53 protein-coding genes and 1 pseudogene (1 of these 54 running past the window's edge) are annotated in these 57,671 nt (G+C 40.4%); 18 read left to right on the plus strand and 36 right to left on the minus strand.

Annotated elements, in window-relative coordinates:
* From Q0788_RS09135 to Q0788_RS09215, 17 genes are all read right to left on the minus strand, one after another.
* Positions 1-284, minus strand: the 5' portion of a protein-coding gene (locus Q0788_RS09135; protein ID WP_105245849.1) for a type II toxin-antitoxin system HicB family antitoxin. 127 nt of this gene lie to the left of the window's left edge; the window shows 284 of its 411 coding nt (coding positions 1-284); it begins with the start codon at positions 282-284; the stop codon falls past the left edge of the window.
* Positions 285-427: 143 nt separating this feature from the next.
* Entirely contained in the window at positions 428-610 is a 183-nt protein-coding gene (locus tag Q0788_RS09140; RefSeq protein WP_198332463.1) for a type II toxin-antitoxin system HicA family toxin, read from the minus strand.
* 87 nt (positions 611-697) lie between these two features.
* On the minus strand, positions 698-1,243 hold the full coding sequence (locus tag Q0788_RS09145; RefSeq protein WP_298809868.1) for a hypothetical protein: 546 nt from the start codon (positions 1,241-1,243) through the stop codon (positions 698-700).
* Positions 1,221-1,376 carry a hypothetical protein gene (locus tag Q0788_RS09150; RefSeq protein ID WP_298809870.1) on the minus strand — a complete coding sequence of 52 codons (156 nt, stop codon included), beginning with the start codon at positions 1,374-1,376 and terminating at the stop codon, positions 1,221-1,223. Before Q0788_RS09150 ends, Q0788_RS09145 begins: the two co-directional genes overlap by 23 nt.
* 184 nt (positions 1,377-1,560) lie before the next feature.
* Positions 1,561-2,241: a hypothetical protein gene (locus Q0788_RS09155; RefSeq protein ID WP_298809872.1), complete on the minus strand. Its 681-nt coding sequence runs from the start codon at positions 2,239-2,241 to the stop codon at positions 1,561-1,563.
* Complete coding sequence (locus tag Q0788_RS09160) at positions 2,238-3,659, minus strand: asparagine synthase-related protein (protein ID WP_298809874.1); 1,422 nt, start codon at positions 3,657-3,659, stop codon at positions 2,238-2,240. The genes Q0788_RS09155 and Q0788_RS09160 overlap by 4 nt, the downstream gene beginning before the upstream one ends.
* Positions 3,660-3,661: 2 nt before the next feature.
* On the minus strand, positions 3,662-4,720 hold the full coding sequence (gene ribA / locus Q0788_RS09165; RefSeq protein ID WP_298809875.1) for a GTP cyclohydrolase II RibA: 1,059 nt from the start codon (positions 4,718-4,720) through the stop codon (positions 3,662-3,664).
* Position 4,721: 1 nt separating this feature from the next.
* Positions 4,722-8,063 (minus strand): glycosyltransferase family A protein, encoded by a 3,342-nt coding sequence (locus Q0788_RS09170; RefSeq protein WP_298809877.1) that lies wholly within the window; start codon positions 8,061-8,063, stop codon positions 4,722-4,724.
* A 357-nt stretch (positions 8,064-8,420) separates the two neighbouring features.
* Positions 8,421-8,885, minus strand: a complete 465-nt coding sequence (locus Q0788_RS09175) for a hypothetical protein (protein ID WP_298809879.1) — start codon at positions 8,883-8,885, stop codon at positions 8,421-8,423.
* Positions 8,886-8,969: 84 nt separating this feature from the next.
* On the minus strand, positions 8,970-9,650 hold the full coding sequence (locus tag Q0788_RS09180) for a hypothetical protein (protein WP_201572914.1): 681 nt from the start codon (positions 9,648-9,650) through the stop codon (positions 8,970-8,972).
* A 36-nt stretch (positions 9,651-9,686) separates the two neighbouring features.
* Positions 9,687-10,442, minus strand: a complete 756-nt coding sequence (locus Q0788_RS09185; protein WP_298809884.1) for a hypothetical protein — start codon at positions 10,440-10,442, stop codon at positions 9,687-9,689.
* Between the two features lie 211 nt (positions 10,443-10,653).
* On the minus strand, positions 10,654-11,043 hold the full coding sequence (locus Q0788_RS09190) for a hypothetical protein (protein ID WP_298809885.1): 390 nt from the start codon (positions 11,041-11,043) through the stop codon (positions 10,654-10,656).
* A gap of 602 nt (positions 11,044-11,645) precedes the next feature.
* Positions 11,646-12,098, minus strand: coding sequence for a DUF1810 domain-containing protein (locus Q0788_RS09195; RefSeq protein ID WP_298809886.1), 453 nt, complete (start codon positions 12,096-12,098; stop codon positions 11,646-11,648).
* A gap of 89 nt (positions 12,099-12,187) precedes the next feature.
* A complete protein-coding gene (locus Q0788_RS09200) occupies positions 12,188-12,865 on the minus strand; it encodes a hypothetical protein (protein WP_298809888.1) in 678 nt (225 codons plus the stop codon).
* A gap of 27 nt (positions 12,866-12,892) precedes the next feature.
* Entirely contained in the window at positions 12,893-13,984 is a 1,092-nt protein-coding gene (locus Q0788_RS09205) for a WYL domain-containing protein (RefSeq protein ID WP_298809890.1), read from the minus strand.
* 54 nt (positions 13,985-14,038) lie between these two features.
* Positions 14,039-14,479 carry a hypothetical protein gene (locus Q0788_RS09210; RefSeq protein ID WP_298809893.1) on the minus strand — a complete coding sequence of 147 codons (441 nt, stop codon included), beginning with the start codon at positions 14,477-14,479 and terminating at the stop codon, positions 14,039-14,041.
* Positions 14,480-14,514: 35 nt separating this feature from the next.
* Positions 14,515-14,748 carry a hypothetical protein gene (locus tag Q0788_RS09215; RefSeq protein ID WP_298809896.1) on the minus strand — a complete coding sequence of 78 codons (234 nt, stop codon included), beginning with the start codon at positions 14,746-14,748 and terminating at the stop codon, positions 14,515-14,517.
* Positions 14,749-15,079: 331 nt separating this feature from the next.
* Between Q0788_RS09215 and Q0788_RS09220 the strand changes: the two genes are divergently transcribed.
* The 5 genes from Q0788_RS09220 to feaR all read left to right on the plus strand — a co-directional run bounded on the left by Q0788_RS09220 (position 15,080) and on the right by feaR (position 22,885).
* On the plus strand, positions 15,080-16,561 hold the full coding sequence (locus Q0788_RS09220) for a DUF262 domain-containing protein (protein ID WP_298809899.1): 1,482 nt from the start codon (positions 15,080-15,082) through the stop codon (positions 16,559-16,561).
* A gap of 14 nt (positions 16,562-16,575) precedes the next feature.
* Positions 16,576-18,831 (plus strand): DUF262 domain-containing HNH endonuclease family protein, encoded by a 2,256-nt coding sequence (locus Q0788_RS09225; protein ID WP_298809902.1) that lies wholly within the window; start codon positions 16,576-16,578, stop codon positions 18,829-18,831.
* 317 nt (positions 18,832-19,148) lie between these two features.
* Positions 19,149-19,235, plus strand: a complete 87-nt coding sequence (locus Q0788_RS09230; RefSeq protein ID WP_298810083.1) for a DUF45 domain-containing protein — start codon at positions 19,149-19,151, stop codon at positions 19,233-19,235.
* An 839-nt stretch (positions 19,236-20,074) separates the two neighbouring features.
* Positions 20,075-21,691 carry a GMC family oxidoreductase gene (locus Q0788_RS09235; protein WP_298809904.1) on the plus strand — a complete coding sequence of 539 codons (1,617 nt, stop codon included), beginning with the start codon at positions 20,075-20,077 and terminating at the stop codon, positions 21,689-21,691.
* A gap of 267 nt (positions 21,692-21,958) precedes the next feature.
* Entirely contained in the window at positions 21,959-22,885 is a 927-nt protein-coding gene (feaR, locus tag Q0788_RS09240) for a transcriptional regulator FeaR (protein ID WP_298809908.1), read from the plus strand.
* 4 nt (positions 22,886-22,889) lie between these two features.
* Here the strand turns inward: feaR and Q0788_RS09245 are convergent, their stop codons facing one another.
* From Q0788_RS09245 to Q0788_RS09255, 3 genes are all read right to left on the minus strand, one after another.
* Positions 22,890-23,969 (minus strand): FUSC family protein, encoded by a 1,080-nt coding sequence (locus Q0788_RS09245; RefSeq protein ID WP_298809910.1) that lies wholly within the window; start codon positions 23,967-23,969, stop codon positions 22,890-22,892.
* 257 nt (positions 23,970-24,226) lie between these two features.
* A complete protein-coding gene (locus Q0788_RS09250) occupies positions 24,227-25,612 on the minus strand; it encodes an APC family permease (RefSeq protein WP_298809914.1) in 1,386 nt (461 codons plus the stop codon).
* A 134-nt stretch (positions 25,613-25,746) separates the two neighbouring features.
* Positions 25,747-27,171 carry an aldehyde dehydrogenase family protein gene (locus tag Q0788_RS09255; protein ID WP_298809919.1) on the minus strand — a complete coding sequence of 475 codons (1,425 nt, stop codon included), beginning with the start codon at positions 27,169-27,171 and terminating at the stop codon, positions 25,747-25,749.
* Between the two features lie 1,755 nt (positions 27,172-28,926).
* Here Q0788_RS09255 and Q0788_RS09260 point away from each other — a divergent pair.
* The 4 genes from Q0788_RS09260 (at position 28,927) to Q0788_RS09275 (ending at position 33,186) form a co-directional block, all read left to right on the plus strand.
* Positions 28,927-29,727, plus strand: a complete 801-nt coding sequence (locus Q0788_RS09260) for an AraC family transcriptional regulator (protein WP_298809922.1) — start codon at positions 28,927-28,929, stop codon at positions 29,725-29,727.
* A 378-nt stretch (positions 29,728-30,105) separates the two neighbouring features.
* The gene (locus Q0788_RS09265; protein ID WP_298809924.1) at positions 30,106-31,254 is read left to right on the plus strand and encodes a tyramine oxidase subunit B; all 1,149 of its coding nucleotides are present in this window, start codon (positions 30,106-30,108) and stop codon (positions 31,252-31,254) included.
* 156 nt (positions 31,255-31,410) lie between these two features.
* Positions 31,411-31,836: a Rid family hydrolase gene (locus Q0788_RS09270; protein ID WP_298809927.1), complete on the plus strand. Its 426-nt coding sequence runs from the start codon at positions 31,411-31,413 to the stop codon at positions 31,834-31,836.
* 51 nt (positions 31,837-31,887) lie between these two features.
* Complete coding sequence (locus Q0788_RS09275; RefSeq protein ID WP_298809929.1) at positions 31,888-33,186, plus strand: FAD-binding oxidoreductase; 1,299 nt, start codon at positions 31,888-31,890, stop codon at positions 33,184-33,186.
* A 346-nt stretch (positions 33,187-33,532) separates the two neighbouring features.
* Here the strand turns inward: Q0788_RS09275 and Q0788_RS09280 are convergent, their stop codons facing one another.
* From Q0788_RS09280 to Q0788_RS09335, 12 genes are all read right to left on the minus strand, one after another.
* Positions 33,533-34,822, minus strand: a complete 1,290-nt coding sequence (locus Q0788_RS09280) for a TRAP transporter large permease (RefSeq protein ID WP_298809934.1) — start codon at positions 34,820-34,822, stop codon at positions 33,533-33,535.
* Entirely contained in the window at positions 34,819-35,346 is a 528-nt protein-coding gene (locus tag Q0788_RS09285) for a TRAP transporter small permease (RefSeq protein ID WP_298809937.1), read from the minus strand. The genes Q0788_RS09280 and Q0788_RS09285 overlap by 4 nt, the downstream gene beginning before the upstream one ends.
* Before the next feature lie 16 nt (positions 35,347-35,362).
* Entirely contained in the window at positions 35,363-36,421 is a 1,059-nt protein-coding gene (locus Q0788_RS09290) for a TRAP transporter substrate-binding protein (RefSeq protein WP_298809942.1), read from the minus strand.
* Positions 36,422-36,504: 83 nt separating this feature from the next.
* A complete protein-coding gene (locus Q0788_RS09295; protein WP_298809945.1) occupies positions 36,505-37,431 on the minus strand; it encodes a flavin reductase family protein in 927 nt (308 codons plus the stop codon).
* Between the two features lie 137 nt (positions 37,432-37,568).
* Positions 37,569-38,522 (minus strand): PDR/VanB family oxidoreductase, encoded by a 954-nt coding sequence (locus tag Q0788_RS09300; protein ID WP_298809947.1) that lies wholly within the window; start codon positions 38,520-38,522, stop codon positions 37,569-37,571.
* Between the two features lie 368 nt (positions 38,523-38,890).
* Positions 38,891-39,634: an SDR family NAD(P)-dependent oxidoreductase gene (locus tag Q0788_RS09305; RefSeq protein WP_298809952.1), complete on the minus strand. Its 744-nt coding sequence runs from the start codon at positions 39,632-39,634 to the stop codon at positions 38,891-38,893.
* 30 nt (positions 39,635-39,664) lie between these two features.
* On the minus strand, positions 39,665-40,141 hold the full coding sequence (locus tag Q0788_RS09310; protein WP_298809954.1) for an aromatic-ring-hydroxylating dioxygenase subunit beta: 477 nt from the start codon (positions 40,139-40,141) through the stop codon (positions 39,665-39,667).
* A 2-nt stretch (positions 40,142-40,143) separates the two neighbouring features.
* A complete protein-coding gene (locus Q0788_RS09315) occupies positions 40,144-41,427 on the minus strand; it encodes a Rieske 2Fe-2S domain-containing protein (RefSeq protein ID WP_298809956.1) in 1,284 nt (427 codons plus the stop codon).
* Between the two features lie 40 nt (positions 41,428-41,467).
* Complete coding sequence (locus Q0788_RS09320) at positions 41,468-41,986, minus strand: nuclear transport factor 2 family protein (protein ID WP_298809959.1); 519 nt, start codon at positions 41,984-41,986, stop codon at positions 41,468-41,470.
* 27 nt (positions 41,987-42,013) lie between these two features.
* On the minus strand, positions 42,014-42,373 hold the full coding sequence (locus Q0788_RS09325; RefSeq protein WP_298809960.1) for an IacB protein: 360 nt from the start codon (positions 42,371-42,373) through the stop codon (positions 42,014-42,016).
* A gap of 54 nt (positions 42,374-42,427) precedes the next feature.
* Complete coding sequence (locus tag Q0788_RS09330; RefSeq protein WP_298809963.1) at positions 42,428-43,564, minus strand: acyl-CoA dehydrogenase family protein; 1,137 nt, start codon at positions 43,562-43,564, stop codon at positions 42,428-42,430.
* Between the two features lie 65 nt (positions 43,565-43,629).
* A complete protein-coding gene (locus Q0788_RS09335; RefSeq protein WP_298809965.1) occupies positions 43,630-44,751 on the minus strand; it encodes an amidase in 1,122 nt (373 codons plus the stop codon).
* A 128-nt stretch (positions 44,752-44,879) separates the two neighbouring features.
* Between Q0788_RS09335 and Q0788_RS09340 the strand changes: the two genes are divergently transcribed.
* Positions 44,880-45,353: a MarR family transcriptional regulator gene (locus tag Q0788_RS09340; RefSeq protein WP_298809966.1), complete on the plus strand. Its 474-nt coding sequence runs from the start codon at positions 44,880-44,882 to the stop codon at positions 45,351-45,353.
* A 339-nt stretch (positions 45,354-45,692) separates the two neighbouring features.
* Here Q0788_RS09340 and Q0788_RS09345 read toward each other — a convergent pair whose 3' ends face one another.
* Positions 45,693-46,736: a TRAP transporter substrate-binding protein gene (locus Q0788_RS09345; RefSeq protein ID WP_298809967.1), complete on the minus strand. Its 1,044-nt coding sequence runs from the start codon at positions 46,734-46,736 to the stop codon at positions 45,693-45,695.
* 626 nt (positions 46,737-47,362) lie between these two features.
* Entirely contained in the window at positions 47,363-48,280 is a 918-nt protein-coding gene (locus Q0788_RS09350; RefSeq protein ID WP_298809969.1) for a LysR family transcriptional regulator, read from the minus strand.
* 196 nt (positions 48,281-48,476) lie between these two features.
* On the opposite strand from Q0788_RS09350, the gene Q0788_RS09355 reads away from it, so the two are divergent.
* The 8 genes from Q0788_RS09355 (at position 48,477) to pcaD (ending at position 55,965) form a co-directional block, all read left to right on the plus strand.
* Complete coding sequence (locus Q0788_RS09355) at positions 48,477-49,598, plus strand: muconate/chloromuconate family cycloisomerase (RefSeq protein ID WP_298809972.1); 1,122 nt, start codon at positions 48,477-48,479, stop codon at positions 49,596-49,598.
* 73 nt (positions 49,599-49,671) lie between these two features.
* The gene (gene catC, locus Q0788_RS09360) at positions 49,672-49,962 is read left to right on the plus strand and encodes a muconolactone Delta-isomerase (protein ID WP_298809979.1); all 291 of its coding nucleotides are present in this window, start codon (positions 49,672-49,674) and stop codon (positions 49,960-49,962) included.
* A 184-nt stretch (positions 49,963-50,146) separates the two neighbouring features.
* The gene (gene catA, locus Q0788_RS09365; protein WP_298809981.1) at positions 50,147-51,070 is read left to right on the plus strand and encodes a catechol 1,2-dioxygenase; all 924 of its coding nucleotides are present in this window, start codon (positions 50,147-50,149) and stop codon (positions 51,068-51,070) included.
* Positions 51,071-51,301: 231 nt separating this feature from the next.
* Positions 51,302-52,132 carry a transporter gene (locus Q0788_RS09370; RefSeq protein WP_298809984.1) on the plus strand — a complete coding sequence of 277 codons (831 nt, stop codon included), beginning with the start codon at positions 51,302-51,304 and terminating at the stop codon, positions 52,130-52,132.
* Positions 52,133-52,444: 312 nt separating this feature from the next.
* Positions 52,445-53,137: a 3-oxoacid CoA-transferase subunit A gene (locus tag Q0788_RS09375; protein ID WP_298809987.1), complete on the plus strand. Its 693-nt coding sequence runs from the start codon at positions 52,445-52,447 to the stop codon at positions 53,135-53,137.
* 46 nt (positions 53,138-53,183) lie between these two features.
* Positions 53,184-53,840: a 3-oxoacid CoA-transferase subunit B gene (locus Q0788_RS09380; protein ID WP_298809990.1), complete on the plus strand. Its 657-nt coding sequence runs from the start codon at positions 53,184-53,186 to the stop codon at positions 53,838-53,840.
* 28 nt (positions 53,841-53,868) lie between these two features.
* The gene (gene pcaF / locus Q0788_RS09385) at positions 53,869-55,101 is read left to right on the plus strand and encodes a 3-oxoadipyl-CoA thiolase (protein WP_298809993.1); all 1,233 of its coding nucleotides are present in this window, start codon (positions 53,869-53,871) and stop codon (positions 55,099-55,101) included.
* Positions 55,102-55,185: 84 nt separating this feature from the next.
* Positions 55,186-55,965, plus strand: a complete 780-nt coding sequence (pcaD, locus tag Q0788_RS09390) for a 3-oxoadipate enol-lactonase (RefSeq protein ID WP_298809996.1) — start codon at positions 55,186-55,188, stop codon at positions 55,963-55,965.
* A 467-nt stretch (positions 55,966-56,432) separates the two neighbouring features.
* Here the strand turns inward: pcaD and Q0788_RS09395 are convergent, their stop codons facing one another.
* Both Q0788_RS09395 and Q0788_RS09400 read right to left on the minus strand, forming a co-directional pair.
* Positions 56,433-57,185: an IS5 family transposase gene (locus Q0788_RS09395; protein WP_298809999.1), complete on the minus strand. Its 753-nt coding sequence runs from the start codon at positions 57,183-57,185 to the stop codon at positions 56,433-56,435.
* A gap of 102 nt (positions 57,186-57,287) precedes the next feature.
* Positions 57,288-57,641, minus strand: a pseudogene (locus Q0788_RS09400) (hypothetical protein); the annotation flags it as partial.
* Between the last annotated feature and the right edge of the window lie 30 nt (positions 57,642-57,671).

Below are 57,671 nucleotides of genomic sequence, written 5' to 3' on the forward strand. Positions count from 1 at the left end.
ATTTTTTCAGTTTTTCCGAGATAACGATTTACATCGACTGGCGCTAAAGCCCAAGTTACACCTTCGTACTCTGGATTATCCATATAAGCACCAATATCAGAAGGAAGTGGGATTTGTTCTCCGTCTTCTACCAAGCCTTCTAAATGCAGCTCGATAGCTTCAATCGCCATATCAACAGCATCTTGATAGTTATCAGCAGCAGAAAAGCATCCTGGTAAATCAGGTACACGGATACCATGCGCTGTATGACTATCTCCTCTCTCGATTGCGATAGGATAAAACATGGCTAGACTCCTTTATATAGGTTTTATTAATTCAACGGTATAGATTATTTCAAAACAGATTTTTTATTAGTATTTACAAGTTAGCTGTAGACAAACGTTAGCTTCGTTTGCAAACAAAGCTAACTATTGCTAAAGCCACTGGATCATTTCAATCCAGCTTGTTTGAAAATACTATTAACAGTACCTTTCGGTAGGTCTTTTTTAGGGTGTGGGACAGTAACCCTGCCCTTTTTAGTTTTATGCTTGTACTGAAAATGACTACCCTTAGTGGCGACCCAATACCATCCATCTGCTATGAGCATATCTATAAGCTCGGATGACTTAATAAAAACCTCCTATAATCAAAATTCATTTCTATTATAATAACCATAACCCTAGGGTTATAAATTATTAAGTACAATATAACCCTAGGGTTATGATATGTCAAATTTATTCTTAAATATTTCAAAAAGGGGAAAATCAGCTACTGCGATAACCTCGCCAGCCACCGCAACCTTGACGTCCATATTCTGAGTTGATGGTAGGTTAACCGCAATCTCTGGCACAACCTGCCACGGCACAAGCCGTGATAATGTAGGAGCAAGCTCTGACAGCTCGCAGAGATTTACCACTGTATCAAGTTTAATACGAATACGATTGGTCAAAAACCTATCTGTACGCACGGTATCGGTCAGATATGAGGGATATTTGTGCGCTAAGGATTTAGAGTACCAAAGCCTCATAATTTCATTTTGTTTGGGGTATAGCGTATCAAGAACAAACTGCAAAAATCCCAGCCTACGCTCACTTGCCAGCGCTTGCCAATTGGCATAGATAATCCGCATCAGTGTATCAGATAGCCCGAGCCCGTCATCATCAAGCCTGAATACCACCAGACCGTTTAGCTTAGTAAAGCACTCTACGACCGACTGACGACCCTGGCACGGCACGCTATAGTTAAATATAGTTGAAAATACCATTGAGCGCATTAAGAGAATAATCATCAACCATTTGTGCAAATACATCCACGATCACTTGATCAAGCTCGCCCACTTTGTGGCTTTTTACAATCGAACCAATATAATCACTGGTCGGTAAGCTGGCTCGCTGCATATCCACCCACTATATCGGTCATACTGAATTGCCGCTATCAGTGGTTTGCGTTACCCTGACAATGATTGTATCTTCAGGAAGACAGGCCCACTGACGTGGGACCTATGCCGTCAAATCCGTACACATCAACTTGGGAGATAGTAGTATTACATGTGGAATGAAACTATCAGATCAAATTTTAGAATTAGTTTCTATTGCTAAATTGAGATTCGAGTGGCTTAATATCATAGCCAAAATATTCCTCTATAACGTCTTGCAGGTTATTCATACTGATGTTCAGCTCCTCCTCGTAGCCACTATTGCTGTAAATTTCTAATTGGGTATCGCGAATAAATAAAAAGCGTTTACCAACAACCATCGAGAAACGTAACTGGCTACTAAATGGATAGATAATATCGGCAGAAAAGCGGTTTTCAATACTGTGATAGATTTCGGTTTCAGACTTTGCGGCAATATCAATTTCCATTTGTTTTTTTTCTACATTACGTTTTCGGTGGTAGACTGTGATCACATCGTTTTCTATCGTAGTCCTAAAGCGCATACCGTAACACTCATATAAAATGGGGGTTGCGGCTGGGATAAGTTGAATGGATGGCCACCCATTGCCAATATCTGCAAAGTAGCGCTGGTTGTTTATTTCCAGTCTTACTAGTCGGTGGATATCTTGTCCACCAATGCGAGCAGAGTGCAAGTATGCATCTAACCCAACTGCTTTGGTTGCATCTAAGTAGCTTAGAGCTTTGTCTGAACAGGTACCGCCATATGCCATCGTTGCAGGGTGTACGTTGTTGAGTAGGTATAAGTTATGAAATGGCTCTTGCTTAAATTTAGCAAGTAGTATTTGTTGAGCTAAATGCACTGTCATCTGTGAGATGCTCCTCGTTTAGCAATAGCAGAATCAAATGTTGGATAGCTAAAAAAGTAAGGATCGTCTACATCGTATGTGAATGTGCCTTGCCATATTTCCTTAAGTTCTGCTATTTCTGTATTACCGTTACGGGTTAAATAGTCCACTACCAACTTTCGGATGCCACTACCAACATCAAAAGAGGTCTTTTTTCGGTTTGCGATCTCGTCAGGCAATAAGTGCCTAAAGGCGTCTCTAAGTGCTATCTTGTTATGACCTGGAATATAGAACTGCCTATGCTCAAGATTATCAGCAACCCTCTTTACTGTCCGATCTAAAAATGGGCAACGAGCTTCAATACTATGTGCCATGCTGCACTTATCAAGCCTACGAAGTTCCGTAAAGTGCATATCGGTTATCAGCTTGGTACGAGTAATTTGCCACTCTTGTTCGGATAGTTGCTCATGGTAACCAGCAAATAGCTCATCTGCCCCCTCTCCGGTTAGTACTACCTTTAAGCCTTTCATGTAGGCTGCTTGAGCTAATAAATAAGTCGCAAGGCCATTGCTAATGATCGATGGATTGTAACTTTCAGTTGCGTAAAGTACTTTATCAATCAATCCGGGTAACTTTTGCTTACTTGGTAATGGGATGTAGATAACTTGCTTTAATCTTAGGTGTTTAACAAGCATTTCAACCATAGCAACATCAATACTATTGGAATCTCCCAGAGTAAAATAAGTTACATCTTGGCGATGCTGGCAAGTTATAGCCGCAATAATCGAGCTATCTAGACCTCCGCTCAGAAAAACACCGAAGGGCTGTTTAGGTAAGCGTTTAATGACTGCTTGTTCTATTGCTGAAAGCAGATTGGGTGTTGTATTAGTTAACTGTTGGTGGCGTGCTATTTGGGTAAGCATGCCCGTGTTCAGGTCAAGCTGACTAATACCAAGGGGCACTTGCTCGAACCAGTCAATATTTTGTAGGGCTTTAAGTTCACTGACAACAAATAGGTTGTTATTGGCTTGACCATAAAACAGTGGCTTTTTACCCATATGGTCGCGAAACAATAGAATCGAATTTGTCTCCAGCTGATAAATAACCCCTGAATAAAATCCGTCTAACTCGCTTAGTACCTGCTCACCCAGTTGAGCAAATAGTGGTGCGATTACATGTGTATCACAGTCGCTGTTACGGAAGATATCATATTGTTTTGCAAGTAAATCTGCATTGTAAATCTCGCCATTAAAAGCTCCTATCATACAGCTGGATTTGTAAGGTTGGCGTCCTGTAATGCTTTCATCATTAATTGCCAAACGTGCAAACCCAATAGCTAATTTCCCCTTGATCCAATAGTGTTGGTAATCAGGACCTCGATGAGCAAGGCGAGTTAAAGTAGCTGATATATTCTGTTCGGCGTTATCACCGTGAAGCACGACTATTCCGCACATAGTTGCGATTCTTTGTTGAACTGTAGCTGATTACGCAATTGCATTAACAGTTCACCTAACCGATTCAAGCCACTACCATCTTCTGCATCGCCCCAATAGCTGTCATTAAGTGTATGTTCGGCTATGTGATATTGCTGAGTTGATAATAATAACGCTTCAAGTTCAGGGTTCTGAGTAAATTTGGCTGTAAGTGCTTGCAGCATTATATCTTCCTTCATGTTATGCCAGTTAGGTTGTAGGTGTTGTGACTCTAACTGCTTAGCCATTTGTTTGGCTAACATAGGACTTACTGCACAGCGTATGCGCTCTTGCAATGTATGATCTTTAAATTTTTGTGCTTGGTAAAAGTGCTCTGTTGTCGGCCAAATTTTATTATGCAGATAAATGGCATGTTTTGAGAAGTTAGAAAACTCTCCCCAGGTTTGGTCTGAATGGTAAAATAAAATAGAGTTAATATTGTCATACTCTAAACTTAAAGGCAGGCAGTGCCCTAATTTTTCGTTTTTACTTTTCAAGTAATCTATATTTTCAGGCCGTATTTGTGGGTGTGTATTAAGTAGTTCTACTTCGATTCCTGCTTGTTCTAGTGCGCGTCGCTTACGTGGGTTATTTGATACCAAGCGCACTTGTTTTATTGCCATTTCTTTTAGCACATTTATAGCTGGTGCATAGTCGCGAACATCTTGTTCTAAACCCAGTGCCTCAAATGACTCTGCTGCATCTAAAGCTTCACTCTGCATTTTGTATACTGCTTGAATCTTATTAGAAAGGCCCTGTCCACGGCCTTCTTGATGTAAGTGGAAAATGATCCCACTTCCATTGTGTGCCATTATTTTCATGGATTCGCGCAATTGGTCGGCACAGTCACAGTCCCTTGCTTCAAATACTTCAGAGGCTAGGCAAGAAGAATGTAATCGCAGTATTGGTTTACTCTCTAGTTTATTGATATCACCAAAGGTGACTACTCGTAACATTTCGTTGCCGGTATCGTACATTCTAAATGTGCCGTGTGGTGTTGGGAGTTCGCAGTAATTTTTAAAAGGCATTTTATTCTATTCTCTCAAGGGTTTTCTGATGTGCTTTTGCAAAGCGGTCACTCTGCGGCACTATTTGATTTAAAAATTCGTAAATATGGCACTCGTTCATTTGTTTAACTTGGGTTTCTAATTTAGTAAAAGCATCTGGGTTAAAAGAGCTAGCCAAGTACTTATACAACTCGCTCAGTTCTGGATATTTGGATAAAGCTTGCGTTAAACCATTGATTCGGTAAAAACTGAGCCTTAAACGTGAAAGACGAGTATTGCATTCTGATTTGGTCGCTTTCCATACCTGGCTAATCTCAATATCAGTAAAGACCAAGTTATGTCGTTCGTTATGTCGTAGAAATTCTTGCAGACCAGCGTACAATGCTGATCCCATGATTTCGTCCCGTACTTTACTTAAATTCAAAATTGGTTCGTTCTGTATACGCCCAGTATGTTGAACAGGAAATGGTGCACTTTTAATAGTTAGTCCATGGTAATGTTTATTGACTATTGCCCAGACCATGTCTGAACGGCGAGCTTCACGGCCATTAATCTTAAAAATTAGGTTAGGCGTTTGTATTAAGGCTTTAGCGTTTAGTACAAAGGTGTTGCCTCCACGGTTTACCGTATCTTTTGCTGCAGCTAATGGAGATGTTGAACATGCTGGAACAATACCACGAGTGAGCGGGAAGCCCGTGACCAATAAAGGCGCATGTGCAATCAATCGAGAGCGAGCTTCAGTGACACTTTCACCTTTGTAGGCGGGTTCGAGCCAAAATGGTGCTTCAATATGAGCCGTATGTTTACGAGATAAGTCATAGTAATAATCAGGATACTTATCTCGAAGTATTGTATTTTCGTGGCTGCGATCAGGCAGTTCGATATTGTTTGGTATTTTATCAAGCCAGCGTAAGTTATGAAGCAGATCTACCAATTGCCCACGTAGGCCATTTAATGGAGGATTAGGCGATGAGCCTTCGTATTGCCCGATCACTATATCGACATCTGCTTGCTTAAACACTGGTAGCCAAGCTAGAAACTGTTTGGCTCGGGAATCTAAACGCATATCGTCATCAAGGATCCAAGCATAGTTATTTGGAGTCATTGTACATTTTAAACCAACATATTTTTGCAGCATGCTCCGTGCATGTGCAATTCCCACTTGGCCTTTTGGTCGTTTTGCCAAGTCGGAACCAAATAGGCCGCTTGCAGCATCTTCTATCTGTTGTGTTTCGCTTATTATTTTTATATCACCCGCTGACCTTTTACTGAATGAAAGCGTTTCTTTCACGGAAGTATCTGAACAACCGTTGCATAGCACTATGGAGTTTATACTGGATAAAAAATCACATTGTGCAAGATCAGCAATACTATTTAATAACGGCAATAACTTATGCGCATCACCGGTAATCACACCAATAGTTAGAGCAAATGGTTTGGATGGTTTTTCTAGTGGGCCAAGGGGCAACCATGCATCCTGTGCTTGTTTAAGGTTACAATCAATACCAGTTAAACTTTGACGAAATGCTTGATAGCCCTGCATTTTTGGGATATTTATTGTATACAGAGATTGTCGCATTAAGTGCTTGAGATTTGGATGATCCACATGATGAATACTTAGATAAGCCCTCCGAGCCATGTGTTCGAACCCTAATTCATTCCATGGGCGAATATCCGCGCCATAATCAATCAGTTTTACTTCACTCTGGGTTTTTATTAAGTTTTTCGGGTGCATGTTATTACATACAATTCCTGCTTTGCTGCAACTATGTAGCAAGTCAATCACTTGTTCGCAGTTGCCACCTTGATAAGGGATGCTATTTTCAAAGGGATAAGTGAGTACCAAAGTTTTTCCATCTGATATAACTTCATCAAGAGTATATAAACCAGGTAGATTGTACCATTGTGAACTGGACCATTTTAAAAAATTGATTTGCTCAGTAGGTATGTGGATTTTCCAATAGTCAATGCATTTAAAAACACGTTTACCATCTGTCATGACAACAGCTTCAGAGCCCATACCAAGTAGTAGAAGCTCATGAATACCAAATAGCCTTCTGATACGATCATTAGCTGCATCAATGCGGCATTGTTTTATTCTATTAGCGAGTGTTGCATGCGGTTTTAAGAGGAGCTCATTACAGCGGTTAGTACATAAATGACGAGCGCCTAAGTCCGTCAGTATTGCTGATAAATCGTTCTCGCTTCCAATAGAGCGTTGCTTTTGAAAGTCACCATCTTTTAATACCCATGCGCTATTACCAATATTTTCTTTGGCAACAAATGCTGTGGCTGTTTCAATACACGTTTGCTGATGGCATAAATTATAGCAAGTAACTCCCAGTTGATTCATCCGCTCAATAAACGCACGCAACTCAATCTGATCTAATTTTTTATTTGTGGTCAAAACGATATTGAAGCTAACCAGACTTTTTTGACCTAAATGATGAATTTTTTCAATAGCTTGCTCTAATTGGTTAAATAAAAGACTTCCTAATTCAACGCCAAGAGTTAATGCGATTTGAGATTCCTGTTTTAGTATTGGTTTTGGTAGGGCTTCTGGCTGCCAGAAAAATAGGCGCTGTGCGCGCTCAAGGAACGCTTTACTTTGATCAGCGCTCATACGTCCATGGTATTTCTGCCAAAAAACTGCTAATCCATTATTCTTGGTTGGTGAGTTTGGTGTACTAAGGCGTTGACGATCACTATCGGCATAGTGAGTTAGTAGTGGTTTTTTTATATTGCAATAGCGTGTTGTGTCTAATTCACAGAGGCGTATACACAAATCTCGATCAGTGCAACTTGATAGTTGCTCATCAAAACCGCCTGCCATCAACATAATATCTAGTGATAAGAATAGGTTAGATCCTTGAATACCTGGATTTCCGCACAAGAACAGTTCCTCATTTATTGAGTCGGGAGGTATACATTTAATAGGCTGCTGTTCATTACCTTCACAACGGTAAAATCCCGCTGCCACTATATTACAATACTGTGTGATTACTAACGATTTGCAGTTTTCTAAGTAGTTAGGATGCCATTCATCATCATCGTCAAGAAATGCTAAAAATAGTGAACTGAAATCCTGTTTTTGTTTGTTGCTAAGGTATTCTATTGCCGTATTCCATGCTCCACTAGCACCTAGAGTTCGCTGGTTTAATAAATATTTAATATGGCAATTAGTTGATGGGATAGATTCGACTATCAGTCTGTTTTGACACTGGTTTCGGTTAGCAGAATCGTCTACAACAATAATATAGATCGGTGATATGGACTGATTTAATACTGAGTTTATAGCTCTTTGTTTTAGTAGACTAGGTCTGTTTTTGGTCGCAATAATCACTGCTATTTGTGGGGCGTTCACACAATACTCCATTGCTAATGAACAACTAGCTTTCATATTTGCTTAGCAAGGTTATAAAGCTCCTTGTATTAATAGGCTAGTAGTTCAGTCAAAACTATTAAATATTTTTACTTTCATATCATTAGTTGGCGCTCATACGGACTACAACTACATAGAAAGGATTACTAGTGATTCTATTTCATGAATGCAGTTTCGATAGTAGTAAATAGGCTACTAGCTATATATGAAACATAGCATTAGTAGCCTATTTTTTACTCAAGTCATGTTTGTGATACTGGTGTTTATTAATACATACTAATTAGTAGTAATTTATCACATATATAATTTCAAATATGTGCTGGCATGCCAGCAATAGTCTTATCCTACATTACAACTTGTTAGCGCTGGCGTACCTTTTTTGATGATTTTGATTAAATTAGCACCATCACTTTCACCCTCATAACTACTACTATAGTATCCGTCGATTTCTATTGTCATTGGAATGCGATAGCACTTCTTTTTATTAAGCTTTAATCTCTCAATCTCAGGATTGTCTGACTCAAGCGCAAACTGAGTAGGATAGTTTGTCTTAGATGCTTTGGGAATCATCGCTTTTGATTTGTTATCAACAGTAAATTCAGCCGGAAATCTTGCTTCGTTAACCATATTATATTCGAGAATTCCTGAGACTACGGTCTTTCCTTTATATCTTGTCAGGCCCTCATTATCCGTAGTGCCGACCTTTAATGGCGTAGCTGGCTTTGCCGCGGGAGCGGCATAAGCTGATACACCAGTAAGGGCTAATGCTGCTGCTACAGTAAGTGATACCAATTTGTTTTTCATTTGAAATCCTTTTGTGGGTTAGCTATTTTGCTGCAATAGTTGGGTTTAGACTGTGTACGTTATCGCATAATACGATTAGAGTATTTAATCAAAAAGACAAGTAAACGTTTTGTTTTTAGAATTATAGGTTGCACCCATATCTATTATTTCATCCCAATACTCCATCTTGTAAGATTTAAAATTAGGCAAAATAGTGGAGAGATTGGCGGTTGGTGCGAACTTTAAAGCTTCACCTGCACCTGAAGATTCTGGTCTAAACATAAATACGTATTCCTCTAAAGGCTGGCCGCGATATTTAATACCGTCTTTGAATATTAGATGATATGCGGTAAACTCACCTCCCTCTTTTATTTTTACTTCCTTTATCGTATCTCGATATGCTGATAACCATTGTGACCTCGGCTTAACAAAGTATCGGTAGTCTTGTGATACCCCTTTAATACTATCCTCTAATGACAACTGACTTTGGTCGAAAGTTTTAAAGGATAAATTTTTACCTACACATCCGCCTTCCATATCACCAAATAAATAAAGCATATCACTTGTTGGTAATTCTTGAGAGCTGCTTATCGCTACTTTATTAGTATCCACAGAAGAGCCACCTAAGCCTTGTTGTACACCTGCTATAGTGCCTGTCACTACCTCATTCACCAAAGAACCAACACTTTTTACTACTGTTGTGCCCATTGTTTGACTCTCAGCACAGCCTGATAGAGCAATAAGGCTGCTAATAGCAACCAATGACAACATATGATTCGATTTCATAATTAATCCATTAGCGTTTAAAATACTGAATAAATATTACAGGTCAAAAGTACAGGTTATCTCATTACCATCATGATCAGAATCTATTAAATTAGGGTACATATCTCTGTTTTCAGGTTTATAAAAGTCTTTGAAGCTTTTAGCGATACCAAAATCCTTGGATGTACCAGAATTGCTTTCTTCTATCATTGCGAGAACATAAAGAGGCTGATAGCCTTTTTTTTGCCATTTGTAAAAATGCTGGGAAAAAGGAAAGTCTTCATCTGTATCACAATTAGATTGCACACGCGTTAATTCTTTTTCTCTAAATAGATCTTCAAGCTTATAAACGGCACTTGTTGTTTCATCTTCTGCTATACCCTGACCAGAACTAATATTAATTAAACTTGGTTTTATTTTAGTGCCATAAGCTACAACATAGCTATGCTCATCTAAGTCACCAATGATGGAATAGTTGGTACCTCCATCTAAAGTAGGTATCTTGTTTCGCCATTCTCGCACACCAGGTATTTCAGCCAGCGTCTCCCATTGCCAATCAGTATTGGGCTTTAAAGCGAGATAATCAGTAATCTTAGAAAATCTAGGTGCGTTTTCTTCTTCGACAACATCTTCTTCAATAACAACGATCTCTTCTTCAGCAACTGCTGGTTCTACTGCAACCACCTCTTTGTTAACAGCCGAATTTTCAGTAGTAACTTCTTGAGTAGCTTCTGCTTCTTTATTGTCCATACAGCCAGATAACGCAATAATACTGCTTATAGCAACTAATGATAAAACATGACCTGATTTCATAGTTAAGCTCTTAATATTGAAAATAAGTGGAAGGACTATAGGAACAAGAATTAATCTTTAGCAAAGAATAATGGGTACGAATAAATCTCCATTCATGTACCGAACACTTTTGCAGTTTTAAATTCATTAACCTATGGATCTGCTAAACAAATAAAAAAGTCGCCCATTGTTTATATGGACAACTCTTAATGATTTTTTAAAATGCCAATAGCTATTTACAGAATTTGGCAAAGAGGTTATTTACTACGGGGCGAGGTAGCGTGTAATCAGCCATCGCTTCTTTCAGGCTTTTGTAATCTGTATCATTTACTATGTTTGAACTTATTGGGTTTGAACAAGTAATACTTAGCACTCCTCTAAAACTACTTGTTTTACCATCAGCTGTTAAAGCAATCAGCAGATTGTCTAGCTTTTTGAGATTAGCGCCTGTATACCCTTCTATTGTCATAGGATAAGCAGTCCAAGTAGTGGTATACACACCACCGTCTTGACTAGTATAGACATTAATACCATCTGAAAAATTAGGGGCTGCCAATGCACTAGTAGATACAAGAAATGATAGGCTCAAGAAAGCTAAAGATAATAAGTAAGTGGATTTCATTACCGCTCCAATAGTTAACATTCGTCGTGAATTTTTACCTCCTTCATAATATAACACAAATGTTTTATCTTGTTACATAAGCTTAATTAAATGTATTGATAAATATATAAATTTAACAAGTTAGCATCTACCATGTTCTATCATAATTCATAAGAAATTATTAAACAGATGATAAGCTCTTTGGTATCGTTATCACATGAGATACTAAAAAAATATCGAATGAATAGTGTGGCTGGCAAGATAGTTTCGAAATAATTGGCCTATATGCATATATTTAAAATTATTTGGTGCGACTATCTATAATATTACGAGTCTATGAATGGTGTTTATAGATATACTGAAAACTAAAAAGATATGAATACACTATATTAATAATCTATCTAAACCCATTTGCATAAGGCTTACACCACAAATTGCTAATAATGAAGTTTGTTATGCGTCTTTGTGGAAATTGGGGTTTGATATAGGAATGCATTAGGTGTGTCATCTATATACGATTCGTCCATATGATATTTCATCTCTATGCTCACTGCTAATTAATGTTTCTTGGTATGGTTGGAAGTATTAAATTTTAGTGCGAGTTAAATTATATTCTGTTTCATTTACTTATAGTGCTGGTCATTGATTTGCCTTAGCATATTAATAGTGTTTATATCGTAACTGCCTGCGTAGAACTGGTATAAAAGCTGCTCAAATACACACTTATTACCAGCGGCAAAGGCAAACAACGTTAGCGAAGACTGCAGCTTCAGATTGTCCGGTGAACCAAAGATGTTTAAAGCGCTTTTATCAGGGTGCAATAGTAATAATTCAGCGCACTCTATTAACCGTGCACCCAGCACATCATGCTGCAAATACGCTTGTGCTTGCTCCAAGCTCCCTACTGCAAATCGTCGAGACATTTTGCTATGCCCTAACCCTCTAACCTGTGGAAAGATAAACCACATCCAATGCGTACGCTTACGACCTTGGGTCAGCTCTTCAATCACTTGTGAATAGATAGTATCTTGAGCTTTGATAAAATCATCAAACAAATCTTTGTCTATCGTTGTCACTTTCTACACTCCTTGCACTTTAAGTAATAAGCGTTTACCTATCTGCCACACTCACAACGTAGCTCAAACCATGTATAGTCAATACTAGGCTAACCTGTCACATATATCGCTCCCATCCAGAAATGGTCAGGTTTATCAATCATCCTATTGCCGTAAAACACTTCTACATCATCAGCAATCCAACTTTCAACAGCAGTTGTGATACTAAAAAACTCATCAAGAGATAACTTATGATCGCTTTCAATATCAAGCAACATATACTGGATACTAAGACCTTCAGGAATTTGATTGAGTAGAGGATTAACGGCATTTTTTACTTGTTCTGAGTCTGGCTTACCGGTTACACTATTCTGTATAAATTTAGCAATCTTTTCAGACCCGCACGATCTTTTGATATCATTAACATCTATACCAAACTTATCGCGATCAGATAGTATCGATTCAAATACAGTTGTTACCTGCCCAACCTCATCCGCTTTGCAAATAATAATACCGTCTATAACCTCGAACCTATCGATACATTTACCTGTGGTTTGTAGCGCAAACAATGTGTCCAAACCTGTTTGTTGTTTTAACGCTAGCAATAGCTGTTCATTCCAGCCATCTTCGATAACAATAAACCCAACCTCAGACAAACGATAGCTATCTGATTGTGACCTATATAAAGTAGCTAAAGGTATGGGCTCTATCTGAAGCTCATCATTATGTTCTTTTCTAATGTTGTTCTTTATAGTCTGCTTATCTTCAAAAATACTATCTACTGTCATACTCGGCTCTTCCTTAAAGTAAAATCATCAATTACGGTTATAAAGCTGCATCCCACTTTCTAGGCGCTCGAGAATAACTGTCTTTAACTCTAATGGTTCAATGACGAAGGACAATTGCGACATACTTACCAGCCAATCTTGCAAACGAGTCGTATTAGCAACTGTAGCGCTGACTTGACGCCAAGTGTCGTCGATAATCGTAATCTTCTGATCTATTGATAATGGACGCTCATAAAGATGCTGACAGGCATATTTCTGTACTTTTAAAACCAAGTTGATTTCAACATTTTTACCAAACTCTAGCTTGCCCAGCTCCTGTAAGCTATCTAATGTAAAAATGTCACGCCCTACCCAGTCAGGTATTAGCTTATCTATGACTAGTGCCTCGGTAATACGATTGACCGCAAAGTTGCGATGCTCCTCTAGCAATACGTCATCATCGATATGATCATCAGCAGAATTAAAGCCAGTGAGATAGATCATATTGTCAATAAAGATCAGTCCTTTGGGATACACCACTCTTTGAGTTGGTTTTTCTTCCCATTTATTTTGATAGCGTATTCGTAATTGACGATTCTGTAGCAGAGCCTGATGAATACTTTCAAGCACATCACTATCAAGCGTTGGTGCTTGCACGATACTAGGCAAGGTGATGAGATGGTCTTTCCATTGCCCTAGCGGACTTTGATGAAAGTTATCCTTATCTCGGCGACGTAATTGAGTGAGCTTGTCTGTGATTTCTTGTTTAAAAGATACTGGTAAGTAGTTTGCGGTATATTTATCCAGCATCTCCCAAAAAAACACGATTTGCTCGTTAATAACATCGATGCTAAAGCTGGGTTCAATATAGAAGCGTGCGGTTTGACCTCTGATTTTTTCTCCCCATCTAGGTACTCGAACCAGAGCATCACTATAGAAAATATCGTTAAAGGTTTGGTTTAAGCCAATCAGATCGTTCTCTAAATTTTTACGCTCACTTGTATAATTGTCATCATTATCACCATAGTTTTGCATAAGCTCTGTTAATGACATAGCATCAGCTTCACTACGAGGCAAACATTGATATAAAGCAAATAGGCGTGCTGACTTTGTATAGCTGGCGATTGGATGTGCAGGCATAGTATTTACTCTATTAGACTGATGAAATAATCAACTCATTATTAAAATACAGGCTCAATCAAAACGAACCAATATTGCGGTGCCATTGTCATAAGCATTGCCATTGGAATTATAAACTTGGTTCTTGAGATTGATTAGCCAATCTTGCAAATCAGTTTCAGCACTGACAAGTTGCCATTCATGACTCGTCACTAAGTCATGGATACCATCCGTACAAACCAAGATACAGTCGCCGCTATTAATATCAATCTCGCAAGAGCTGCCTTCTGGTGCTTCAGTGCTTGTATGACTGTCATCAGCTGTCAATACAAAGCATTCAGTAATGCTATATAGACTCCCTACCATACCTTCTCGGTTATAATCAGAAAATGCTGCTTGCCGACCTTGCTCTTGTGCCTGTTGGTCAATAAGTTCGTTTAGCAAGTTATGATCTCGAGTCAGGCACTGCCACTGTGACGCACCTTTAGGCAGCCAGTACACACGGCTATCATCCACATGCATTATCGTTGACTTTATGGTTCCATCACCATTTAACTCACAGGCAACCATCGCGAGCGTTGCCGCCGCACCATGACGCTTAGCTGAATGCTTGGTTGATTAATCAGCTGATGAATATCATCTGAAGTAATACTCTTCTGATTACCCCATAACCGTCTGATTGCTTTTACCATCGCCTTTGAGCAGCCCTGTGAGTGATTAGAGCTTGCGACACCATCAGACACTGCTAAACAAAATGTTGCTACAACTGGTGTCACTGCCATCATACCTAAGTCTTTTTGATACCAATTATCTAAAAAGAAAAGGCGTCTTGCTGCAGGCTATTACTGGTATTACCTTGGAAGGTAATTGCGCTAGCTTGGGTGATAGATAGAGTTTCTTTTGAAAGAAAATTATTTGAAGAAGCAATCATGATGGTAGGCCTATATGTTTATCATAAAAGCCAGTATAGAGGACAACTTGTAAATTTATTTTATAGGTTGCCCTCTATACTAGACTAGTAACGACAAATATCTTACTTCAACAAATGAAAATTAGGTTATTTAAAGAACTAATGTTTATTATATAATTCTGTAAATTTAAGGATAATTACTAATTATGAGTGAATCAATAACGCTCCAGAACAGAACGATAATCTCAGTAAAGCAGTTACTGAGTGAATGTCTACTGACTATCCCTGAGTATCAGCGCCCTTACAAATGGAATCAGCACAATATCGCAAGCTTATTCAATGATATTAAGATGCAATGTGACAAGCCAGCCTATCGCCTTGGCACTATCGTGCTTCATAAGTCTAAAGATAAAGATGATAAAGACGTACTCAATATTGTCGATGGCCAACAGCGCACCCTAACGCTAATGCTCACCGTCATGGCGATTATCAAAAACTATCATCCTGATAATTCAACCAAACCTAAAGAAGTAAAAGCTATCGGAAAAATATTAGGCGAACTATCTAATACCGTACCAGCTTTAGCTAAAAAACAAGAGTTTGCTAGCGATATATCCATCTACAATTTGCATTCAAATTTTCAAGAGATAATACGCATTATCAGCCGTGGTGAGCTAAGTATTGAACATATTGATTTTCTGCTAAATCAGTGTGAGGTGGTCATCTTTATATTGGAAGATGAATCAGAAGCCTTTCAGTTTTTTGATTCACAGAACTCCCGCGGTAAAGAGCTGTATCCGCATGATTTACTCAAAGCATTTCATTTACGTGAGTTTAGTGCCTATGATGAACGGCTCAACCCAAATATTAAAGCGCAAACTGTCGCTCATTGGGAAAGCTTAGCAGATGACGAATTGCACAGGCTGTTTAGTCAGCATTTATTTAGGATTAAACGCTGGATAGATCATAAACCAGCCCGCAACTTTACCAGTCGTCATGTAGATATTTTTAAAGGGGTGTCTCTACATAAACAAAATTTACCGCACTATGCAAAAGCTATGATGATCACGCATCATTTTATCGATGATTATAATAGCAATATACACCGTCATATTGATGCTCAAGCAATGAACTACCCATTTCAGCTAGACCAAAAAATAGTCAACGGTCGTCGTTTTTTTGAAATGGTTGAATATTACGATACGCTTATTGAACGCACTAAAAAGATTGATATAGCACATACCTCAGAGAATAAAGACAACCATTCCTATGCAACTATCTATAACCAAACCTTGAATGAACGAGCATCGAAGATTGTTAAGATATTAGATATTTATAGTGATAAGTGGCGTCAGGGTGACAAATATACTCGCAACTTATTTGATAATACTTTGATCTACTATATTGATAAATTTGGTATGCAAGACTTATCACAGGTTATAGAGATCATGTTTATTTGGGCATACAAAATACGCCTAAGACAATTTGCGGTAAAACTCGCAACGATGGACAATCATGCAGTTGACGGTATGTTATTCAAACGTATCAAAGACGCTACATTGCCTAAAGAAGTATGGATCGCTGGTGTTCAACCTCTAAGAGGCAATGACATAAAAGAGTCTAATAAAAAAACTGATAACGACATATACCAATTATTTGATCACCTCAACTATTTGACTGATAAATAGAGAAAAATAAAATTATGAAAAACTATAATCCGAGCGCAACCGAGCAAGTGATACTACTAACACCAAAGGGGCTGCTTAACGGCACCGAGCACTATCTAATTCCGATGTATCAGCGTAATTATGCTTGGGGCAATAGTGAGATTGAACAGCTTATTGTCGATATTATGGACGCTCAAATTGATGCGAAAAATTCAAAGGAACATAAGAACTATTATCTAGGTACACTGGTAGTATTTGAAAGACCACAACTATCTTCAAAACGTACAGTGTTTGAAGTTATTGACGGTCAACAACGCTTTACTACTCTGAGCTTATTAATCATATATCTAAAGAATTACTTTACAACTATAGATAGCGACTATGATATGTCATGGTATACAGAACAAAACATTGAGTTTGAAAGCCGTCCGAAATCTACTCAGACGTTAGAGTTACTACTGAATGACAATCTAGAAACCTATGAGCACCTTCATGAAGCTAAGCTAAATCCCGTTATTATCAACGGCTATACGTCTATTAGAGAAGTAATGGAAAGTAAATTTTTTTCCCCTAATAATGATAACCAACAACCCACTACAACCCTTCAAGAGTTTTGTGATTATCTATTTCAATATGTACAGATTGCTCGTGTACCTGTGCCTGACGAAACGGATTTAAATCATTATTTCGAAGTTATGAATAACCGAGGTGAGCAATTAGAGAAGCATGAAATTATTAAAGCACGTTTGTTGTCAGTCATTGAAAAGGCAAACGAAAGTGAGATAGCGCTTGCGGACAAACAACCAGTTAAAGCTTTGATTCATGATGTTTGGGAAGCCTGTGCCAATATGAATAAATACGTACAGTATGGCTTCAATACTACTTTACGCTTTAAGTTGTTTTCAGAGAATTTAACTCTTTTGCGGCCTAAAGATTTTGATGAACTGCTTAGGATATATAAAGACTCTGATAATCCGAACTATTCCCAGCCAGATAATGAACAGTATTCTGACTGTAACAATGATGCTCAAAACAATAAATTGAAGCCACTTCCTTCTCTTTTCCACATCCTTGAAAATGGTTTTGCCAGTCCACCTAACCCTAGCAATACCGCGGATAAAGAAGAAGATGACGGTAATAGTGAGACTTACTATAGCTTAGTGAATTTCTCAAGCTTTCTTTTACATGCTTTGAGAATCATGGTTAACGTGCAGTCCTCATATAAAAAAGACATCGCACTTGATGACAAACAGCTGCTAACCCAGTTTGAAACCTTTATCTTAAAACCATCCAACTTAGAAAATGCTCACACTTCAAATACTGAGCAAAGTATAGAAACTAACAATCAGATAACGCCTTTGTCTCAAGTAAAGACCTTTATATACTCATTACTTAAAAGCAAATTTATCTTTGATCACTTTATAATAAAGCGCAACACTCAAGACAGTAAAGGACAATGGACGCTTAATAAGCTAATCAAGAATGAAGATAAAAAAAACAGCTACTACAAAAATAGCTTTGAGACTGACACTGACAAACTAGTGATGTTGCAAAGTGCTTTTCATGTCTCAACTCCTACTACGAACTATAAGCACTGGCTTAATGCCGTTTTATATTATGCTTGTAAGCATTATAAACATGATGAAATGGGGCTTAATAGCGTAGCGTATCTTGACTATTTAGAAGAGATAGCTCGCGCCTTTATGTTAAAGCGTTATTTGACTGATGAACCTGATGATTACCATAAAATCATTTATCAAACCTCAGACTTCAATAAGCTATTGACTGAACATACCCATGACAACTTGAGTACTGATAATCTACGTATACAAATTAAGCAGTATCTCAGGTATGGCAATATCCGCAACATTTTTGTATTTAATTATTTAGATTATCTGCTTTGGTTAAACGGTAACTATCCTAAGTTTACCTTTACCGCTAGAAGCTCTGTAGAACACTTTTATCCGCAAAATAAGCGAAACGACAGTATATTTTTGGAAGATAAAGACGCAAAAGATTCACTGTTGCACTCTTTTGGTAATTTATGTTTGATTAGCCATAGCCTTAATTCACGTGTGAGTAATGATATGCCTGATGTTAAGGTAAAGTATTTCTCACAAAATGGAAATATGCAAAGTGGGCAAATCGATAGCTTAAAGCTACTGAAAATGATTGATTGCATACAAGGTAAACCAGATGCGTGGGATAAAAAAATAATTGCTCAGCATGAAACTGAAATGTTAAATATTATGCTGCAAGGGCTAAATTTAGCAGGTGTATCTTATGAGTAACGTGGACGATATAGAAATATTCACTCAAAACCGTGTCATACGCTTTTTTACCGATACGCTAGGCTATCGCTATCTATGCAACTGGCAGTAAAAACATAGAGCGCGACACCTTGGAGCAATGGTTGAAAAAGTACGATTTTAGTATGCCCTGATCACACATGCTATCAGTATCTTGAAAAAGGCAACCTTTTTAAGAAGTGGCATCAAGCTTGACCTCTGCTGTCAAATCTGTAGACATTAACTTGAGAGATTTTAATCAATAAATAGTCTGGTCTGGTCAGATCGATGGGACTGTCTGTGGCTAGCAAGTACAAAAGATGAAAGCTAAATGGGGTAGCTGCAATATTGAGCAATGGCGAATATTACTTAATCTTGAATTGGCTAAAAAGCCCTTCCCGGTTTAGAGTATATTATCGTGCATGAGTTATTACACTTTAAGGAACGATAGCACAACGATAGATTTAAAGCATTATTAGATACACACATATCTGACTGGAGATCGAGACGTGACTTACTTGATCGGTTGCCTGTAGGTCAAAATGACTGGCAACAGCGAGAGTAGTATCTTATTGTCTGATCAGATATATAGATTCGCTACTTTTAAGCTAGATATAGGCTGGCTTGAGATTTGTCAGATGCCAACCACCTCATTAGTGCGGTTATAAGAATATCAATATCATAAATTCATATACGATGTGACTGATTTTTATAGAAGTAAAAAAGGTTGCCAACACTATATTGTGCATAGTGTTAGCAACCTTTCTTTAATTGGTATTTTACTTAGGTGATGTGCTTAATATTGGGGTTTGAAAGACCTCACAACCTACCAGTTGTGAGGTCTTTTCATGTCTCATCGCATCATAACATTGCATCACTTACGATCCCTTTTCATACAAGATACCGAATATCTGGCATCAATACTTACGCCAATCCACTCATACCTTTAGGTCTTCCAAACTCATTCAAGATATAAGCGTAATTCCCCACTCTCAAAATACAAAAAACCCTTTCAATCTTTAGATTTCATAGCTTGAAAGGATTTATCTATTCCATTTTTATCTAGGTAAACGTCTTAATGTTGGGGTTTGAATGCTACAACCACTTGTTGAATAGTATTTTACAGAGTCTATAAAGATTAATGATATGGCAAGAAATGCTCTATTTATGGCACGAGTTGTCAAGCGACCATGAATTGTATCTGCGTATAATCATGAGACACCCATGGTAATACAAGGATAAGTATATGGCAGCTTCTGAGTTTGATTATATTATTACAGGTGCAGGATCAGCAGGTTGTGCCATTGCCGCGCGATTGATTCAGGCAAATATAGGTACGGTGTTGTTGCTAGAAGCCGGCCCCAAGGACAGCAGTTTGTTTCATAAAATTCCAGCCACTGTGCTTCAGGTCTTCCAAAAAAAATCTTGGGCATACACCACCCTACCTCAAAAAGAATGTAATAACCGTGAAATGCTGATTGCTCAGGGCAAAGTGCTTGGCGGTGGTAGTTCTGTCAATGGCATGATTTATATTCGCGGTCAAAAAGAAGACTATGACGATTGGAAAAACCACTGGGGATGCGATGGTTGGGGTTATGATGATGTTCTACCATTTTTCAAAAACGCCGAAGCCAATGAAAGCTTGGGTGATAAATACCACGGCGAAACAGGCGCGGTTCCCGTTAGTGAAAACAGATATCGCCACCCCTTAACACAGGCTTGTATTCGAGCATGCCAGCAAATGGGCTTGCCTTATACCAATGATTTTAATGGCGCCTCACAAGAAGGTGTTGGCTTTTATCAAACAACGACTAAAAATGGCGAACGTGCAAGTACCTCTAAAACCTATTTAGAATCGGTTAAAAACAGCCCTAACTTAACCGTACTGACAGAGGCCTTAGTACACAAAGTCACAATACAAGATAATGTCGCGTCTGGTGTTGAATACTCTGTCAAAGGGGGTCAAACAATAACTGCTAAAGCCCGACAAGAAGTAATTATCTCATCGGGTGCATTTGGTAGTCCTAAAATATTATTGCTTTCTGGTATAGGCCCTAAAGCACATCTTGATGAAATGGGTATTGAGGTCAAAGCAGATCTTCCTGTTGGTGAAAACTTCCACGACCATCAACACATGTCAATCAACGCGACAACCAAAGAAGACATTAGTATTTTTGGTCAAGACAAAGGCCTATCTGCTATCAAACACATGCTTCAATGGCTGTCTTCTCGCTCAGGGTTAATGACGAGTAATATTTTAGAAGGTGGCGCGTTTATCGATAGTGAAAACGTGGGGCGACCAGATATTCAGTTTCATTTTTTACCTTTATTAGACAATTTTGATAATACCCCTGGAGAAAAACCAGAGGCTGAAGGTCATGGCGTGTCTATCAAAGTGGGCCACTTAAGGTCAAAATCACGAGGTACGGTTCGCTTAAAGTCAACCAATCCTAACGATTTGGTCGAAATTGATGCGCAAATACTATCGCACCCAGACGATTTAAAAAATCAGATACGGGCGGTGCAAACCGCTTTAAAGGCGATGCAACAGCCAGCATTAAAGCATATTATTAAAAAAGTGGTTGAGCCTAATAATATCGCTATCGATGACTATGAAGGGCTTAAAACATTCGTTCGAGAAAACATCAAAACAGTTTATCACCCAGGAGGTACCTGCAAAATGAGCACAAACCCTAATGATGCGGTAACCGATTTAGCGCTCAAGGTGCATGGTGTGAAAAACCTTCGCGTTATTGATTTATCTATTTGTCCCCAACTGCCTAGTGGCAATACCAATGCGGTGGCGATGATGATTGGCGAGCGCGGTGCTGACTTTATTATTCATGAGGCGTCAAAAGAGTAATTGTTGTCTGCCCGATATTAGCGAAACAGATAGAACGTTGATACTAAGAGTGCTAGCAAAGATACATGAGTTGTAACCATCAAAATAAAGAAGCACTCAGGCCAAGCCGCTAATATCGGGGTATTTACCAAAAAACTTTTATCAAATAACACTTACCCATAAACGTAATTATTATTTATTTTACTTTTCAACTAATTATCTTCTCATTATGCTATTTTTAATGATATGAAAATATCTTTTGAATTCTTCGGTGCATAGGAGAGGTAGATGTTAAGTTTAGAACGTTGGGAGCAGTCCCTTCAGTATATTCGCGGTGATTTTTGTACTCAACCACATAGCTATACCACTTTTTTTGGTGAGATTAAGTCAAGCAATTATGACGGGTTAGAAGTTGCCTACATAGAAACCAATGCTCAAAAAATAGATCACGTATTCAGTTCACTTAAAGAAAACAGACACTACTTTGTGGTTTGGCAACAAAAAGGGGCAATGGTTTTTTCACATGCCCAGCACGAACAAATTTTGTTGCAGCCTGATGAAATCATACTGGTTGATCCTGCTGCTAGCTATAGCATGTACCCTCAAGGTTTAGTACAACAGCTGGTGGTTCACATACCAAGGTGTGAATGGAACAATATTGGAATAAACCACAAAGCGCTCTTTTCTAAACTGTCACCACATCAAACCAGTACCAAAGTCTTGTTAACCATCTTAAAACAATTGGCGTATGCACCACCCTCTCAGCACAATGGCGAAGGCCAAGCAATACAGCAGGCCATTCGTGCTTTAATCCAGCCAAGCATTGATGATAAAAGTACTGATACTGCGTCCTCATTAAAAAGGATAGTGCAGCAACATATTTTACGACTGCTTTCCGATCCAGATTTATGCCCCGAACGATTAGCAGAAGAGATGAAAATGTCAAAGCGCTCGCTTTATCGGCTTTTTGCGGAAGACAATATCAGTATTGCCCGTCTTATCTTAAATACGCGGATTGAGCAATGCTGTAGAGAATTGATTGAATCAGCTAAGTTAAATCAGCCGCTGTCGTTAACTGAGGTGGCTTTTCGTTGGGGGTTTTCTGACACCTCTCAATTTTCTCGTTCTTTTAAACGTATTAAAGGAGTGTCGCCTAGTGTATGGCGCGAATCCCAATTAGTGCCCTACAGTGAGTTGCATCCACACCAAATGTGATTTATTACCCAAACCGAACTACTAGCCATTGTTCTAGCCGTTGTATTGGTTTACGTAGCACAGTTGAATGCATCGCTATACCACCACTTAATCCTATCACGCAGCCTAAAGCAGTATCGATCAAACGCGCTTGGATAACCGATTGATAGTTTTGGACGGAGGCTGGCAAGTCGCTGCCATATTCAGCAATAAATATTGTTAGTGGTGTAATAAATACTACTGCTAGTCCATAATGTCGATCAATCAGTGACTCAATGCATAGCATCATTACAAATATAATAATTGCAACCTCCCACATAAGTAAATCAAACGATAGCAGCCAAGTCGCTAGACCTACACCAACCACAGTACCTAGTAGTCGGTGTAACTGTTTGATCCACATGGTACGCAACTGAATACCTTGAATAATAATAAAGCAACTGACAGAGGCCCAATAAGGATAAGGCATATTTAGTAAGACAGCCACTAATAAGGCTAGACTGACAAACCCTGTCACTATAATACTCTCGCTGATAATATCTGGCTTATAGCTATAATGTGGAGCTTGCAGCGTCTGCCTAGTTGCCAATAAAAATAACGAATACAGCAATGCCATGATCATAGAAAACCCACTGCCAAGCATCACTAACCCACTGGCTGACAGTAGCTCAGTTAAAGGTATCGGTATAAATAATGCGATAGCACCCGCCATCATTACAAACAATCCTGCAGGTGGCTGCTGCTGATAATAGCGACCGAGCCCTACAATACCGAAGGCCATTATTGTAAATACTGGTAGCTTAAGTATAGGGACTTGCTGAGCGATTGCGCCAAGCGCAAAACATAGCGACATAGCAAAACCCCATGCCATTATAGTGACAAGACGGTATGCAAGCGACCCTACTAGTGGCAAATTAAGTATAATCATTGCCCCTAGTGAAGCCTTCACGCCTGAAGATAAAGCATCGAAATAAGCGCCAATAAATACTGGAAAACTAATAGCAATAGCGCTGACAATAGGTAGATGCCATGGCCTGCGACTTTGAGTCACAGTAAGTAAGTGCTTAATGTCATTCCGTAGCAAGCGCTTAATAGTAGTTAGCAAAACGTTGCTCCTTTATTTTCTTTTTTATGATTAGCAATCGTGCTATAGCCAAATTTATATAAATACGATTATTGGGCGTAAACCCCATCGGCTAGTCAGTTCTAATATTAGTGAAAAAGGTTACCAACACTATGCTTAGCATAATATTAGTAACCTTTCTTATTTGATTTTTACTTTAGTAAGATAACAATTACTGATGTTTAATCTTAAGTCTTTCTTATTAAACTTACTGGTTAGTTGATATTGCTAATATTGCTTTACGAATCTGTCTCTATAGCATCAGCCTCAAACAGACCTTTTTTCATATAGAACTTAACCCAAAGTGCCGCAATAATACTAATAATTAATAACATTCCTCCAAAGATTTGGAAAATCATTGCAGTCATCTCTGGTGCAGGTGAACTATTAATAATGATGTACACCATAGCAACGATACCCAGTATTTGCGGAACAGGATAAAACGGCGTGCGATATGGGCGTGAATGATTGGGTATACGGCGGCGCAAAACGATGACATCAATATGCGCAATAATATAAGCCAGTAGATAACTGATGGTTGCTGCAATGACCATTGGAATGACCGAATCAATAGAAAGTCCTAAAAAAGGAATACAGATAAACACTGTCATTACTACTATTGCAAGCCAAGGTGCTCCAAAACGGTTAACGGTTTTAAAGACTGGGAGCGTCTGCTTTTGCTCAGCCATACCATGTAGCATACGTGGGATTGCAGCTAAAATAGTGTTGGCGCTACTAAAAGTGGCAGCCAATGCCATAACTGTCGCAATTAACAAACCTGCCGTTCCAAATAATGACATGGCATAGTCAACATAAGGGACATTTGATTCGAGGATCGTCTCAACGCTTAAAAACTGACTGGCGCCATAAACAAAAATAAGATACATAAAAAAGATAATAGTGACTGAAATATGCATAGACTTTGGAATGTTGCTATTTGGATCTTTGACTTCATTGATCATTGGACATATAAATTCAGCACCTACGAATAACCACATTGCCAAGGCAATAAGACCAATGAAACTACCATTTGTCACGCCAGCCATACCAAAATCTACAGTAGTACCTACTATTTCTGCTGGAGCAGTAAGATGCAAACTTGCAACCAATCCAATTAACAATATCGCTGACACCATAATAACAACGATCAAGTTTTGAACTTTGGCAAAGACATCAATACCTCTGATATTAGTCACACATAAAAATAACAAGATTAGTATCGGTACAACCTTTGCAGGTAGCATGCCTGGTAATAACGCATCAAGCATAGCCTCTACCAAAAACAGCTCTACCGTTACGCCTAATATCCCCACCAAAACATAGCCTGCATATACCGAAACGATAGCGGGAAAGTGACCGATTGCTTTTTGGGTATAAGTGGCCAGTGTTCCCTCTGCTGGAAACATCAGTGATAATTCAGCGAAGCTCATGATATTAAAGTGAGCAATCACCAAAGCGGCAACCATTGCAGCTATAAAAGCGCTGCCTCCGATGCCAATACCCTGTAAGGCAGATATCATAGCTCCTTGAGCCACAACCAAGCCGATACATATTGATATCATAGTCAGCAAACCAATCTTTTTGGCTGCCGCTACACGGGGGCTTGTATTAATAGTTTCTGTCATGATATATAACCTATATGGTCAAGGGCATGTCCACCTAAGACGTAAAGATGCCATTTCGGATGTATCTGACTTCTTGTCAATGTTCAACTTATTTTAGGATAAGACACACGTGAATATAATCTCTAAAATAGAGGTTAAGATTTAGAGGTTTGCATGGTTTGTATAGAGGTAAACTCCTTTAGCCCAGCTTCACCAAATGCGACACCAAATCCTGAATCTTTAACACCACCGAACGGAGCATCAGGTTGTACCATGGCATGATTATTGATCCAAACGGTGCCACACTCTAAACGTGAGCCGATACTCTGTGCTTTTTCGATGTCTGTTGACCAAACTGAACCGCCAAGTCCAACAGAGAGACGGTTAGCACTGGTAATCGCCTCTTCTACATCGCTAAACTTAATAATCGGTAAAATAGGTCCGAACTGTTCTTCATCAACCAAGCGCGCGCCATCTTGAATATTATTCACTAACGTTATTGGATAGAAATAGCCTGTCTCGTCCACCACTTCACCGCCACATAAAAAGTTGGCACCGCGCTCTTTGGCATCTTGAGCAAGCGCTTTGACAATCTCCAGCTGCTTCTCATTTTGTAACGGCCCAAAGTCTGTATCCGCATCAAGTCCATTGCCCGTTTTCATGCTATTTGCTATGTTAGTCATGGCTTCACAAAGCTGCTCGTATACTGCTTCGTGTACATAAAGTCTTTTTAATGCCGCACACGTTTGGCCATTGTTTATAAACGATGTGGCAAAAATCTTACCTGCAATAGCCTCAATATCGGCATCAGCCAATACAATACCGGCATCGTTACCGCCAAGCTCAAGCGTTAAACGCTTTAGGTTTTCAGCAGCGCTTTTCATGATGGCTTTACCTGTTGGGGTTGAGCCGGTAAAAATAATTTTATCAATATCTTTATGCGAAGACATTGCACCGCCAATCTCACCTGCGCCAGCCACTACATTCAAAACACCTTTTGGCAAAATATCTTTGGCAATTTCGCCAAGAAACAAAGTCGTCAACGGTGTCATCTCTGAAGGTTTAATAACGACTGTATTGCCCGTAATCAAAGCAGGAATCATGTGCCAAATACCGATTAGCAATGGATAGTTCCATGGCGTAATAGAACCCACCACGCCGAGTGCCTTACGGTGAATAGCTATGTGTGCGGCGTCGTTGTCTTGAATGGTTTCTGGTGTCAGCTCCATGCTGGCAGTGCTGCGTATCCATGCGAGCGTACCACCAAATTCAAAGCCTGCCCCCAAATCAGCGAAACCATTGATAGGCTTGCCTTGCTCTTTGGTTAACAGGGTTATAAATGCCTCGCTCTTGGCTTCAACGGCATCTGCAAGCTGCATCAATTTATCTCGGCGTTCTGCATAGGTGAGTGCTGACCAAGCAGGAAATGCCGCTTTAGCTGCGGCGACCGCAGTATTTAATTGTTCAACACTGGCTTTTGGACAGCGTGCAACAACTGATTTGTCAGCTGGATTGATAACGTCAAAATAGTCATTCGTTGACACTTTTTCGCCGTCGATAATTAAATTAAATTCTTGCATGGCACTAACCCTTATCGTAAAAATTGTGATGGATGATTTATGTGATTAAAAAATTATGGTTGATAAAAACCCGTCATTTATCGTTAATTTGACGCCTATTAAAAAAACGCTCTAGACATACCATCTGTGAGTATCACCTCATCAATATGTTGTCCATAAGCCACTACCCGTCGACCATGGACAGGTATTAAATTACTGGTTGAAGTTATATGAATCTCTCTGTTTAAGAGCTCATGATCATGGTTTTTAGTATTGATGATATGGCTATTTTTTTGGCCGTTTGAACTGGGAAGCTTGTGTATCATAGATAACGTCCTTGTTGTCTAAAGATAGAATTGAGGGAATGGTATTATTTGCACTAAATCTGATAGCGAGCCAATAGATATTTAATATTAGCGATCTACCAACAAAAATTTGTGATGCTCCAATTGAATCAGCAGCTCGATCAACCTGTATCAAGGATTACTACTGAATATATAAAAATAAACAATAGTTTTGTTTTTATATATTTAAAGATAATTATAGATACCTCTTATTCATACCTATTTTTATCTTTTATCAAATTGGTATATAATGAATATACTAGATAGTTGAACATTCAACAATTATTTTTTTCACTTTATTTTACTTGTCTACAATAGTTGATAATATTTTTTAGGATTATTTCTCGCTTTGATAGCCGGAATAAAAACGTGATAAACCTAAAAAAATGTGAATATATTGAACGATTTTTTGATAAAAATATTGCTGTCGTTAACTCACCGAAAAGGCTGCAAATGAGATTAGTATTACCATTCAACTCCTCTAGATAGAATGAAATACTAGATTTAAAAACAATAAGCCAGTCAGCATTTTTTGTTTTCATATTATTCCTAGTAAACCCTATTGGTTTACACGGTAAGCCACGTTATTAGACATGTTTGCGGAATTAATGTTGTAGACATAATCATTGATATATTGTGTTCATGCTCTATTGCAAATCCTGTATTAATAGCCAGCGTTAGCAAGATTAAACCAGAACCAATATAGTCATTACCTACTGCAGCAAGGCATAACTTGTTTTTGATGAGGTATTCATAGATACAAATCAGAGAATATGGCTTGACTGGTGCAAAGGATTTCTTGTCTCAAATCTAAGTAAGAGACAGGTGATTATTATAAATAATGATAGATTCTGTAAGCACAGATGCAGATGAAAACTACTGAGTAAGGATGGGGCTGGCACTCTTTATGGGTCTGTCTACAATTCCAACTTAAATATTTAGCCATGACAAAGCGGTGTGAAATTTTAGTTTAGTAAATGAGTAGTGCCACATAATACTGATATAAATAAACAACTTTTGTTTACTTTTTGTGGTGATTAGGGACGAGATAGATAATTGGTCTGACATTGATTTTTTCTTTCTAGTCTTAGACTGAGTCTAGGGCGTGTCCTCAATTCAAACGAGTGCTCTCTAAATGGGCTAAAAATAGCTAAATTTTGCCAAACATCGTCAAATAGTTGGTCAATATCTCGATATTATCTGCACTACTTTCCTCGTTTGACGGCAATTTATCTCATTTTTATCACCATTTTTAAAATGAGGACACGCCCTAGTTAGATGTAGATGATAGAAAAGTAAAGCTAACCCTGAATTTGTATAACACAAACTTTTAAAACTGAAAAATACCATTAACCATGTGACAGCTTTTATTTGTTTACATTAAACGTTACTGTACTTTCCATATATGTATGACCATAGATAAGGATATCTCATGAATACACATTTGATTAGACCCATCCAGCCATATTTCATGCTATATGCACAGAATAGTTATCAGAAAAAACAGATCAATCGTGATGGTATCTCACATTTTTATTGTTTTACTTTAGACCAAGCAGCGATGGCGGTTAACGTTGTACCCGATGGCAGTATTGATATTATTATCAAGCTGCATGATGACAAGCCCGAAGCATGGGTATGTGGCAGCTCAAGAATACTAGGCAGCACTTTTATTGAAAAAGAATGTTCTTACTTTGGTGTTCGTTATCAAATCGGTATGATGCCTGATTTTTTATCTATCAAACCAAAGGACATTGTTGATCAGACCGTACCTCTACAAAGTATTTCGCCACTAGCCGCGCAGCTACTTGCAAGGCTTGCTGAGTGTCACACCTTTGAGCAACAGATAACTGCTTTTCAGCAAGTGTGTGTGCATCGCCAGCGCTTAGTAGAATCCTCTGATTTATCACAAACGTTAATCAAACTGATGCTACAGCACCGCGGTAATATCAGCGTTGCTGAGCTAAGCCAACAAAGTGGTTACTCCGTCCGAACTATCAGCAGCTCATTTAACAACTATTACGGTTTGTCGCCAAAAGCATTTAACCTCATTTTGAGATATCAACAAGTATTAGATCAATTGATGCAAAGTAATGGCGAGCGTTTGATAGATCTGGCAACAGATATGGGCTACTCAGATCAGTCTCACTTATGCCGACAATTTAAGCGATACAACGGCCAAGGTCCAAAAGAATTTCAGAATATTTTAAAACAGTATAGTTACAAAGCCTAACCACTGCTTCACTCCTCCACTTAAGCTATTTTGAATGTTCACGGTACTGTTTACATCGTGATTTTTATCTGAATACCCTTTTGCACTCTTTTTTCTTTATTTTGCCTTTTTTGCATCATGTAAGACTATTTATTCTGTTTGAGCTTTGCTTTGCAAAGTCATCACACTGACTACCCCTAAGCCCTTATTTTAGAGGTTTTTTTAAACCTGTCGCCATACATCTCCTTACACTAACTTCTCGTTGTTTTGTCCTGTTACTCTGAAGAAAGCCATCTTATATTTATGCGCTACTTCCGATTTGTTCTATGCATGGTTTTTATAATATGTAAATATTAAATGGTCACCAACATTACAGACCAATAAGGACATAAAGACACCATGACAAAGGAAAATGTGAGTACCCAGATAGATTTTATCTACCTATCAGAACCAGACATGATCGCTGCTGGTGTGACCGATATGGCACAGTGCGTAGATACCATGGAAGAGATGTTCATCCTATTACAAAAGGGTGACTATCGTATGGCCGGCCCCAATAGTGACTCTCATGGCGCTATGATTACTTTCCCTGAGGAATCCCCTTTTTCAACCATGCCTAAACCAACAGCAGATCGTCGCTTAATGGCGATGCCAGCTTACCTTGGTGGTGACTTTCAGACTTGCGGTGTGAAATGGTATGGCTCAAACATTGCCAATCGCGAAATAGGCTTACCACGCTCTATTTTGATGTTCACATTGACCGATGTCGTTACTTCAGCGCCATTAGCATACATGTCAGCCAACCTATTATCAGCCTATCGAACAGGTGCAGTCCCTGGTGTAGGCGCACGCCACCTCGCCCGTAAAGATTCAAAAGTGATTGGGCTTTTAGGGCCAGGCGTCATGGGTAAAACAACAGTTGCCTCTTTTATGGCAGCTTGTCCAGACGTTGATACCATTAAAATAAAAGGTCGCGGCCAGGCAAGTTTGGACAGCTTTACGGCATGGCTCGCTGAAACCTTTCCTCAGATTGTTAACGTCCAAATCGTCGACTCTGTTGAAGAGGTCGTTCGAGGATCTGATCTGGTGACTTATTGCAATTCAGGCGAGGTGGGCGATCCATCGACCTACCCAATCGTTAAACGCGAATGGGTGAAACCTGGTGCCTTTTTAGCCATGCCAGCAAGCTGTAGTTTGGATGAAGGCATGAGTGGCAAAGACGTACGTAAAGTCATGGACAGTATCGGTTTGTACACTGCTTGGTACGAAGAAGTGCCTAAACCTGCCCATAACCACATACCATTAGTAGGTATGCGCTTTATGGATATGATTGAACAAGGCTCAATGACCATGGATCAGCTTGAAGATCTTGGTGAAATTGTTGCTGGTGTCACCCCTGCTCGCCAAAATGATGAAGAAATCGTGGTGATGTCTGTTGGTGGTATGCCAGTTGAAGATGTGGCTTGGGCCACCGTCGTATATCGTAACGCGATCGAAAAAGGTATTGGTGTGAAACTCAACTTATGGGATACCCCAGTACTACGTTAAACAACACGCTTTAATAATAGCTGACTAAAATCCTTCGACCAAAATACATTGATAAGTGCTTATAACACGGCAATGTGATTATTTTAGTCAGTTATCTATTTATCATCCCTATATTTATAAAACATCCATCCACTAACATCAAATAAGAGAACTCACATGACAAAAGTTACCAAATTAAAAACAGGTTCAGTATTAGAAGAAAAAAGCAGTTATTCACGCTTGGTTTGTGTCGACAACCTGATTTTTGTGTCTAATACGGCAGGCCGTTGTCCAGAAACCAAAGAGATTGCTGAAGACTTAGAAGAACAAACGCTACAAGTATTCGCCAATATCGAACGTGCACTTAACGCGGTAGACTCGTCATTAGCTGACGTTGTCATGACACGTGTATTTATTCAAGACCCCAAAGATGCCATGGTTGTTATGGGAATCTTTGGTGAAAAATTCAAAGGTGTTGATCCTGCCACTACTGTCAGCTGCCCACCACTAAGCTCTAGTGTTTACAAAGTAGAAATAGAAGTAACAGCATATAAAGGCGCATCAACTGCAGAAAACGTGACCATTAACATTGGTCAACAATAAGCCACCTGCACAGGCCGTATATAACATTAATCAGCAAGGAGTACGGTTCCAATGGCACCTATCATAAAACCAATTGTCAATCTTGCAACTGAATTGCCAAAGAAAACGACAGTTGTCATTATTGGTGGCGGTATTGTTGGATTAACTGCCGCGTTAACCCTTACCGAGCGAGGCGTACCAGTAGTAGTACTAGAAAAAGGCCGTTTTGTTGGTGAGCAGTCGTCACGTAATCTAGGCTGGGTACGTAAAACGAGCCGTGCCGAAAATGATGTGCCACTAGCAGTAGAGTCCGATAGATTGTGGGCTGGTATGAATGAGCGTGTTGGTGCTGATGTGGGTTATCGCCAATCAGGTATTATGTTTTTAGGCAAAACTGACACTGATATAGCAGGGTACGAGAATTGGTTAAAATCAATCGATCATTTGAAGCTTGGCTCAAAGCTACTCACACCAAGCCAAATAGATGAGCTAGTACCCAATGGTATCGGTGATTGGAAAGGTGCTCTATATACACCATCTGATGGTCGTGCCGAACCCGAACTTGCTGCCAGTGCTATTGCCAATGCTGCCCAAAGAAAAGGCGCGATATTGATTGAAAATTGTTCGGCACGCACATTAATGACAACAGCAGGCCGTGTCTCAGGTGTGATTACAGAGCATGGTGAGATTCAATGCGACAATGTATTACTGGCTTCTGGTGCGTGGTCACGTCGTTTCTTAGGTAATATGGGAATACACTTCCCTACACTACCTTTGTTTTTGTCAGTATTTAAAACCAAGCCGTTACCGCATATTCCTATCGATATAGCAGTAGGCGCGCCTAATTTTTCTTTCCGAAAACATATCGATGGTAGTTTTATCATGATGCAACGTGGCGCGTTAGATGCACCATTGACCATTGACCACCTAAAAATTGGCACACAGTTTTTAGGGGCACTTAAACATGGTAAAGACATGATGCATATACGCCTGAACAGTTTTTTTATAGAAGACTGGAAACTGGGTCGCCGCTGGTCAAAAGATGAAATAAGCCCCTTTGAAAAAGTACGGACCTTCAATCCTCCTATTAACCAAAGCTTCAATCAAGACGCGCTGAATAACCTTAGACAAGCTTGGCCTGTTTTTCAAGATGCTGAGATTGAAAATGAATGGGGCGGTGCTATTGACGTGACACCTGATTCTAACCCAGTCATTGCTAATATAGATGCAGTGCCAGGATTGACCGTTGCCATTGGCTTTAGTGGTCATGGTTTTGGCACCTCGCCTGCCGCAGGACAATTGGCTGCCGATTTAGTGATGGGTACGACGCCTTTGATTGATCCGGCGCCTTATCGATTCTCACGTTTTTAGTTTTTCACTTTTTAATACCATTGATATGGCCAGTTCAAGATAATTGGGATACAAGGAAGCCGAGTGAAAGTACTACACATAGCAGGCCAAGTGAAAACTGACACCGTATCTAATCTGCCAGTAACTGACTATATTCTAAAAAATTGACTAAAAAGGACACCTATAGTTGTCCTTTTTTAACCCATTGCTAAGAAAATCGCGGCGATTCGCATCGTTCTATGTGCTTCGCCTAAGTATCTCAAATATAATGGTACGCCTTTTATTTTTTCAAGAAACAAAAAAAGGCCATATTGTTATAGTAACAATATGGCCTTTGGATACAACCCTTACTGCCTGACTATATCTGTTAGCTCAACAACACTAAAGATACTGCAGGGAAAGCGACTAAGATTACCAGTCGAATCACATCAGACACAATAAAAGGCATAACCCCTTTGAACATCTCAGAAAGTTTGATATGCGGCGCCATCGCCTTAATCACAAAGATATTCATTCCCATCGGCGGTGTAATCAGACCAAGCTCCACCGTCAACACAGCAACAATACCAAACCAAACCGGATCAAACCCTAACGCCACAATGATTGGATAAACGACTGGAATGGTAATCACTAGCATCGCTAAGGCATCCATAAACAACCCAAGCAAAAAGTACATGATGAGAATGCAGATAAGAACCACCATGGGACTCACTGCTAGCGTACCAATCCAATTTGCGAGTGTATAAGACAAGCGCGATACTGAGATAAAGTAACCCAAAGCTTCGGCACCCAGTAGCATAAAAAATACTACCGCCGATAACGCAAGCGTCTCAATGAGTGATTGCTTCAGTCCTTTCATACGCATGCCTTTGGCAAACGCATAAGCCCAAGACACAAATGCGCCCACTGCCGCGCCTTCTGTTGGCGTAAATAAGCCAAAGAAGATACCTGCAATAATCACGATAAAGATAAAGCTAAAGGGTATAAGTCCGGTTAGTGATAATAGCTTGGCTTTCCAAGAAGTGGACTCACCGCGACGTGCCAAATGCGGCTTCCAACGTACCATAATCATCACGGTGATTGAATACATCACCATGCCAAGCATTCCAGGCAAAAAGCCAGCAATAAACATATCGCCAACTGACTGCTGGGTTAAAATGGCATAAACCAGCAAGGCAATACTGGGTGGAATCATAATACCTAACGTGCCACCAGCGGCTAAAATACCACAGGCAAAGCCGGGTTGATAACCGTATTTCTCCATTTGCGGTAAGGCAACTTTGGTCATAGTAGAGGCAGTCGCCAGTGAAGAACCAGAAATAGAGGCAAAGATACCAGATGACCCAATACCGGCAATACCGAGACTCCCCCTAACCCCGCCAAATATAGTTCTAGTGGCATCAAAAAGCTTACCTGCCATACCAGAATGCGTGGCAAACACCCCCATCAACACAAACAATGGAATCGCACTAAAGTCATACTTGGCTAATACATCTACTGGAATGTCTTTAAGCATTTGTACCGCAGCGCTTGGCGCAGTCACTGCACCAAAACCCACCAGACCAACTCCTAACATCGCGAGCGCTACAGGCACTCGTACAATGACCAGCAATATCATAGTAATTAAACCAATCGCACCGATAATTTCTGGACTCATGCGCCTGTCTCCTCAGCGTCAAAGAACTCGCCTGTTTTAAAGATATTGATGGATTCGATTAAAGAGCGAATGGCGAGTAATAGACTTAAGAAGGCACTAAAGGCATAAATAGGCATCATAGATACTCGAAGGTCTTGAGTGACCTTACCGTACTCTATAGCATCGAAAGCACTCTCATAAAGCCCCCACGCAAACACAATACCTAGGATAAAAAAGCCCACCATAAAGCAGCCCATCATGTAGCCTTTGATGGACTGAGGCATTTTCTGGGTGAATACATCAACAATGATTTGAGAGCGTTCGACAAAAGAGGCAAAAGCGGCCAATAATGCGAACATCATGAAATAAGAGACAATTTCGACACTGCCCTTGACGGTAAATCCAAACTCACCACCTGTGAGTTTGAATAGATAACGGGCGGTTACGTCTAGCATGGTTGTAAGCACAATAATAATAAGACTGAGACCCCCAATAAATTGACACAGTCTTGAGATAAAATTACTGGTTTTCACCAGGTATTCCATAGGTAGCTCCTCTAAGTTAGACTTTACAGGCAGCGCTAGCCGCTTGGGTTTTTTGGTAAACATCTTGCGCGTCATGACCGAGCTTAGTCACATCATCAAGATATTGTTGTGTACCTTCTAATAGAATGCCTTTCCATGCGGGATTATTAAGAGGATCTGGAATATCTGTTACTTCTTGACCTAATGCTTTGGCGTTTTTCAGTGCGATTTGATCTTCCTTATCCAATACTTCACCCACTTTTTTTGCCATGGCCATGCCTGAGTTATCATCAATCACACTTTTTAAGTCATCAGGTAAGCTGTCATACTTTTGCTTATTCATCGTTACCAATGCCGCCGAACTATAAAAAGGGATATTGGTATGATATTTCACCAGCTCATCAATTTTAAACGTTTCAACCGCACCCCAAGGTAAGCTTAGACCATCAATAACACCGCGCTGTAACGATGTATAAATATCATTAGAAGGCAAACCTATAGGCGATGCACTCATATTTTCCATAAGGCTGGCCGCCACTACCGAGGGATGGCGCATACGCAGGCCTTTCATATCTTCAGGTTTTTTAATAGGTTTAGTGGTTGTATGCAATACACCTGGGCCTGCACCATAGGCAAATAGTAAGTGCGAGTCTTCGTATTCACTAGCAATGGTGCCGTTGTCATATAGTGTTTGTACGATGCAGCCCATTTGTGTCGCAGAATTAGAAAGCCCTGGCAGCTCTGCTATTTGAGTCAGAGGAAAGCGACCACTGGTAAAACCATGCGCTTGAGAGCCGATATCGACAATGCCTTTGACCGTGGCATCATAGGTTGCGCCTGGTTCGCTGAGCGTGGCTGAGGGGTACAGCTCAACTTTTAGGCGACCATTAGAATCAGCTTCTATCTTTTTAGCCCAAGGTTCAAATATCTCTGTGTTCATGTTTGAGGTAGCAGGCCAATAATATGAAAACCGTAGGGTCGTCGTGTCTTGAGAGTTCGTAGACGAGCCATCGGCATTGGTATCTGCTTGGTTAGAACAACCAAGCAAACCAACCGTTGCGAGTATTGTCATTGAAAAAAATGAAGCCAATTTCATTGCTGAATCCTTTCGTTGATAATGTGAGGTCATGTTAAAAAAACGATGACACTAAGCCTGATGACATAGCATCAGGCACGGTGCTACAACATCTCCCTAGAATATAAAGTACGCAATGTATTTTTCATTTCGTTGTAGCTATCACCTTCCACACGATCGGCTAGCTCTTTTTTGTACTGCTTTTCAATCGCTAATAGTTTTTGCGCGATTTGCACACCTTCCGCAGTTAAACAGGCCGTTTGGGTATCACACTGTACATGAGCACCAATACTCTTTAATGCATCCAATAAGGCAGTTTTAGGTTGCATAACAAACTGTCCTAAGGTGTCTAAATCCAAAGGATTACCATCAGCCAAGCAAGCATAAATGCGCCATAATTCAGGGCTAACACCTGCCGCCTCATTTAGGCGATCATAAAAAACCTTGCTAAGTTGGGTATAAGAGGCTCTCAATAAATAGAGTATGTGGTCTTCTAGAAAATCATGCTGATTTAACACATCTACTTGTTTGGTGTTTAAAACATCATAATGTGGACTGGCTTGAGCATAAGAGCCCTGAGAAAAAACGAGTGGACGGGCATTGTCGGCAATTTTATAATCAACCACTTCACCCACCATAATTAAATGATCACCGCCATCGTAAATGTTCCAGTTTTTACATTGTAATTGTGTCAATGCTTCTGGCAGTAAAGGGCTATCGCCTAAGCCATTGGTATAGTCAACGTCGCTAAACTTATCTTGGCCACGTCCAGCAAAACGGTTAGAAAGTGGAATCTGTTGGTCACTTAAGATGTTAACGGCAAAATATTCACAGTTCTGGAAAGCCTCTAAACTATGTGCACCTTTATCAATACTCCATAAGATAAGCGCAGGGCTCACTGATACAGTATTAAAACTACTGGCAGTCACACCAATCGGCTCACCTTCTGCCGTACGGGTCGTAATGACAGTAACACCTGTCGGAAATTGGCTAAATACCTGACGCAGTTCTTTGGGATCAAAATTTGACATAACACTCTCCTGAATTTAACGAAAAAGATTCACTAAAAATAAAGGGCTTATACGCAAAGTAACGCACTAAAAAACCCTACGCTATCCATAGCAATCAAATAATTGTTTACATACCTATTAATAAAAAGCCATCACTACTAAATATCTAATACCAATGTCGATGACTTAGATCGTGAGCAACAAACGGCTATTTGATCGTTGTCAGATTTTTCATCATCAGTTAAAAATTGGTCACGGTGGTCCGGCTCACCCTCTAATACATCGACAATACAAGTGCCGCAAATACCTTGCTCACAAGATACTTCCACCTTGATACCCGCATCGGACAATGCTTGCATAATGGTTTGAGTACCAGAGACAGAGATGGTTTTGCCACTTTGCTCAGCAATCACGGTAAATGCTTCACCCGTACTGTCTACTTCGACACTGAAATATTCAAAATGAATATTTTTGTCTTTGAAACCTATTTCTTTCGCGCTGCCCATTATCCAGTCCATAAAACCTGATGGACCACAAGTGTAGACATGGGTACCAGCTGCCGCTTCACCAAAATCTACGGCTGGGTTTAAGCGTTGTTCGTCACCTAAATCATCGCAATGCACTTTTAATTCATCACCAAAATCGCGTTGTAACTCATCTAAAAATGCGACTTCGCTATGCGAACGGACACAGTAATGTAAGTCAAACGATTTGCCTGCCGCTTTTAGGGTATAGGCCATCGCAATCATTGGAGTAATACCAATGCCGCCGCCTGCTAAAATACTGTGATCAGCGGTCATATCAAGTGGAAACAAGTTACTGGGTTCAGTGATAGTGACCGTGTCACCCGCCTTTAATTGCTCATGAATCGCAATAGAACCACCGCGTGACTTAGGATCTTTTAATATACCTAAACGATAAAATGCGGTTTCGTCTGGTGCACTGCAAAGCGAGTATTGACGAATGGTGTCATCATTTACATGAACTGCAATATGCGCCCCTGCACTAAAAGCAGGTAATGGTGAACCATCTACATTGGTCAGGGTAAGTGACACCACATCGGAGGACATCATTTGTCTTTCGGTAATGGTTACATTAAGTAAGTTATTCATAATTGATTAAGTCCTGTCATAAATTTGATTGAAGGGTTAAGAATTTTCTGCCTACGCCAATCTCCAATCACACAGCATGCAGAAATCGTGGCTTTTAACGGGTGGTCATTTTTAACAAAGCATTATGTTTAACAACATTGAACGGTGTTTAACAAATTGTGGCTTTTAATAACGACCCATTTTTAACCATTGGCAGTATTTAATCATTTGTTGCTTTTTAACAGTTGCTAGCACTTGGGAGTCGCTGGCTTTTAAAAAATGTGCTTTAAACCAATCGCTATTTTGGCAATATGGACATTCAAACTGTCCCGATTATCAGACAATCCTATTGCCGTACTGCCAAAATATCAGGTGCATATCAGTAGCGTTTAACGCATTGATAAACCACCATTGGCATCCCATGTCGCGCCTGTCACACCAAAGGCATTACGGTCTACTAGCTGTGACACCATCGATCCGATAAAGTCAGGGCTACCCAACGCTTTTACCGGTATAACGTTTTCCAATAAGTGAGCAAGTCTTTCAGGTGATACCAACTCATGTACAATTGGTAAATCCATAGGGCCTGGGGCCACGGCGTTTACCGTTACGCCTTTTGCCGCTAAATTACTGGCAAACACTTTAGTCATAGTGATGATGCCACCTTTGCTAGAGGCATAATGCACCCCTGCCGCGGCGCCACCATTTTGACCAGCTAATGAAGTCATGTTGACGATACGGCCGTAGTTTTTATCGGCAAAATAGGCACCGAACACTTGGCAACCAAATAATGTACCGCGTAAATTAACGCTCAACACCTTATCGAACTCTTCGGCCGTCACATCCATTACTGGTGTGGTTAAGGTAAGTGCTGCATTGTTAACCAAACCTTGCACCTGCCCAAAATGCGCTTCGATATCGATTAATGCTTGTTCGAAATCTGCTTTTTGGGTCACATCTAATTTAAAGCCAGCAGCAATATCTGTACTGCTGCTTACTCTAGTGGCGGCTTCTACGGCTTTTTCTTTATTAACGTCGGTAATTGCGACACAAAAACCGTTAGCGATCAAAGCCTTGGCGATACACTCGCCTAGACCTTGACCGGCACCTGTTATTACGATGACATCTTTCATAAGTACACTCTCTTAACAGATACCGATGGATTAAAGGATGTAGCTGATGGTGCGTAGGTAGTCTTCTGCATTAATCAGCTTGACCACTTTTTGCTTGATAACAAAGCTGTCACCGTTAGGTACAAGTTTGTAGTCAATATTTGCGACATATTGCTTAAGAACACCAAGACGGCTTTCGTTAATCAATAAGGCACAGCGGGCCTCAATGATATTATTTTCGGTTTCATTCACTCGTAAACGAGACGTCAAACGAATGGTACCGCCATTGCTTTCAACCGATACAGATTCGCCACTCATCAAACGTGCCACGCGCATTCTACGCATGTCAGCATCATCATAAGCATAGTTCAAACGACTCACGTAATCGTCATCTGAGGTATCAATTGGCACCACATACACACCGTCGGCTTGCCACAAAGGCAACCACTGATCGTATTGCTTGGCATCTAACAAATCATTTTCGTAGTCAATAAATGCCGAAACGCTAACGTATATATCGTTACTCATCATTATTCTCCCTGTTCCCATTCGCCCATCATTTTTGCCCACTGCTTATAAGCCGCTTTCATACCGACTTCTGAACACACGGTGCTATAGTCATTGCCGAGCTCATTTTGCTTGACCATTTCTTGACCACGGTTCACTAAAATCCATTCGTTGGTGCCGCTTTGCGAGCCTTTTTGAACACGTTCCCATGCTTCAGAATCATCTGGCGTACCGAAACCCATTGGGCCTTGGAAATGCTCATGCAAACGAATACGGGCTTTGTTAAAGGCATCTGGTGCGCCATCACCACCGATAGCGATATGTTGAATTTCAGTTTCATTAACAGCGATAGGTGCTAATACACGGAAGAAAGCCATTGAACACGCCACGTTCGGGAATAGATTTAAGTTAAACCCTGAGCCCGCTGCGGCACGAACCAATTTACGAACTTTCTCATCGCTATGGCCTTCAGCAGTTAACTCTGCCGCCAGTGCTTCAAAACGCTTGGGAATTGGGTCGTCTAAGTTTTCTTCTAAATCTACTAACTCAGGAATCATCACCATCACACTGTGACCATTACCCAAATCTTCTACAAAACCGTCACCTTCCAAAAAGTCAAAAATCTCTGCGGTATCACCATCTAATGATGAGATAAACGATTTATGAATGATTGGAAAATGGTAGGCATCAGTCGTATTTTCTAGCTGAATTTTCCAGTTGCCTGGGAAGCGAAAACGGTGCTCACCCAACGTTTTGATTGGATAGCCACCACCTTGTTTGATAAACAAGTCAATCCATTTTTTCGCACCACCTAGAAAGTCTTCTAGCGGTTCGATATCATTATTAAAAGTAGCAAAAATCAAACCTTGATAAGATTCCATGCGTAAGCTGATAAGTGGCAGATTTTCTTTCTCAATCACACCCTCATAAGGACCCGCAATTGGTATAGCGCGTAACGTACCGTCTTGTCCATAACCCCAACCGTGGTACGGGCATACAAAACTTCGCGCATTACCTTTGTGTTTCTCACAAATGGTTGCACCGCGATGACGGCAACGGTTTACCAATACGTGGATATCCATTTTTCTGTCACGTGATACGATGACTGAATGGCGACCGATACGGGCCGTTTTATAATCGCCTTTTTTTGATATCTCACTTTCATGGCCGACCCATACCCAAGTATTGTCAAAAATTGCATCCATTTCTTTGTCGAATACTTGCTCATCTGTGTACATCTCAGACAATACTTTATCGCCTTCAGGGGCTACTAATTGACTGACTGGAATACGTTTTTCATTTAACATATCTGGCTCTCCTTGAACTTTTTTATTTGTCATTTCATGATTATTTTGGGGTGGGCAATTCCTTATCCACGTCCCAAGGGGTATCAACAGGGCGATTAAACAGGCTTTCAGTCTGGAAGTGTTTAATTTTCCATTGTTCGTTTTCAAGCATAAAGGTTACGGTCAATCTGGCACTACTCAACTGCGAGCGCCCATCATGAAAGGTTGCGGTTTGAAGCAGTAGCCATGTGCCTTCTGCAGTTTGCTCTGATACGGTAATAAACTCATTGGTCAAAAAATGCGAGTTAAAAACAAAGTGGGCGGGCGGTAATGTGTATTTTTCAAACATTTTCGCAATGGCGTCTTTTCCTTCATACGCCCCAAATGTCTTTGCATAACGCTTACCCACACCTTGCCAAACCGCATCTGATGTGAACAAATCCATCAGTAACGACAAATCAAAGCCCATGTCTAGCACGTCACACAACGACATATAACGTTGCATACAAGCACGGACTTCTCTTTCTTGCTCTAACACCCAAATGCGTTTGCTTAGGCTGGCTACTGTTTCTGTTGTCATAATAATGCCTATATAGTTAAGAGAAGCTTATTCAGGAACGACTAACTCACGGCCGATACGTGCTTCGACTTTGCAATATTTCCAAAGCTTATAAGTACCATCGCCCACTGGAATGGTTCTGAAGAAGTTACAAGCAGCAATGATGGTTTCGATATCAGGCACGTCAGCCATGATATAAGCCATCCATGGGGCAGCATTAGCAGCACCGACTTGTAATCTATCGTCGTCCATAATGCCTAAAATGTTGACGCCTGGTAGCTCATCGACGTTTTGCATCATTTGGCTGAATGCTTGCCAAACATCTTTCATCTCGGCAGCTGGTGAGTCCATAAAGTTTTGGTTGATACCGATACAAAACAAGACGCGGTGTGAATCTAACTTTTCCATTGAAATATCCTTTTTTAGAGTGGTTGTACGTTTAAAGAAACCTTAAACGTTGGGTTATAAATATCCTGGGTATGGTGCGTGATCAAATGCCATGGCACCTGCATTTCTAAAGGTAATTTCACCCATAAATGCATGCTGTGCTACAAGTGAAGAATCTCTATAAATACGGGTCATTGCATGGCTATTTTGGGCACTCGTCATACCCATTAGTTTATATACGGTGCGTATGACTTCTACACATTCATGCGTCAAATGCGAGCTAGACAATCGTAATAAGTTGATCTGTGCATCACTGGGCTCATCGCCTGCCATAATAGTTGCCCAAACATCATCGGTTGCTTGATAGAAAAAAGCTTTGCAAGCATGTATTTTTGCTTCTGCTTTACCGATAGCAATTTGCACATATTCACGCTCACCAAGGTTTGGCGCGCCAGTAACAGACTTACGGCCACGTGCTTCACCAGTAATAATATTTAGCGCTTCACGGGCCAAGCCCAATATGGTGACTGCCAATACTTGGGTGGCTAAAGATAAAGATGGATACTTAAACAGTGGCTCAGTCAAACTGAGATTACCACCACGTACAAAGGTCCATTCTTTAGGTACGGTCACATTGTCTGCAACCACATCATGGCTGCCTGTGGCACGCATGCCAATCATGTCCCATGTTTCATCAATGGTTACTTGTTCTGCTGGCATAACAGCCATGCGTGGTAACGCACCTTCTGTTTCAGGTTTGATACCGACACCGATTAATGATGCGCCTTTACAACCACTGGCAAACTTCCAGCGTCCAGAAACAATATAGCTGTCGTCTTGTTCTTGAGCAGGGCTCATAGGAAAGATAGCACCGGCAAATACCACGTCAGGCGTTTCGGCCCATACTTTATCGATAGTTTCTAAAGGCAAACCACCTAAGTAGAAAGGGTTCATACCAAAGCTGGCAACCCAACCCGCTGACCCATCAGCCATAGAAATAGTTTCGATGAGGCTTAGAAAGTCTGTAGGGCTACGTTCATCACCGCCAAAACGCTTTGGTACAAACGCACGGTATACGCCAATTTCTTTGAAACGTTCAATAATATCTTGGTCAATATGACGCTGTGCTTCAAAGTCATCAGCACGCTGGCGAATATCGCTAAGTAGCTCATTCAGTTTTGGATGGTCGATAAGGGGTTTTAGATCTTTCATAGAAATTCCTTTTTCATGTAAATGTCAGTAGTTTGTGAATATAAAATCGATTGTTGTAAAATAAGCTATTGTGAGAATGATGCAGCCAAGCACTCAGCCACTGCACATAAAAATGCATCATCACCTTTGCGACCAACCAACTGTAAGCTAATGGGTAAATCAAAGTCAGAATCACACGGTATGGCGTAAGCTGGGTGACCAGACAAGTTGAATGGGCGTACCAGTTTAGAGATGGTCAGATCGTTTTTTCCCGCTACCACTTGCTCTAACGTCATAGGAAAATGCGGGAGAGTTGGCATGACCAACACGCGAGTATCTTCTAACACCTCATCTACTTGCGCTATAAATTCGGCTCGGATTGTTTCAGCCTCTAACACAGCCTCATCGGTGGTATGGCTCGCTTTTTCGAGACGAGTGGCCACATCTTGACCCAACTTACCTGTCTCGTAAAAATCCTTGCAGGCAAGCCATGTCTCACGGTTAATGATAGTAAGCCCTGCCTGAAATGCCTTGTCCAAATCTGGGAGTTGTACGGGCTTTAGCTCAATCGATGAACAGTCAGTCAACACATTCTTAATAGTGCTGTTGATACGTTCGTCTGAATCCGTCTCTAACCAGCCCAGCGTTAACGTTTCTTGCTGTAGTGTCAGCACTTCAAACTCAGGTGAAATCGCTTTCATGGTTTTGGTGATGAGCTCAGGCGTTTTTGCAAAGACACCCACACAGTCTAATGATGATTCGATAGGCCAAACACCCTCTCGGCTCACCAAACCAAAAGTAGGTTTAAATCCGTAAACACCGCAGCAAGCAGCAGGCATACGTACTGAACCGCCTGTGTCGGTACCAATCGCTACATCAACTTTACCGCTCGCCACTGCCGTTGCAGAACCACTCGATGAGCCTCCAGGAATCAAATTAGGATATAATGGATTGACTGGTGTACCATAACTGCGGTTAATCCCTGTCATACCAAAAGCAAGCTCATGCATGACCGTTTTTCCGATAATAGAAAAATGATTTGTCTTAAGGTGTTGAACAATGATGGCATCTTTTTCGGCAGGCAAAACACTAGAGCAGGCATCACTACCCAATTGGGTAGCAGTTCCGATAACGTCAATACTGTCTTTTATCGCAACCGTTAGTTGATTGGTATCTGATAATGGGAACATCACTGTAAAATCATTCATTTCAAATCCTTTCAAATTCATAGCTTGATTAAAAGTATCGTTAAATTTAGTTGAAATGTCAAATACTTTGACTAAATTTATTTTCATATCTACAATAAAATTAAAAATACAGCCTTAGGAAACAAAAAATGCAAACAGAAAAATCACCCTATCTTCCAAATAGTAAAAAATTTAATTATCGTCAATACCCTTTTTACTGGGTGGCTCGCGTAGAGTCTTTATATAATCAAGAAATGGAAAAAACGCTAAAACCGGTTGGCATGGATTCATCACGCTGGCGAGTTGGATTACTGTTAAGAGAGCATGAAACGCTAGCCATTTCAGAGATTTCTAACGAAGCATTGATGAAGATCCCAACGACTACCAAAATCGTTCAACGCATGGAAAAAGAAGGTTTGGTCAAGGTTTTTAAACAAGAAAGTGATGGACGAGTGAGACTGGTGAGATTGACCGAACAAGGCAAATCTCAGGTAGAAATGATTGTTAAGAAAACCGCACCGATGTTTGAAAATCTGTTTTCTAAGTTTTCAGCAGAAGAACTTGAAACGTTTCTTAGATTAAGTGAAAAACTTTTTGATAATCTAGAAAGCAATGAGTCATAAACCAATAAATTCGAATACTTTTAAAAATATAAAATAAAATTAAGACAGCATAAAACAATAACTAATTATCTTTTGATAAAAAATTATTATTTTATTAAATAACCAATCACATAATTTGTTGTGTTGTACAGTCATTCCGCTATAAAAATATGACAGCGTTAACCTCGCTTGAAGTAGTAGATATACATCTACACTTGGTTGCCTTGTACTATTTTTAAATGGAATCGACTATATTACTGACTCAACTTAGTTTCTATATAAGCAAGAAAAGTGAAAACACTACAAATACAGCTGGTATCACGTTTGAGGCTAACAAGCGTGACATAGCTGTATTATTGTTTAGGACTTACAGGCAGCGCTCGCTTCCTTTGCTTTGGCATACACTGCTTGGGCATCTAGTCCCATGGCACTTACATCTGCCAAATATTTTTTGGTGCCTGCTTCTAATGGTATGCTCCATTTTGGATCATTTAGCGGGTCAGGAATATCAATCATCACATCGCCGCGAGCTTTAGCTTCGCTGCTGTATTTAGCCGCTTCTGTATCAAACACGTTAGCCGCTATGTCTGACATTACCTTGCCAGTGTTATCGTCCATAATTTTCTTTAGGTCATCAGGCAAATCAGCATATTTGTCTTTATTCATGGTCACGACCAAGGCCGAGCTATAAAAAGGCATATTGGTATGGGTGTTTACCACATCAGTCAATTTGAAAGATCCGGTTGGACTCCATGGAAATGCCATGCCATCCACCACACCGCGTTGTAATGAGGTATATAAATCGGTTGCTGGTAGGCCAACAGGCGCGCCACCTGCCGCTTCAATAATATCGCCGCCAATCGCAGAAGGACGGCGAATACGCATGCCTTTCATATCGGCAGGAATACGTATCGGTTTATCAACCGTATGTAAGGTGCTGGGCTCACTGCCTATCATGAACAATAAGTGCGTGTCGTCATATTCGCTAGACACCACCCCCTCATCATAGAGCGTTTGCAGCATACAGCTCATTTGACTAGCCGAGCTCGACAATCCTGGCAGCTCAGCTATTTGAGTCAATGGAAATCGTCCATTGATATAACCCTGAACTTGCACTCCTAAATCAACGGTCCCCTTAGCCACCGCTTCATACGTAGCATCCGGTTTACTAAGTGTGGCTGAAGGATAAATCTCTATTTTCAGTCTACCACCCGACTCTTTTTCGATTTTGTTTGCCCAAGGCACAAAAGCATCGGTATGCATGACTGCTGATGCTGGCCACAAATGTGAAAAACGCAACGTGGTCACATCATTAGCGCCTGTGGTTGCACTATCTTCTTTTGAACAGCCACTCAAGCTTAATAAAGTTGCTAACGCGATGGTCAGTGGAAGGGGAAGTTTCATCGTAGAATCCTTTCTTAGTGGGTTGATGGCTAATTGTGTTTGGTAAACACAAGAAAAAACAGATAAAGAATGCCGATCATCATGCGATTTAATGCATCTTTAACTGCTGTGCGAACCTGCTTAAAAGAGTCAGATATTTACTAGCATGTATTGAAAATACTTTACATTTCAACTAAAATTAGCAGTCGCTAATGCGCTTGTCAATCAGTAAAATTAAAAAAACATGTAATAAATTCTACAAACATCAAACCATTTATATATAAAAACCAATTAAATCAATGCTATACATTACAATTTTATCGTTTTACATAATAAATTCATGACAGAAAAAATAATGACGGCAACCTTAATTGCTAACAACAATATACTCTAAAGGTATTTTATTGAGAGAAAACTCAACTTAAGCCAGCTATTAGTAAATTTAAGATTAAAAACATACAGGCATCAAAAAGTGCTACTAATGCGTATTTTCCAAATTACTGTGCTACCTAGTCATACCAGTTAGTCACACCCGAATCTTTGAAAAATCACACACTAGCAGCACTATATTTTTGGACAGTGCCATCTTACCTACTGAAAAAATTAACCCTCATGTAAAAACTTATGCATTAATCCGTTACCTTGTGTTAAATAGATTCTCGCTTATGAACCACATTTTCTTCTTCATATATTTGGTAAATCACTCCTAATAGTGTCTTTAGTAAATCTGATTTGTCAAAATGTCTAACATTCATAATGACAGGTGATGTCAACAGTCCATCTTCAAAAGGAATATAAGCCACTTCCTTCTCACGCAAATGCTCAAGCGATTGAGGAACAATAGTTATACCCACTCCTGCGGCGACCAAACCTAATGCTACATGTAGCTCGCTGACTTCTGAAAAAGAAGTGGGTTCAATATTTCGGTCTTCAAACAAACCTAAAATATAGTCAATAAAACTGGGTCTTGGCGCTTTGGGATATAACAGTAAGTTTTCGTCGATTAAATCAGCAATGCCAATAGTACTGCGCTTTTGCTGCATAATATGATGATCGATAGGGACGGCAACTACCAAGCTTTCTTCTCGTAACAAAATACGCCTGACTGATGCATCATCAAATAATAATCTGCCAAAACCCACATCTATTTTGCCACTGGTCAGCGCTTGCGTCTGCTGCCACGAATTTAGCTCATGTAGCTTAATTTGTATATTAGGATACACTTTACGGAAGCGTGAAATCACTCGCGGTAGCGTGCCATACAAAATAGAGGCTACAAAACCGATAGACAGAGACCCATCAAAAGTGCCTTTACGCATGGTCATCGTACGCAAATTATCAGACTTTTTTATGATTTGTATTGCATGTTCATAAAAGAAAATACCTGCTTCCGTTAACTTTAAGGGACGCTGATCTCTGTCTATTAAAACAACGCCGACCTCTTCTTCTAATTGTTTTATTTGGCGGCTGAGTGGTGGCTGCGAGATATATAAACGTTCAGCGGCCTTATTAAAGCTTTTCTCTTCAGCCACGGCTATAAAGTAACGCAAATGCCTAAGTTCCATGTTTTACCTCTCTATAATTTTAATGATCGATTCACCATCAAAGCATGGTTTGATGCTTTACTAAATGTACAAGCCGTCATTATAGTATACCTAAAAGGTATTAAAGAGCGTTATATTAGGTCTTAGACAAAATCAGTCACAAAACCTATAGTTAATGGCGAACTTAAAGGATTAATGACAAAGGATAAAAATAAATATGATTCGTTCAATTCAAACATTATTGGTTCCCATTCCTACTATTCGAGCCCATAAATTGGCTTGCACGGTAATGAACGAGCAGACCTTGGTCTTGGTTCATATTAAAACAGAAGACGGCTATGAAGGTTGGGGAGAAGCCACCACTATTGGCGGATTAAACTATGCAGAAGAAAGTCCTCATAGTATTAAGACCAATATAGACACGTACTTTACGCCACTATTACTCAAAGAAGCGCCTGCTTCTACTGCAAAAGCCATGCAGTTATTGAACAAACAAATTAGCGGTAATCGCTTTGCGAAATGCGCAATCGAAACGGCACTGCTAGATATAGAAGGCAAGCGCCTGGGCATTCCTGTCAGCGAATTGTTGGGTGGCCGCGTTCGTGATGAATTGGGCGTGGCGTGGACGCTAGCCAGTGGTAACACTAAAAAAGATATCGCTGAAGCCAAACTAATGATTGAGCAAAAAAAGCATCAAATCTTTAAGCTGAAAATTGGTAGTAACCCGATTGATCAAGACCTTGCCCATGTTCTAGCGATTAAACAAGCCTTACCCAACTGCCGTATTACAGTGGATGTGAATCAAGCATGGACTGAGCTTGAAGCAATGAAGGGCATCAAGTGCCTACAAGACGGCCTTATAGATTTGATCGAACAGCCTATAACAATGCGCAATAAAGCTGGTTTAAAGCGTCTAAAAGAGCATTTTGATGTTGCCATCATGGCAGATGAGATTGTTCAAGACCCACAAAATGCATTCCATTTAGCAGCTGAACACTGTGCGGATGTATTCGCCGTTAAGATCAATCAAGCAGGCGGTCTAAAAGCAGGTTGCCTCATTGGACAAATGGCACATCTGGCAGGCATCGATTTATATGGTGGCACTATGCTAGAAGGCCCTATTGGCACTGCAGCCTCGGCTCATGTGTTCTCCACATTTCCTAGCTTGAATTTTGATACTGAACTGTTTGGCCCATTATTGCTGACTGATGATATTTTGGTGCGTCCACTTGACTATCAAAACTTCAATTTAACCGTGCCAACAGGCGCAGGTCTAGGTATCGAAGTAGATCAAGACAAAGTTTACCACTATGCCAAAAAGATTCATGCGCTAGGTTAATAGGAACACAGTCAGTACACAGTTTTTAACTTTTGTACTTATAGACAGAAAACCAATTACTAAGGAAATACTCATGTTATACCACGTACGTATGGATGTATTGATACCAACCGATATGGATGCCAACAAAGTGGCAGAGCTAAAAGCGGTAGAAAAAGCATTATCGCAAGAGCTGCAAGAGCAAGGTAAATGGCGTCATATCTGGCGACTGGCTGGTGAATATTCTAACTTTAGTATCTTTGATGTTGAAAGCAACGAAGAGCTACACGACATCATGATGTCATTACCACTTTACCCTTACATGAAAGTTGAAGTGACTCCATTACTGCGCCACCCTTCTTCTGTACGTAGTGATGATAGCTAAATTGTTGTTTCATAAAGCATATATTTAATAAAGCACGTATTTAACAAAGCAAAAAAAACCATATGATTGAAAATCACATGGTTTAAAAATTAAAGAAATAGGTAATAAAAATATTGGGTCAGAGTACTCAATTCAAAATCCTAATATTTCAAAATATAGAACAGTCCTCAACAAGGAGAGAGACATGGAACACAAAAACATAGAAGCATTAGCAGAAAAATTCATCAAAGGTAAGATTGACTTTCCTGATCAAGTAAACCCACGCGTGCAAGAGATTACTTTGCGTATCGTAGGTGACTTGATGAAAGCCATTAATGATTTGCGCATCACTGCTGACGAATACTGGGCAGGCGTTGAGTATATTGGCGATCTAGGTAAGGAAGCTGGCTTGCTATCACCAGGCCTAGGTTTTGATCATTTCATAGACTTGATGATCGAAGAAGACATGAAAGAAGCTGGATTAGAAGGTGGCACAGTGCGCACTATTGAAGGCCCATTGTATGTAGCTGGTGCACCAGAAAGTAAAGGCTTCGCTCGTTTAGACGATGGTACTGATGACGAAGAAGGCACCGTACTATTCATGCAAGGTACGGTTTATGACGAAGATGGGAAGCCTGTGCCAAATGCCAAAGTTGAAGCATGGCATGCCAATAGTTTGGGCAATTATTCATTTTTTGATGAGTCACAGTCTGAATTTAACCTTCGCCGTACGATCATCACTGATGAAAATGGCCATTATGGTTTCCGCAGTATCGTTCCTCTTGGCTACTCCGTACCACCTGAAGGCATGACCCAAAAAGTATTGGGTGCCTTAGGTCGCCATGGTCATCGACCTGCTCACGTGCATTTCTTTGTAAGTGCTGATGGCCTGCGTAAATTGACCACCCAGATAAACATCGATGGTGATGAATACCTGTGGGATGACTTTGCATTTGCTAGCCGTGAAGGCTTAGTACCAGAAGTTACTATGGTTGAAGATGCCGACCAGCTTAGCGAGAAAGGGCTTGATAAACCTTACGCTTCTATTAACTTTGACTTCCATTTATTGAAAAACACCCAAGCGGATGTACATGGTAGCGAAGTGGAACGTCGCCGCGTACAAGGCTAATCCATATTTATCATAAATATGAGAAGAACAGAACATTCAAAACCTAAAAGTTATTTAATACCACTCAATACTGTTATTAATCTACGCTTAACACTGCATTAAAGGTGGTGTTAGGCCTAAGTATTAAATATAAGCATTAAACATACCCTAACGCTACTAACAAGTCTGGGTAGCACGCATGCACAGTGTGAAAAAACACTTATCAAATAACTTATGAGAAAGGGAAGTTTCATGAAAAAAGTTTTGAATAAATCTGCCTTAATCCTAGCTGCTTTAAGCCTACCGTTTGCTGTTCACGCATCTGACTCTCAATATGTGCCAGGCCTTGAAGGGATCAAAGCTAGCGTTGCACCACCACCTGGTGTGTACTATAGAGGTTATATAGCAAATTATAGCGCCGACAAAAATGAAGCTTTACCTGATGATAGTAAGGTAAGTGCAACCGCATTGGTCAACAGAGCGATATGGGTTACCCCTCAAAAGTTTTTGGGTGGTGACGTAATCCTAGATGCGATTGTACCTTTGGTAAATACGGATATTGACGTTGGTGGTCAAAATATTGGCGAAAGAACAGGGCTTGCAAGTTCGTATGCTAGTGGGCTACTTGCTTGGCATGGCGATAGATGGGACACAATCGCTGGTGTAGGTTACTACTTTAACGAAACTGGCGATTACGATGAAAATCGAGCTGCAAGTGCTGGTAGAGGCTATGATTCTCTTTCATTCACCCTCGGTGGCAACGTTAAACTGAACAAAGCTGGTGATATAGATCTGAGTGCCTTAGGTACTTATGAAGTCCCTAAAGCAGACGGTCTTGATGAAGAGCTTATGGTTGAGTGGGGTTTAAGTAAAAGCTACGGTCTTCTTGATGTTGGACTGGTTGGCTATAACACGTTTGAGACTGGCGATGGTGATGAGAAAAGAAATGCACTGGGCTTATCTATGGCCTATTTTTCACCCCCTCTTTTACTAGGTGGCGATGTTGCCATTTATAAAGAGTACTCAAATGAAAACACCTTTGAGGGCAACCTTATTAGAGCATCATTGACCAAAGCATTTTAAAAACAGCAGTATTAGTGCCACTATAAAACGCAGACATGTCTGATAGTGCCCTGCTGGAATAAGTTATTCTAAGCCTCTGGTTTGAATGAGACAAAATGAAAGCCTCATTCAGCAATGCGATAAACTTATACCAGCAGCACTGTGCTTTTAAACCGTATCATTTAACCGAGCTCACTTAACCGAGCATAGTTAACTGAGTACAATTTTTAATTGAAACATACTTAGTGCAATTCTGCATGACCAATAATTCTATATCGTCAAAAACAATACTTAAAATATGTTTATCGCTTTTTTATAGAATAGGACGTAAATATGATTAATAAAGCCGAAAACAATATGACTGAGGCACTCAGCCAAATAAAAGATGGTGCTACCATTATGATTGGTGGCTTCGGAACGGCTGGACAACCTGCTGAGCTAATTGATGGACTTATTGATCTTGGCGTCAAAGACTTAGTTATTATCAATAATAATGCAGGTAATGGTGATTATGGCTTAGCCAAGCTGCTCAAGACTGGTGCCGTTCGCAAAATTATTTGTTCATTTCCGCGCCAGTCTGACTCTTGGGTATTTGATGAGCTGTATCATAGTGGCAAGATTGAGCTCGAGCTAGTACCACAAGGTAATTTAGCATGCCGAATTCAAGCAGCGGGTACAGGCTTAGGAGCAGTTTATACCCCAACGGGCTTTGGTACAGCGCTCGCCGAAGGTAAAGAAACTCGTCATATTGATGGCAAGGACTATGTGCTCGAATACCCAATCAAAGCCGATTTTGCTTTGATTAAAGCATTTAAAGGCGACCGTTGGGGTAATCTCGTCTATCGAAAATCGGCACGTAATTTTGGTCCTATCATGGCGATGGCTGCTGATGTAACCATCGCTCAAGTGTCAGAGGTAGTGGAATTGGGCGTGCTGGACCCTGAACATATTATTACGCCTGGCATCTTTGTTCAGAACGTGGTGCAAGTTCAAACAGCAAATGCGACCGATACAGCCAATACCTAGTTACTGGTAATGATGTAGATACTGATACTTTACAAGGAGCGACATTATGAGCCATACCCCATTAACACGTGACCAAATCGCTGAACGTGCGGCTCAAGATATTCCAGATGGTGCCTATGTCAATTTAGGTATTGGTCTGCCAACAAAAATTGCAAAATTCCTACCTGATGATAAAGATGTTTTTTTACATTCAGAAAACGGTCTATTGGCCTTTGGTCCATCGCCTGTTAAAGGGCAAGAAGACCCTGAACTGATTAATGCTGGTAAAGAGTATGTGACCATGCTTGCTGGTGGCAGCTTTTTTCATCATGGAGACTCTTTTGCCATGATGCGTGGTGGTCACATAGATATTTGTGCATTGGGTGCTTTTCAAGTAGCCGAAAACGGTGACTTGGCCAATTGGAGCACTGGTGCTGAAGATGCCATACCTGCAGTTGGTGGCGCTATGGACTTAGCCGTTGGTGCTAAAAAAGTCTTTGTGATGACCAATCATACAACCAAAACTGGTGACCCTAAAATCGTCAGTGAACTGACCTACCCCGTAACTGGTAAAAATTGCGTTGATCGTATTTATACTGACTTGTGTGTGATTGATGTCACTGATAAAGGCATGGCTGTCACCGAAATGGTTGATCACTTGAGTTTCGCTGATTTACAGGCTTTGACAGGTGCTCAACTGATAGATGCCACTACCCTACTATAATAAGTATAAGTATAAAAAGGATACGATTATGTCTGACTCGACCACTAGTTCAAATAACGCCTATATCATTGATGCCATTCGTACACCATTTGGCCGTTATGGCGGTGGACTGGCGGCAGTGCGCGCTGATGACTTGGGCGCTATTCCTATCAAAGCACTGATGGAACGTAATAGCCAAATTGACTGGCAACAAGTTGATGATGTGGTTTACGGCTGTGCCAACCAAAGCGGTGAAGACAATCGTAACGTTGGCCGTATGTCATCATTATTGGCTGGCATGCCCTATCAAGTACCTGCCACTACCGTTAACCGTTTATGCGGATCATCGATGGATGCCTTAGCTATCGCCGCGCGAGCCATTAAAGCCGGTGAAGCACATTTAATTGTGGCAGGCGGTGTCGAGAGCATGAGCCGTGCACCATTTGTCATGGGCAAGTCAGACAGCGCTTTTGGCCGTGGTCAAAAAATTGAAGATACTACCATGGGCTGGCGTTTCGTTAATCCCAAGTTAGATGCACTATACGGCACTGAATCGATGCCACAGACGGCTGAAAACGTGGCAGAACAGTTTCATATTAACCGTGCTGATCAAGATGCGTTTGCACTACGTAGTCAACAACGTACCGCCAATGCACAAGCATCTGGATTTTTTGACAGCGAAATCATACCAGTCAATATTCCTCAGCGTAAAGGAGATCCAGTCGTTAGTAGTACTGATGAGCATCCACGAGTAGACACCACTATTGAGAAGCTAACGAAATTACGCCCAATCGTTAGTACAACAGGGACTGTAACCGCCGGTAATGCCTCTGGTATTAATGATGGCGCGGCGGCTTTCTTAGTAGCATCAGAGCACGCCGTCAAGCAATTCAATCTAAAACCACGTGCCCGTATTGTTGCTTCAACCACAGTAGGCGTTGAGCCTCGTATTATGGGCTTTGCGCCTGCCCCTGCCATCAAAAAACTACTTAAGCATACAGGTTTATCACTTGATCAAATGGATGTCATTGAGCTAAATGAAGCCTTCTCCTCTCAATCGTTAGCCTGTACACGAGATTTAGGTTTGCCTGATGATAGCGTGCGCGTCAACCCAAATGGTGGTGCTATTTCACTGGGCCACCCACTTGGTGCCTCGGGTGCAAGGTTGGTTTTAACCGCCCTTAATCAGCTAGAACAGACTGGTAAACGCTATGCCATTTGCTCTATGTGTATTGGTGTTGGTCAAGGTATCGCCATGATCATTGAGCGTATTGAAAGCTAACTAATAGTTCAAGATAAACGTATTTTTCACTAGGTGAAAAACAATCCCCTCCTCACATGCTCTTCAAAAGTAAGGACCTTTATCATGCCTGTATTAGAAAATAAAGACATCACTCTGAATTATGCCACTTTTGGCGATAGCAACGACCCTGCCCTAATATTTTCCAATTCTCTAGGCACTAGCTATCATATGTGGCAACCACAAATCGATATCTTACAAGCCGATTACTTTATCATTTGCTACGATACTCGTGGTCATGGGAAGTCATCAGCACCTAATGGCCCTTATAGTTTGGCTCAGCTTGGGCAAGATGTGATCGATCTGTTAAATCACCTACATGTTGATAAAGCATTTTTTTGTGGCATTTCAATGGGTGGTATGACTGGTCAGTGGCTAGCCATTAATCACCCAGATCGCTTTGAGCACTTGCTATTGTGTAATACCGCAGCCAAAATTGGCTCAGAAGCACCATGGCTTGAGCGTGCGGCATTAGTACGTGAGAACGGGCTGGACGATATCGCCAAAACAGCAGCATCACGTTGGTTTACAGCTGGTTTTATTGAACAGTATCCTGATGTGGTTAGAGCACTATCCAAGGCTCTTGCGGCTGGTAGTGCAGAAGGCTATGCCAGCTGCTGCGAAGCGTTGTCTACTGCCGATACTCGCGAGCATCTAAAAGATATTCGCGTACCAGTTACAGTGTTGGCAGGCTCTCAAGACCCTGTTACTACCGTTGCTGATGGTCAGTATATGGTTGATAATATTCCAAACTCAACGCTTGCCACGATTGATGCGTCACATATATCAAATATCGAACAGCCAGACGTATTTACTCAGCTGATACGCCATTACCTAAATACTTAAATAAGTATTATTATTTTAGCTAAGTGATAGCGGAGCTTGCTGGTACACAATGAAGCATATTGCAGGCGCATCCAGACGCATTAAGTGATCTTAATCTTCGTGCGGGTTCTATGGGGCCAAAAGTTGCATTGGGCTTGCTAGTTTGCGCGTGCAACTGGAAACACCGCTATTATCGGGTCATTGACTAATATTCGTCAGACACTTGAAGGAGGTGTTGGTACACGTGTTTCAATGGAGTACAAAGGCCTCACATATGCCGCTGCATCTCCAAAGAACGCAAAGTAATTCCTCAATGTCATCCGTAGTTTTAAGATATAAAATATTTTTTGAGTTGTTCCTAAAATAATCGGCTTAGCAGTTTGCTATAAGTGGCTCTATTATATCGGTCTGTTATTAAGTCTGAGTGATGAACCCTGCCCTCAAATCCATATAATTAAACTTGAGATACTTTAGGGCGTGTTGAACATTCAAAGCTTCAACCAAAAATAGGCACAAGCGAGAGCCACCGTATTCTCATAACTTTGCTTGAGCTTATCAAATCTAGTTGCAACCGCCCTATAGTTTTTTAACTTAGCAAAAGCATTTTCTACTAAGTGTCGAGCCTTGTACAAGTGCCAGTCCATATGGTTATTGGTGGACTTAGTATTCTGTTTTCGAGGAATATTATTAAAGCAACCTGCTTGTTCAATATGGTCTCGCAGCGGATCAGAATCATAGCCCTTATCGGCACATAGCATATCTGTACCACTTAAATTAATCTTATCAACTAAGTCTGGAGCCACTTTTACATCGTGAGTCGTACCATCTGATAAGATAAAAGTAATAGGGTTGCCGTGAGCATCAACCGCCAAATGAATCTTGGTGGCGCGTCCTGCCACACTCTTACTAATGGCTTGTTCCACCTCATTGCCACCATTACTGTGCTGATGTGCTTTAATGTGTGTGCCATCGATAAACACCCATTCACAGTCTGAGTCTTTCATTAATAAAGCGAACAGCGCAATCAGTTTATTGCTACGAAACCAGCGCTGATAAGCCTTGTAGACGGTATTAGGCTTACCAAAGTAAGATGGCAGATCACGCCAAGGACAGCCAACACGCATACGATATAATACGCCTTCGACTGTTTGTCTAAGATTCCCTTTGTCATAGATATTAAGTTCTAGTAATATAGGTCTTAGTCTTGTCCAGTGTTGATCTTTGAGCATTGTACGAGGCATAGCAAACGATGTCTTTTTTGTGTGAGAACTTAAAGACTAACCGTTTGCTATTTTTTTGCCATCGTTTTATTACCAATGTTCAACACGCCCTAGTCATGCAACCTAAGAATAATAACTAAACCACATCTGCCTTGGCGATCTATAGTCTAAACCTTTTTTAATTCTCGTTTTACTGTGAGCACAGCTCTTGCCTTGCGTCGTTGCAAAGCAGTGCTTTGCTAATCGCTTCTCATTATAATCAAGCTCAACATACTTAATAATATCGTTGATGGCTCCAGTTCTTATTTCAAAGTCTTGATGATACATAAGCTCATTCTTCCTTGCGGAGCAGTGCTCCTCACCCGAAAAGCTTTATATGTGTGCGTTATCAAAGCAGTTGCCTTTGCCACTAACTGAGCCGTCAAAGTGATGCTGCTTGATGATGTGATACGCTTAGCTACAATACTAGGTATGCTGAAAAAAACATATTGCCCTAACACTATGGCC

This window comes from uncultured Psychrobacter sp. (genome assembly GCF_947500265.1).
Taxonomy (GTDB): Bacteria; Pseudomonadota; Gammaproteobacteria; order Pseudomonadales; family Moraxellaceae; genus Psychrobacter.

Excerpts from the sequence above, each read along its gene's own strand:
- Q0788_RS09285 (WP_298809937.1), bottom strand. The coding sequence starts at position 35,346 with ATGGAATACCTGGTGAAAACCAGTAATTTTATCTCAAGACTGTGTCAA.
- Q0788_RS09290 (WP_298809942.1), bottom strand. The coding sequence starts at position 36,421 with ATGAAATTGGCTTCATTTTTTTCAATGACAATACTCGCAACGGTTGGT.
- Q0788_RS09205 (WP_298809890.1), bottom strand. The coding sequence starts at position 13,984 with ATGCCTGCACATCCAATCGCCAGCTATACAAAGTCAGCACGCCTATTT.
- Q0788_RS09270 (WP_298809927.1), top strand. The coding sequence starts at position 31,411 with ATGACAAAAGTTACCAAATTAAAAACAGGTTCAGTATTAGAAGAAAAA.
- Q0788_RS09325 (WP_298809960.1), bottom strand. The coding sequence starts at position 42,373 with ATGGAAAAGTTAGATTCACACCGCGTCTTGTTTTGTATCGGTATCAAC.
- Q0788_RS09320 (WP_298809959.1), bottom strand. The coding sequence starts at position 41,986 with ATGACAACAGAAACAGTAGCCAGCCTAAGCAAACGCATTTGGGTGTTA.
- Q0788_RS09260 (WP_298809922.1), top strand. The coding sequence starts at position 28,927 with ATGAATACACATTTGATTAGACCCATCCAGCCATATTTCATGCTATAT.
- Q0788_RS09225 (WP_298809902.1), top strand. The coding sequence starts at position 16,576 with ATGAAAAACTATAATCCGAGCGCAACCGAGCAAGTGATACTACTAACA.
- Q0788_RS09375 (WP_298809987.1), top strand. The coding sequence starts at position 52,445 with ATGATTAATAAAGCCGAAAACAATATGACTGAGGCACTCAGCCAAATA.
- Q0788_RS09150 (WP_298809870.1), bottom strand. The coding sequence starts at position 1,376 with ATGCAGCGAGCCAGCTTACCGACCAGTGATTATATTGGTTCGATTGTA.
- Q0788_RS09310 (WP_298809954.1), bottom strand. The coding sequence starts at position 40,141 with ATGAGTAACGATATATACGTTAGCGTTTCGGCATTTATTGACTACGAA.
- Q0788_RS09305 (WP_298809952.1), bottom strand. The coding sequence starts at position 39,634 with ATGAAAGATGTCATCGTAATAACAGGTGCCGGTCAAGGTCTAGGCGAG.
- Q0788_RS09155 (WP_298809872.1), bottom strand. The coding sequence starts at position 2,241 with ATGACAGTGCATTTAGCTCAACAAATACTACTTGCTAAATTTAAGCAA.
- Q0788_RS09355 (WP_298809972.1), top strand. The coding sequence starts at position 48,477 with ATGATTCGTTCAATTCAAACATTATTGGTTCCCATTCCTACTATTCGA.
- feaR (WP_298809908.1), top strand. The coding sequence starts at position 21,959 with ATGTTAAGTTTAGAACGTTGGGAGCAGTCCCTTCAGTATATTCGCGGT.
- Q0788_RS09300 (WP_298809947.1), bottom strand. The coding sequence starts at position 38,522 with ATGAATAACTTACTTAATGTAACCATTACCGAAAGACAAATGATGTCC.
- Q0788_RS09200 (WP_298809888.1), bottom strand. The coding sequence starts at position 12,865 with ATGACAGTAGATAGTATTTTTGAAGATAAGCAGACTATAAAGAACAAC.
- Q0788_RS09190 (WP_298809885.1), bottom strand. The coding sequence starts at position 11,043 with ATGAAATCCACTTACTTATTATCTTTAGCTTTCTTGAGCCTATCATTT.
- Q0788_RS09295 (WP_298809945.1), bottom strand. The coding sequence starts at position 37,431 with ATGTCAAATTTTGATCCCAAAGAACTGCGTCAGGTATTTAGCCAATTT.
- Q0788_RS09335 (WP_298809965.1), bottom strand. The coding sequence starts at position 44,751 with ATGAATGATTTTACAGTGATGTTCCCATTATCAGATACCAATCAACTA.
- Q0788_RS09315 (WP_298809956.1), bottom strand. The coding sequence starts at position 41,427 with ATGTTAAATGAAAAACGTATTCCAGTCAGTCAATTAGTAGCCCCTGAA.
- Q0788_RS09280 (WP_298809934.1), bottom strand. The coding sequence starts at position 34,822 with ATGAGTCCAGAAATTATCGGTGCGATTGGTTTAATTACTATGATATTG.
- Q0788_RS09230 (WP_298810083.1), top strand. The coding sequence starts at position 19,149 with ATGAAAGCTAAATGGGGTAGCTGCAATATTGAGCAATGGCGAATATTA.
- catA (WP_298809981.1), top strand. The coding sequence starts at position 50,147 with ATGGAACACAAAAACATAGAAGCATTAGCAGAAAAATTCATCAAAGGT.
- pcaD (WP_298809996.1), top strand. The coding sequence starts at position 55,186 with ATGCCTGTATTAGAAAATAAAGACATCACTCTGAATTATGCCACTTTT.
- Q0788_RS09180 (WP_201572914.1), bottom strand. The coding sequence starts at position 9,650 with ATGAAATCGAATCATATGTTGTCATTGGTTGCTATTAGCAGCCTTATT.
- Q0788_RS09265 (WP_298809924.1), top strand. The coding sequence starts at position 30,106 with ATGACAAAGGAAAATGTGAGTACCCAGATAGATTTTATCTACCTATCA.
- Q0788_RS09350 (WP_298809969.1), bottom strand. The coding sequence starts at position 48,280 with ATGGAACTTAGGCATTTGCGTTACTTTATAGCCGTGGCTGAAGAGAAA.
- Q0788_RS09235 (WP_298809904.1), top strand. The coding sequence starts at position 20,075 with ATGGCAGCTTCTGAGTTTGATTATATTATTACAGGTGCAGGATCAGCA.
- Q0788_RS09185 (WP_298809884.1), bottom strand. The coding sequence starts at position 10,442 with ATGAAATCAGGTCATGTTTTATCATTAGTTGCTATAAGCAGTATTATT.
- Q0788_RS09380 (WP_298809990.1), top strand. The coding sequence starts at position 53,184 with ATGAGCCATACCCCATTAACACGTGACCAAATCGCTGAACGTGCGGCT.
- Q0788_RS09395 (WP_298809999.1), bottom strand. The coding sequence starts at position 57,185 with ATGCCTCGTACAATGCTCAAAGATCAACACTGGACAAGACTAAGACCT.
- Q0788_RS09220 (WP_298809899.1), top strand. The coding sequence starts at position 15,080 with ATGAGTGAATCAATAACGCTCCAGAACAGAACGATAATCTCAGTAAAG.
- Q0788_RS09340 (WP_298809966.1), top strand. The coding sequence starts at position 44,880 with ATGCAAACAGAAAAATCACCCTATCTTCCAAATAGTAAAAAATTTAAT.
- Q0788_RS09370 (WP_298809984.1), top strand. The coding sequence starts at position 51,302 with ATGAAAAAAGTTTTGAATAAATCTGCCTTAATCCTAGCTGCTTTAAGC.
- Q0788_RS09175 (WP_298809879.1), bottom strand. The coding sequence starts at position 8,885 with ATGAAAAACAAATTGGTATCACTTACTGTAGCAGCAGCATTAGCCCTT.
- Q0788_RS09145 (WP_298809868.1), bottom strand. The coding sequence starts at position 1,243 with ATGGTATTTTCAACTATATTTAACTATAGCGTGCCGTGCCAGGGTCGT.
- Q0788_RS09275 (WP_298809929.1), top strand. The coding sequence starts at position 31,888 with ATGGCACCTATCATAAAACCAATTGTCAATCTTGCAACTGAATTGCCA.
- Q0788_RS09345 (WP_298809967.1), bottom strand. The coding sequence starts at position 46,736 with ATGAAACTTCCCCTTCCACTGACCATCGCGTTAGCAACTTTATTAAGC.
- Q0788_RS09330 (WP_298809963.1), bottom strand. The coding sequence starts at position 43,564 with ATGAAAGATCTAAAACCCCTTATCGACCATCCAAAACTGAATGAGCTA.
- ribA (WP_298809875.1), bottom strand. The coding sequence starts at position 4,720 with ATGCCTTTTAAAAATTACTGCGAACTCCCAACACCACACGGCACATTT.
- Q0788_RS09255 (WP_298809919.1), bottom strand. The coding sequence starts at position 27,171 with ATGCAAGAATTTAATTTAATTATCGACGGCGAAAAAGTGTCAACGAAT.
- Q0788_RS09250 (WP_298809914.1), bottom strand. The coding sequence starts at position 25,612 with ATGACAGAAACTATTAATACAAGCCCCCGTGTAGCGGCAGCCAAAAAG.
- pcaF (WP_298809993.1), top strand. The coding sequence starts at position 53,869 with ATGTCTGACTCGACCACTAGTTCAAATAACGCCTATATCATTGATGCC.
- Q0788_RS09215 (WP_298809896.1), bottom strand. The coding sequence starts at position 14,748 with ATGATGGCAGTGACACCAGTTGTAGCAACATTTTGTTTAGCAGTGTCT.
- catC (WP_298809979.1), top strand. The coding sequence starts at position 49,672 with ATGTTATACCACGTACGTATGGATGTATTGATACCAACCGATATGGAT.